The sequence below is a fragment of the Rhizobium sp. NLR16a genome (assembly GCF_017948245.1).
Lineage (GTDB): Bacteria > Pseudomonadota > Alphaproteobacteria > Rhizobiales > Rhizobiaceae > Rhizobium.
On sequence record NZ_CP072870.1, the window covers coordinates 169,551 to 227,221 of the forward strand.

Annotated in this window: 47 protein-coding genes and 3 pseudogenes (2 of these 50 cut by a window edge); 28 read left to right on the forward strand and 22 right to left on the reverse strand. The window is 61.6% G+C overall.

Going from position 1 to position 57,671, the window contains the following annotated elements:
* The 5 genes from ugpC (J7U39_RS29765) to J7U39_RS29785 all read right to left on the reverse strand — a co-directional run.
* Positions 1 to 888, reverse strand: the 5' portion of a protein-coding gene (ugpC, locus tag J7U39_RS29765; protein ID WP_210633254.1) for a sn-glycerol-3-phosphate ABC transporter ATP-binding protein UgpC. The gene continues 90 nt to the left of window position 1, outside the view; 888 of the gene's 978 nt are visible here — the first part of the coding sequence; its start codon is at positions 886 to 888; the stop codon falls past the left edge of the window.
* 4 nt (positions 889 to 892) lie between these two features.
* Positions 893 to 1,720 (reverse strand): carbohydrate ABC transporter permease, encoded by an 828-nt coding sequence (locus J7U39_RS29770; protein WP_210633255.1) that lies wholly within the window; start codon positions 1,718 to 1,720, stop codon positions 893 to 895.
* A complete protein-coding gene (locus tag J7U39_RS29775) occupies positions 1,717 to 2,595 on the reverse strand; it encodes a sugar ABC transporter permease (RefSeq protein ID WP_210633256.1) in 879 nt (292 codons plus the stop codon). Before J7U39_RS29775 ends, J7U39_RS29770 begins: the two co-directional genes overlap by 4 nt.
* Positions 2,596 to 2,660: 65 nt before the next feature.
* On the reverse strand, positions 2,661 to 3,944 hold the full coding sequence (locus J7U39_RS29780; RefSeq protein ID WP_210633257.1) for an extracellular solute-binding protein: 1,284 nt from the start codon (positions 3,942 to 3,944) through the stop codon (positions 2,661 to 2,663).
* 37 nt (positions 3,945 to 3,981) lie between these two features.
* The gene (locus J7U39_RS29785; protein WP_210633259.1) at positions 3,982 to 6,303 is read right to left on the reverse strand and encodes an alpha-L-rhamnosidase; all 2,322 of its coding nucleotides are present in this window, start codon (positions 6,301 to 6,303) and stop codon (positions 3,982 to 3,984) included.
* 142 nt (positions 6,304 to 6,445) lie between these two features.
* Between J7U39_RS29785 and J7U39_RS29790 the strand changes: the two genes are divergently transcribed.
* Positions 6,446 to 7,504, forward strand: a complete 1,059-nt coding sequence (locus J7U39_RS29790) for a LacI family DNA-binding transcriptional regulator (protein ID WP_210633260.1) — start codon at positions 6,446 to 6,448, stop codon at positions 7,502 to 7,504.
* Between the two features lie 52 nt (positions 7,505 to 7,556).
* Here J7U39_RS29790 and J7U39_RS29795 read toward each other — a convergent pair whose 3' ends face one another.
* Positions 7,557 to 8,468, reverse strand: a complete 912-nt coding sequence (locus J7U39_RS29795) for a dihydrodipicolinate synthase family protein (protein ID WP_210633261.1) — start codon at positions 8,466 to 8,468, stop codon at positions 7,557 to 7,559.
* Between the two features lie 137 nt (positions 8,469 to 8,605).
* Between J7U39_RS29795 and J7U39_RS29800 the strand changes: the two genes are divergently transcribed.
* Both J7U39_RS29800 and J7U39_RS29805 read left to right on the forward strand, forming a co-directional pair.
* Positions 8,606 to 9,310, forward strand: a complete 705-nt coding sequence (locus J7U39_RS29800; protein ID WP_210633262.1) for a GntR family transcriptional regulator — start codon at positions 8,606 to 8,608, stop codon at positions 9,308 to 9,310.
* Between the two features lie 46 nt (positions 9,311 to 9,356).
* Positions 9,357 to 10,499, forward strand: coding sequence for a Xaa-Pro peptidase family protein (locus J7U39_RS29805; protein ID WP_210633263.1), 1,143 nt, complete (start codon positions 9,357 to 9,359; stop codon positions 10,497 to 10,499).
* 34 nt (positions 10,500 to 10,533) lie between these two features.
* Here the strand turns inward: J7U39_RS29805 and J7U39_RS32100 are convergent.
* A pseudogene (locus tag J7U39_RS32100) lies at positions 10,534 to 10,750 on the reverse strand (alpha-L-fucosidase); the annotation flags it as partial.
* On the opposite strand from J7U39_RS32100, the pseudogene J7U39_RS29810 reads away from it, so the two are divergent.
* The 3 genes and pseudogenes from J7U39_RS29810 to J7U39_RS29820 all read left to right on the forward strand — a co-directional run.
* Positions 10,741 to 10,872 (forward strand): annotated as a pseudogene (locus J7U39_RS29810) (SDR family oxidoreductase); the annotation flags it as partial. The pseudogenes J7U39_RS32100 and J7U39_RS29810 overlap by 10 nt on opposite strands.
* Positions 10,863 to 12,605, forward strand: a complete 1,743-nt coding sequence (araD, locus tag J7U39_RS29815) for an L-arabinonate dehydratase (protein ID WP_210633264.1) — start codon at positions 10,863 to 10,865, stop codon at positions 12,603 to 12,605. The pseudogene J7U39_RS29810 and the gene araD, both read left to right, overlap by 10 nt.
* 10 nt (positions 12,606 to 12,615) lie before the next feature.
* Complete coding sequence (locus tag J7U39_RS29820) at positions 12,616 to 13,335, forward strand: ribonuclease activity regulator RraA (RefSeq protein WP_210633265.1); 720 nt, start codon at positions 12,616 to 12,618, stop codon at positions 13,333 to 13,335.
* A 252-nt stretch (positions 13,336 to 13,587) separates the two neighbouring features.
* On the opposite strand, the gene J7U39_RS29825 is transcribed toward J7U39_RS29820, so the two are convergent.
* The gene (locus J7U39_RS29825) at positions 13,588 to 16,740 is read right to left on the reverse strand and encodes an efflux RND transporter permease subunit (protein WP_210633267.1); all 3,153 of its coding nucleotides are present in this window, start codon (positions 16,738 to 16,740) and stop codon (positions 13,588 to 13,590) included.
* The gene (locus J7U39_RS29830; protein WP_210633269.1) at positions 16,740 to 17,813 is read right to left on the reverse strand and encodes an efflux RND transporter periplasmic adaptor subunit; all 1,074 of its coding nucleotides are present in this window, start codon (positions 17,811 to 17,813) and stop codon (positions 16,740 to 16,742) included. The genes J7U39_RS29825 and J7U39_RS29830 overlap by 1 nt, the downstream gene beginning before the upstream one ends.
* A 232-nt stretch (positions 17,814 to 18,045) precedes the next feature.
* On the opposite strand from J7U39_RS29830, the gene J7U39_RS29835 reads away from it, so the two are divergent.
* The 4 genes from J7U39_RS29835 to J7U39_RS29850 all read left to right on the forward strand — a co-directional run bounded on the left by J7U39_RS29835 (position 18,046) and on the right by J7U39_RS29850 (position 22,589).
* Complete coding sequence (locus tag J7U39_RS29835; RefSeq protein WP_210633270.1) at positions 18,046 to 18,732, forward strand: response regulator; 687 nt, start codon at positions 18,046 to 18,048, stop codon at positions 18,730 to 18,732.
* A 2-nt stretch (positions 18,733 to 18,734) separates the two neighbouring features.
* A complete protein-coding gene (locus tag J7U39_RS29840) occupies positions 18,735 to 20,024 on the forward strand; it encodes an ATP-binding protein (protein ID WP_210633271.1) in 1,290 nt (429 codons plus the stop codon).
* Positions 20,025 to 20,191: 167 nt separating this feature from the next.
* Positions 20,192 to 20,674: a CBS domain-containing protein gene (locus J7U39_RS29845; protein ID WP_210633272.1), complete on the forward strand. Its 483-nt coding sequence runs from the start codon at positions 20,192 to 20,194 to the stop codon at positions 20,672 to 20,674.
* A gap of 463 nt (positions 20,675 to 21,137) precedes the next feature.
* Positions 21,138 to 22,589, forward strand: a complete 1,452-nt coding sequence (locus J7U39_RS29850) for an efflux transporter outer membrane subunit (RefSeq protein WP_210633273.1) — start codon at positions 21,138 to 21,140, stop codon at positions 22,587 to 22,589.
* 18 nt (positions 22,590 to 22,607) lie between these two features.
* On the opposite strand, the gene J7U39_RS29855 is transcribed toward J7U39_RS29850, so the two are convergent.
* The 6 genes from J7U39_RS29855 to J7U39_RS29880 all read right to left on the reverse strand — a co-directional run bounded on the left by J7U39_RS29855 (position 22,608) and on the right by J7U39_RS29880 (position 29,844).
* Positions 22,608 to 23,444, reverse strand: a complete 837-nt coding sequence (locus J7U39_RS29855) for a CoA ester lyase (RefSeq protein WP_210633274.1) — start codon at positions 23,442 to 23,444, stop codon at positions 22,608 to 22,610.
* Positions 23,441 to 23,893: a MaoC family dehydratase gene (locus J7U39_RS29860; RefSeq protein ID WP_210633277.1), complete on the reverse strand. Its 453-nt coding sequence runs from the start codon at positions 23,891 to 23,893 to the stop codon at positions 23,441 to 23,443. Before J7U39_RS29860 ends, J7U39_RS29855 begins: the two co-directional genes overlap by 4 nt.
* Positions 23,893 to 25,758, reverse strand: a complete 1,866-nt coding sequence (locus tag J7U39_RS29865) for an acetyl/propionyl/methylcrotonyl-CoA carboxylase subunit alpha (RefSeq protein ID WP_210633278.1) — start codon at positions 25,756 to 25,758, stop codon at positions 23,893 to 23,895. Before J7U39_RS29865 ends, J7U39_RS29860 begins: the two co-directional genes overlap by 1 nt.
* 7 nt (positions 25,759 to 25,765) lie before the next feature.
* Positions 25,766 to 27,376 carry a carboxyl transferase domain-containing protein gene (locus J7U39_RS29870; protein ID WP_210633280.1) on the reverse strand — a complete coding sequence of 537 codons (1,611 nt, stop codon included), beginning with the start codon at positions 27,374 to 27,376 and terminating at the stop codon, positions 25,766 to 25,768.
* Positions 27,373 to 28,518 carry an isovaleryl-CoA dehydrogenase gene (locus tag J7U39_RS29875; RefSeq protein WP_210633282.1) on the reverse strand — a complete coding sequence of 382 codons (1,146 nt, stop codon included), beginning with the start codon at positions 28,516 to 28,518 and terminating at the stop codon, positions 27,373 to 27,375. Before J7U39_RS29875 ends, J7U39_RS29870 begins: the two co-directional genes overlap by 4 nt.
* A 273-nt stretch (positions 28,519 to 28,791) precedes the next feature.
* Positions 28,792 to 29,844 (reverse strand): AraC family transcriptional regulator, encoded by a 1,053-nt coding sequence (locus tag J7U39_RS29880; protein WP_210633284.1) that lies wholly within the window; start codon positions 29,842 to 29,844, stop codon positions 28,792 to 28,794.
* An 83-nt stretch (positions 29,845 to 29,927) separates the two neighbouring features.
* Here J7U39_RS29880 and J7U39_RS29885 point away from each other — a divergent pair, with 83 nt between their 5' ends.
* The 9 genes from J7U39_RS29885 (at position 29,928) to J7U39_RS29925 (ending at position 38,850) form a co-directional block, all read left to right on the forward strand.
* Positions 29,928 to 30,695 carry a 3-hydroxyacyl-CoA dehydrogenase gene (locus tag J7U39_RS29885; RefSeq protein ID WP_210633285.1) on the forward strand — a complete coding sequence of 256 codons (768 nt, stop codon included), beginning with the start codon at positions 29,928 to 29,930 and terminating at the stop codon, positions 30,693 to 30,695.
* Positions 30,696 to 30,717: 22 nt separating this feature from the next.
* A complete protein-coding gene (locus tag J7U39_RS29890; RefSeq protein WP_210633286.1) occupies positions 30,718 to 31,905 on the forward strand; it encodes an acetyl-CoA C-acyltransferase in 1,188 nt (395 codons plus the stop codon).
* A gap of 17 nt (positions 31,906 to 31,922) precedes the next feature.
* On the forward strand, positions 31,923 to 33,050 hold the full coding sequence (locus tag J7U39_RS29895; protein ID WP_210633288.1) for an acyl-CoA dehydrogenase family protein: 1,128 nt from the start codon (positions 31,923 to 31,925) through the stop codon (positions 33,048 to 33,050).
* A gap of 62 nt (positions 33,051 to 33,112) precedes the next feature.
* Entirely contained in the window at positions 33,113 to 34,345 is a 1,233-nt protein-coding gene (locus J7U39_RS29900; protein ID WP_210633289.1) for a 3-methyl-2-oxobutanoate dehydrogenase (2-methylpropanoyl-transferring) subunit alpha, read from the forward strand.
* Between the two features lies 1 nt (position 34,346).
* A complete protein-coding gene (locus J7U39_RS29905) occupies positions 34,347 to 35,360 on the forward strand; it encodes an alpha-ketoacid dehydrogenase subunit beta (protein ID WP_210633291.1) in 1,014 nt (337 codons plus the stop codon).
* A gap of 3 nt (positions 35,361 to 35,363) precedes the next feature.
* On the forward strand, positions 35,364 to 36,608 hold the full coding sequence (locus tag J7U39_RS29910) for a dihydrolipoamide acetyltransferase family protein (protein WP_210633293.1): 1,245 nt from the start codon (positions 35,364 to 35,366) through the stop codon (positions 36,606 to 36,608).
* A 4-nt stretch (positions 36,609 to 36,612) separates the two neighbouring features.
* Positions 36,613 to 38,010, forward strand: a complete 1,398-nt coding sequence (gene lpdA, locus J7U39_RS29915; protein ID WP_210633294.1) for a dihydrolipoyl dehydrogenase — start codon at positions 36,613 to 36,615, stop codon at positions 38,008 to 38,010.
* Positions 38,011 to 38,302: 292 nt separating this feature from the next.
* Positions 38,303 to 38,557, forward strand: a complete 255-nt coding sequence (locus J7U39_RS29920; protein ID WP_210633296.1) for a type II toxin-antitoxin system ParD family antitoxin — start codon at positions 38,303 to 38,305, stop codon at positions 38,555 to 38,557.
* Positions 38,557 to 38,850 (forward strand): type II toxin-antitoxin system RelE/ParE family toxin, encoded by a 294-nt coding sequence (locus J7U39_RS29925; RefSeq protein WP_210633303.1) that lies wholly within the window; start codon positions 38,557 to 38,559, stop codon positions 38,848 to 38,850. The genes J7U39_RS29920 and J7U39_RS29925 overlap by 1 nt, the downstream gene beginning before the upstream one ends.
* Positions 38,851 to 39,168: 318 nt before the next feature.
* Here J7U39_RS29925 and J7U39_RS29930 read toward each other — a convergent pair whose 3' ends face one another.
* On the reverse strand, positions 39,169 to 39,957 hold the full coding sequence (locus tag J7U39_RS29930) for a slipin family protein (protein ID WP_210633304.1): 789 nt from the start codon (positions 39,955 to 39,957) through the stop codon (positions 39,169 to 39,171).
* Positions 39,958 to 39,986: 29 nt separating this feature from the next.
* Positions 39,987 to 41,390: a nodulation protein NfeD gene (locus J7U39_RS29935; protein ID WP_210633306.1), complete on the reverse strand. Its 1,404-nt coding sequence runs from the start codon at positions 41,388 to 41,390 to the stop codon at positions 39,987 to 39,989.
* A gap of 496 nt (positions 41,391 to 41,886) precedes the next feature.
* Between J7U39_RS29935 and J7U39_RS32305 the strand changes: the two are divergent.
* Positions 41,887 to 43,989 (forward strand): annotated as a pseudogene (locus tag J7U39_RS32305) (EAL domain-containing protein).
* Between the two features lie 211 nt (positions 43,990 to 44,200).
* Here J7U39_RS32305 and J7U39_RS29945 read toward each other — a convergent pair.
* The gene (locus J7U39_RS29945) at positions 44,201 to 45,493 is read right to left on the reverse strand and encodes a mechanosensitive ion channel domain-containing protein (protein WP_210633307.1); all 1,293 of its coding nucleotides are present in this window, start codon (positions 45,491 to 45,493) and stop codon (positions 44,201 to 44,203) included.
* 474 nt (positions 45,494 to 45,967) lie between these two features.
* Here J7U39_RS29945 and ugpB point away from each other — a divergent pair, with 474 nt between their 5' ends.
* The 8 genes from ugpB (at position 45,968) to J7U39_RS29985 (ending at position 53,130) form a co-directional block, all read left to right on the forward strand.
* On the forward strand, positions 45,968 to 47,290 hold the full coding sequence (gene ugpB, locus J7U39_RS29950) for a sn-glycerol-3-phosphate ABC transporter substrate-binding protein UgpB (protein ID WP_210633309.1): 1,323 nt from the start codon (positions 45,968 to 45,970) through the stop codon (positions 47,288 to 47,290).
* 60 nt (positions 47,291 to 47,350) lie between these two features.
* Positions 47,351 to 48,235, forward strand: a complete 885-nt coding sequence (gene ugpA, locus J7U39_RS29955) for a sn-glycerol-3-phosphate ABC transporter permease UgpA (protein ID WP_210633311.1) — start codon at positions 47,351 to 47,353, stop codon at positions 48,233 to 48,235.
* Between the two features lie 12 nt (positions 48,236 to 48,247).
* Positions 48,248 to 49,096, forward strand: a complete 849-nt coding sequence (ugpE, locus tag J7U39_RS29960; protein WP_210633312.1) for a sn-glycerol-3-phosphate ABC transporter permease UgpE — start codon at positions 48,248 to 48,250, stop codon at positions 49,094 to 49,096.
* A 1-nt stretch (position 49,097) separates the two neighbouring features.
* A complete protein-coding gene (gene ugpC, locus J7U39_RS29965; protein WP_210633314.1) occupies positions 49,098 to 50,144 on the forward strand; it encodes a sn-glycerol-3-phosphate ABC transporter ATP-binding protein UgpC in 1,047 nt (348 codons plus the stop codon).
* 61 nt (positions 50,145 to 50,205) lie between these two features.
* Positions 50,206 to 50,955, forward strand: a complete 750-nt coding sequence (locus tag J7U39_RS29970) for a glycerophosphoryl diester phosphodiesterase (RefSeq protein ID WP_210633316.1) — start codon at positions 50,206 to 50,208, stop codon at positions 50,953 to 50,955.
* Between the two features lie 9 nt (positions 50,956 to 50,964).
* Positions 50,965 to 51,747 carry a DeoR/GlpR family DNA-binding transcription regulator gene (locus J7U39_RS29975; protein ID WP_210633318.1) on the forward strand — a complete coding sequence of 261 codons (783 nt, stop codon included), beginning with the start codon at positions 50,965 to 50,967 and terminating at the stop codon, positions 51,745 to 51,747.
* Positions 51,744 to 52,538: an HAD-IIB family hydrolase gene (locus tag J7U39_RS29980; RefSeq protein ID WP_210633320.1), complete on the forward strand. Its 795-nt coding sequence runs from the start codon at positions 51,744 to 51,746 to the stop codon at positions 52,536 to 52,538. Before J7U39_RS29975 ends, J7U39_RS29980 begins: the two co-directional genes overlap by 4 nt.
* Positions 52,539 to 52,596: 58 nt before the next feature.
* The gene (locus J7U39_RS29985; protein WP_210633321.1) at positions 52,597 to 53,130 is read left to right on the forward strand and encodes an NUDIX hydrolase; all 534 of its coding nucleotides are present in this window, start codon (positions 52,597 to 52,599) and stop codon (positions 53,128 to 53,130) included.
* Positions 53,131 to 53,221: 91 nt separating this feature from the next.
* On the opposite strand, the gene J7U39_RS29990 is transcribed toward J7U39_RS29985, so the two are convergent.
* The 4 genes in view from J7U39_RS29990 to J7U39_RS30005 are tightly spaced (at most 3 nt apart) and all read right to left on the reverse strand, a layout consistent with a single transcriptional unit that may run on beyond the window.
* Positions 53,222 to 54,136, reverse strand: a complete 915-nt coding sequence (locus J7U39_RS29990) for an ABC transporter permease (RefSeq protein WP_210633323.1) — start codon at positions 54,134 to 54,136, stop codon at positions 53,222 to 53,224.
* The gene (locus J7U39_RS29995) at positions 54,133 to 55,233 is read right to left on the reverse strand and encodes an ABC transporter permease (protein ID WP_210633324.1); all 1,101 of its coding nucleotides are present in this window, start codon (positions 55,231 to 55,233) and stop codon (positions 54,133 to 54,135) included. The genes J7U39_RS29990 and J7U39_RS29995 overlap by 4 nt, the downstream gene beginning before the upstream one ends.
* The gene (locus J7U39_RS30000; protein ID WP_210633325.1) at positions 55,230 to 56,750 is read right to left on the reverse strand and encodes an ABC transporter ATP-binding protein; all 1,521 of its coding nucleotides are present in this window, start codon (positions 56,748 to 56,750) and stop codon (positions 55,230 to 55,232) included. Before J7U39_RS30000 ends, J7U39_RS29995 begins: the two co-directional genes overlap by 4 nt.
* Positions 56,751 to 56,753: 3 nt before the next feature.
* Positions 56,754 to 57,671, reverse strand: the 3' portion of a protein-coding gene (locus tag J7U39_RS30005; protein WP_210633327.1) for a BMP family ABC transporter substrate-binding protein. It continues 183 nt past the right edge of the window; 918 of the gene's 1,101 nt are visible here — the last part of the coding sequence; its start codon lies beyond the right edge, outside the window; it ends in the stop codon at positions 56,754 to 56,756.

Consider the following 57,671-nt stretch of genomic DNA (forward strand, 5'->3'; position numbering starts at 1 on the left):
TTCACCGAGTTCGGGGACGTCGAGATAAAGGATCGCGTCGGCGCCGAGCCGTTCCACATGGCGGATTCTGCCTTGCCACTGGCCGGTGCCTTCCGAAAGCCTGACATGTTCCGGGCGGATGCCGTAGGTCGCGCAATTCATTCGCCGTGCCGTCTCGCCGCCATAGAGGTTCATTTTCGGGCTGCCGATGAAGCCGGCGACGAAGGGTGTCGCGGGATTGCGGTAGAGCTCCATTGGGCTGCCGATCTGCTCGACCGCGCCACCGTTGAGGACGACGATCTTGTCGGCCATCGTCATGGCCTCGACCTGGTCATGGGTGACATAGATCATCGTCGACTTCAGACGGGCGTGGAGTTCCGAGATCTCCAGGCGCATCTGTGCCCGCAGGGAAGCATCGAGATTGGAGAGCGGCTCGTCGAAGAGGAAAACCTTGGGATCGCGCACGATGGCCCGGCCGATGGCGACACGCTGCCTCTGGCCGCCGGAAAGCGCTTTCGGCTTTCTCTGCAAGAGATGGGTGAGCTGCAGCGTTTCGGCCGCCGCCGCAACCTTCTCGGCGATTTCAGCCTTAGGGCGGCGGGCGAGCGAAAGTCCGAAGCCGATATTCTCGGCAACCGTCATATGCGGGTAGAGCGCATAGCTCTGGAACACCATGGCGATGCCTCGCTCGGAAGGTTCCGCATAGGTCACGTCCTTGCCGCCGATGGTCAGCCTGCCCGAGGTCGTCTCTTCCAGGCCGGCGATGATGCGCAGCAGCGTCGACTTCCCGCATCCCGACGGGCCGACGAAAACGACGAACTCGCCGGAGGCAACCTCCAGATCGACGCCCTTGATGACCTCAAGGGCGCCAAAGCTCTTGCGAACCTGTTTGAGAGTGAGCTCAGCCATTCTGCTATCCCTTGACCCCGCCTGCCGTCATGCCTGCGACGATCTGGCGGTTGAAGAAGATGAAGACGATCAGCGGCGGGATCGTCACGAGGAGGATGTTCATGAAGAGCAGATTATACTGGCTCGAATACATGCTCTGGAAATTATAGAGCGTCAGCTGCACCGTCACGTTCTCCTTGCCCGGCAGGTAATAGAGCGGATTGGTGAAATCGTTGAAGATCGCGATCGACTGGACGACGATATTGGTCACGGTCACCGGCTTCAGCAGCGGCAGGACCACCCTGAAGAAGATCTGCCGAGGCTTGGCGCCGTCGATCAGCGCCGCCTCGTCGAGATCGCGCGGGATGGTCGAAATGAACGACCGATAGAGCAGGACCGAAAAGGAGAGATTATAGGCAACCTGGATCAGGATCATTCCCGTCATGGTCTTGAAGAGGCCGATGTCCTGCAGAAGGCCGATGGTGGGAACAACGGCCGGCGGCATCATCAGGCCCATGAACAGCGCAGCGAAAGCCACGCGGTTCCACGCCGTCTTGCGGCGCTGCATCACATATCCGACCATCGCCGACAGCAGGATCAGGATCGTGACGGAAACGACCGTGATCAGCGTCGAATTGAAATAGGCGAGCACGAGCTGATAGTCGCGCGCCTTGAAGACGGCGACGAGATTGTCCCAGAACAGCCAATGCTCAGGAAGTTCGAAATCGAGCCGGGAGGCCTCGGATTTGGATTTGACCGCCTGCAGGGCGACGAAAACGAAAGGCATAACGAAGATGACGGCCGCGACGGCAAGGGCTATCGCACCCGTCAGATAGGGGCGGACGCTTCTCATTCCTCGACCTCGCGCCGGTCGAACCTTAGGGTGAAGGGCAGGATGATCACGGCGATCAGCGCGAACAGGATGACGTTTCCAGCCGTCGACAGTCCATAGAAACCAGCCTGGTACTGCTTGTAGATAACCGAGGCGATCACATCGGAGGAGAAACCGGGTCCGCCGCGGGTCATGGCCCATATGAGATCGAAGGAACGAAGCCCGCCGATCAGCGACAAGGTCACCACGATGACGGTGGCGGGACGCACGAGCGGTAGGGTGATCCGAAAGAATTGCTGGAGCCGCGTGGCGCCGTCGATCCTCGCCGCCTCGTAATAATCGGGGCTGATCGCAGCAAGACCAGCGATGAAAATCAGGGTGGCGAGGCCGACGCCCTTCCAGACGTCGACGAGGGCCACCGAAAAAAGCGCGAGCGCCGGATTGGTCAGCCATCCCGGCCCAGGAATGCCGAGCGTCTCGAGCGTAACATTGATGATGCCCTTGGTCGGATGCATCATCACCGTGAAGGTGATGCCGATGCCGATGGTCGAGACCAACACGGGAAAGAAGACCAGCGTGCGCAGGAAGCCGCGGGCGAAGATATTGCTGGTGAGCAGCACGGCGAGCAGCAGGCCGCAGACCGTTTTCAGGCCAGATGTCGTCACGGCATAGAGCAGGGTGTTGACCAGCCCCTTGACCAAGAACGGCTCGGAAAAGAACTGCTGGAAATTTTCGAGCCCGATGAATTGGGCCGTCGAGAGATCCCAGCGCGTCAGGCTGTACCAGAGAGACGATATGGTCGGAAAAAGGAACAGCACGCCGTAGATGATGGCGGCGGGAATGAAAAACCACAGCGGGTAGGGCGATTTGCGCGAGTGCGGGGGTGTCTCGGTCATGACTACCTCTTCGATCGGGGAAACCTCGCCCCGTCAGGAGCGAGGTTAGCTGGCCCGAGTGACCGCTACCAGTTGGGCAGGCCGAGCTGCTTGGCCTGTTTGCGCACATCCTCGTCATAGAGCTTCGCTGCCTCGGCCGGCTGGCGAATGCCGGAACCGACTTCGACGGTGATCTGCTCGAGAGCCGGGCCCTTCACCGGCGATACGAATTCCAATGCGGGGGTCGTCTTTTCCTTGGCGTCGAAATAGGGGAGCATGTCCTTTACGGCAGGCGGTACGTTGGCAGGCAGATCGCAGCCGTTGATCAGCGGAGGCCCCTGCACGGTGTTGGTTTCCACCATGATCTTGCAGCCTTCGACACTTCCGGCGAAATCCACGAATTTCTTCGCTTCCTCTGTGTGCTGGCTGGTCAGGGGAATATAGAGGGCGGGCGGCATCCAGACGGTCAGACCATTCGTCGCCGCATCGTCGCTCGGCTGCGCGAAGAAACCGACATCTGCAAGATTTTCGGGATAATTCTGCTTGATGGCGCCGATGGCGAAGCTCAGCATCGGATAATGCGCCGCTTCGCCCGTCGCCACCATTCTGAGGCCATCGTCATAGCTTGCCGCGCCGAAATCCTCGTTCATCAGGCCGGCGTCGTGAACATCCTTCAGCCGTTCGAAGCCTTTTGTGGCGGCGGGCGTCTTCGCATATTTCGCCTTGTTGGCGGTATAGTCGCCGGCGAAGTTCGGCACGGCGGCATGCAGATTGTAATAGTCGGCCAGAACGAACAGCTGCGAGGTCCAGGTATCGCGATAGGTCTGGGCCACGGCGACCTTGCCCGAAGCCTTGACCTTGGCATTGTTGGCCATGAAATCCGCCCATGTCTTCGGAACGGTGAGGCCGAGGTCCTGATAGACCTTCCTGTTGTAGAGGATGCCACCCGCCATCGCCGTGCCGAAGGGAACGCCGTAGAGCTTGCCATCGGCACGGACGACCGATTTGAAGCCTTCAACCACCTTCGCCTGTGAGGCGAGACCGCTCAGATCGACAAGTGTCTGCGCCGGCTTCAGCGCCTGTAAGAGGGATCCGGAATTATAGAGGAACACATCGGACATCTCCCCCGTCGCCAGGCGCGTCTTGATGATGTTGTCACCCTCGCCGCCGCCTGCCCGCGGCTCGATTTCGATCGTCACGTCGGGCGCTTTGGCCTGGTAGGCGGCAACCAGTGCTTCGGCTGCCGCGACCGTGTCGGGGTTGTTGTCGATCAGGAAAGACAGCGTGGTTTCCGCATGCGACGGGCTGGCCGCAGCCAAGGCCAGAAGCGCGGATGCGCCGGCAAGAATGAGCTTTATCCGATGTGTCATGACGTTCCTCCTCTGAACGGTGTGACCTATATGCTCCTCAGTAATCGGGTAGGGAAAAGACCAGCTGGTGCGTACCCGGGGGGAGAACCGCCTCCTCAATGACAGGCTCGCCATTGAGTGACGCATTCCGGTGCCGCCGGCCGGGCCGGAAGCGGCCGACGCAACCCTCCGGAAGCGTCAGCACATAGGTGACCTCGCTGCCGGTGCAGTGCCAGCCGGCCTCGATGCGCCCTTGGCTGATATCGTGATAGGCCGAAACCGACGAAAGCGACCGGATCGGTGCCGGGTCGACGATCACTTCGGCAAAGCCGGGTGCGGCCGGGCTCGGCGAAATGCCGGCAACACATTCGAACAGCCATTGGCAGACCGCGCCATAGGCATAGTGGTTATAGCTGTTCATGTCGGGTTCGTAGATGGTGCCGTCGGGCGCCATGGAATCCCACCGCTCCCAGATCGTCGTCGCTCCCTTCGACACCTGGTAAAGCCAGCCCGGCACGTCGTCCTGCAGGAAGACCTTTTCAGCGAGATCGTCCATTCCGAGCTTCGTCAGGGCCGGCAAAAGGGCAGGCGTGCCGATGAAACCGGTGCCGATCTTGTAGTCGGCGTCGACGATCACCTTCCGGAAATGCTTCCGAGCGGTTTCCTCATGCACCGCCGGTATCAGATCGTAGAGGAAAGCGAGTGCGTAGGATGTCTGGTCATTATGGGCGAGCCGCCCTGCCGGCGTGATGAACTCATTAGCAAAGGCCATCCGGATATTGTCGGCGCGGCCTTTCATCTGTTCTTCAAGCATTTGCTCGCCGAGCACGCCTGCGATCTTCGCCAGAAGATCCGTCGAGATGAAGTGGTAGAGGGTGGCTGCACAATCGTCGGCAATTGTCGGGCGCGGCTTTCTGTTATCGCCGACCGGCTGCAGCCAGTCGCCGAAGGTGAAGCCGCGGGCGCCCCAATGCGAGGGCGGACGGACGATCGGGCCATCCGTGATGGACCAGACGAAATCGACCCAGCGCACCATCGAGCCCAGGCACTCCGAAAGAACCGACCGGTCGCCGTAATGGGTGTAGAGGACCCAGGGGATCACGACAATCGCGTCACCCCAGCCGGTCGAGCCGGCATAGCCCGGGAAATTGCCCGGGTGCAGACGTGTCGGGTCAGGCGAGAAATGCGAAACGGCGCCGTCTTCGCGCTGGTCGGCCATCACATCCCGCAGATATTTCCTGAGGAAGGACTGGCTGTCGCTCAGCCAGCAGGCCGTCGCGGCAAAGACTTGGGCATCACCCGTCCAGCCAAGCCGTTCGTCGCGCTGCGGGCAATCCGTGGGCACTTCGATGAAATTGGCGCGCTGCGACCAGATGGTATTCTCAACCAGTCGATTGACGAGAGGATTGCCCGAGGTAAAGCCGCCGGCCGGTTCCGGCACCGAGGAGATCGGGATCGACTGGATCGCAAGAATCTCCGCTTCGCCTTTGATCGTCACCCTGGCATAACGGAAGCCGTGGAAGGTGAAATGGGGCGCATAGGTCTCGTCGCCATCTCCGCTGAGCGTATAGAGGGTATGCGCGGCCGCCGCGCGATAGTTGCGATTGTCGAAATGGCGTTCCGGCCCAAGGACTTCCGAGTGCTCGACCCGCACTTCGGTGCCGCCGACGCCACGGACCGCATATCTGACGTAACCGCCGACATTCTGGCCGAAATCATAGATCGTTCTGCCTTCGTGATCGGTCCAGCTTTCGATAGGGGCGAGCGGCTGCAGCTCCCGCACCGCCGCAGTCTCATGCGCGACGAGCAGCCCCGTGTCGAACGGCAATCGCGCGGTCCCGTGGGTTTCGGCGACGTTTTCCAGGCGTGCGTCGTAAATCTCGCCGAAATAAATCCCCGACTTCTGGATCGGCAGAAGGCCGCTTTGCCATGTCGTGTCGGTAGAAAGAAGGGTGCCGCTGGGGCCGACCAGATCCGCAATGGCCCCGATCCTGTCGCCCCAGCAATTGGGAATAGCCTGGGCGCCCCACATGATCGGCGAGCGGTACCATCCGTCGGCGAGCCAGATTTCTATCCTGTTGAAGCCTGACTTCAGCAATCTCGAGATGTCGTATCGCTGATAGGCAATGCGGGCGTCGTAATTTGTCCAGCCGGGCGTCAGCACATCGTTCCCGACGCGGGCGCCGTTGATGAAGCAGCGATAGAGGCCGAGCGCCGAGATGAAGAGTTCTATCGGAAGGCCGGTGCCGTCATGATCAAAGGTCTTGGAGACGAAGCTTGCGGCCGTTCCCTGGCCGCGGTCCGATCGTGGTGCGATCATCTCTCCGGCCCAGGCGCGCGAAACGAGATTGCCGTCGATGGCTGCCGGCTGAAAGTTCATCAAGTCCTCCCGGAGAGTTGTAGAACGTTCTCCATATAACGTTCTACATTTTTTTCGGAAGCGCAATAGAAATTTCGTCGCCAGTCTGCCATGGTGGTTCTGCGAGCGATTGTGACGGCCCGCAGAGTAGTCCAGAGATTTCATGTCGATCGAAGAGCAAAAAAGACTGCAACGAAATGATCGCGTGACGATCCGGACAGTGGCAGCGCATGCGGGCGTGTCGGTCGCCGCAGTTTCCAAGGTGATGCGAAACGCTTATGGCGTTAGTGAAGCATTACGGGCAAAGGTGATCGAGGCTATCGAAGTTCTCGGATATCGCCCCTCACGGGCGGCGCGCGGGTTGCGCGGCCGGAGTTTCACCATCGGCGTGCTTTTGATCGACATCCGCAACCCCTTCCTTCCGGAGGTGATTGCCGGCGTCAACGGCGTGCTCGCGCCTTCGCACTACCAGGCGATGATCGGCGTCAGCGACGCGCGCGTGCAGCTGGAGACGTCGTTGATCGAGTCGATGATCGACTACAAGATGGACGGCCTGATCCTGGTTGCGCCGCGCCTGCCCTCGGACATCATCGCAAAGTTCGCGGCTCAGATACCGATCGTTGCGGTCGGTTATCACGATGCCGGCGCCACGGCCTTCGATACGGTCAATGCCGACGACCAGCGCGGGGCGGAAATCGCAGTCGAAGCGCTGCTTGCCTGCGGCTATCGCGACATCGAGATGCTGAGCCTCGGCGAGCGTGAAGGGCACCAGGTCTCCGTCGTGCGCCAGCGTGAGATCGGCTTTCGCCGGGCGATACAGCGCGCCGGACTGGGATCGTCTGCGCCGATCACCAAAATTCCGATCGCCCCGCCAAAGCGGGAGGAAACGATGCGAAAGTTCCTATCGAGAAAGAACAGGCCGCGCGCGGTGTTCTGCTGGAGCGACCTCGACGCCATCACCCTTCTGAGCCTGGCGATGGAAACGGGTGTGCGCGTGCCCGAGGATCTTGCCGTCGTCGGATATGACAATTCGTCGACCGCAGCGCTCGGCCTCGTCAATCTCGCAAGCATCGATCAGTCGGGCAGGGAACTCGGCCAGGTCGCCACCCGAACGTTGATTTCCAGAATAGAGGGCCGCACCGGCGCCGAGCACATTTTCCAGATACCGTCGCTGGTCAGCCGCAACAGCCTGACTCGCTCCGTTAACGCTCCAGGCACATAGCGCCAGAGATGGTAAGGCCGGCTGCGGCTGCGCGCTCGCCGGCCTCGTGATCTCAGGCTGCCTTGCCGAGTTTCGAGGGGCGCGTCGCAGCAGCCTTCTCGACCATGGCGGTGACTTCGGTGCGCCGTGCACCCGAAAGCGGCAGGCGCGGCATGCGGACGCGCTCGGAGCCGCGGCCCATGATCTGCTCGGCGAGCTTGATCGACTGCACGAGGTCATGCTCGGCATCGAGATGCAGCAGCGGCATGAACCAGCGGTAGATCCTGCGGGCCTCTTCCCAGTCGCCGCGTTCGGCCGCTGCAACGAGCTGCACGGACTCCTCAGGGAAGGCGCTGGTCAGGCCGGAGACCCAACCCTTGGCGCCGAGCATCAGGCCCTCAAGCGCGACGTCATCGAGGCCGGCAAAGATATCGAAACGATCGCCGAAGGCATTGATGAGATCGGTGAAGCGGCGTGGATCCGGGGCGCTTTCCTTGACCGCTTTGATGTTCGGCACGTCGGCAAGCACCTTCAGCACGTCGACGCCGATGTTGACGCGGTAGGCGGGCGGATTGTTGTAGAGCATGATCGGCAGCGAGGTCGCCTCGGCGACGGTGCGGAAATGCGCGATCAGCTCCTCCGGCTTCGGGACATAGACCATGGCCGGCAGCAGCATCAGCCCGTCGGCGCCGAGTTTTTCGGCGTCGCGGGCATAGGCGACGGCGCGGCGCGTGTCGAATTCGGAGACGCCCGTCACGACAGGAACGCGGCCGTTGACGACCTCGACGGCGGCTTTGAGGATCGTGCGCTTCTCATCGGGATCGAGCGAGTTGTTCTCACCGCATGTGCCCATGACGATCAGGCCGTTGACGCCGTCGTTGACGAGCGCGTCCTGAACACGCTGGGTTGCGGAAAGATCCACGGAAAGATCTTCGTTGAACTGCGTCGTTACGGCGGGAAATACGCCCTTCCATCCTGTTGTCATCTATCGAAACTCCATTAAAGTCGGTTCGTTATATACAAACTGTCGACAAGACTCAATCGCGGTAATTTGTAAATTCGTGGGGCGTTGCCGAAATCGGCCAAAACGCACTACAAGGCTCTCATCAAAGGGAGGGACGCATGCAGAACGACGCGGAAAATGTGCGGGTGCGCGGTTCCGGCACGCAGAGCATCTATGCCGCGCTGCGCGGGGAGATCCTGTCGATGGCGCTGGAGCCAGCCAGTCCGCTCGACGAGGTGCGGCTGTCGGAGCGTTTCGGCATGTCGAGGACACCCATCCGCGAGGCGCTGTTACGGCTTGCCGCCGATGGGCTGGTCACGACCCTGCCGAACCGGAACACGATCGTTGCGCCGATCGATTTCGCCAACCTGCCTACCTATTTCGAAGCGCTGACGCTGATGTACCGGGTGACGACGCGCGGGGCCGCCGGTCGGCGGAACGACGCGATCATGGAGACCATCCGCCGCCACCAGAAGGACTTCGCCGGCGCGGTTGCCGCGCGCGACGCCTATGCGATGATCGAGGCGAACCGCGAATTCCACGTGGCGATCGCCGAGCTTGCCGGCAACGCCTATTACACGGCCTTCTTCGCCAAACTGCTCGACGAAGGCCGGCGCATCCTTCGCTTGTATTATTCGACCTTCGACGACCGGCTGCCCCGCCAATACGTCGACGAGCATGAGGAAATCATCGCCGCCATCGACGCCGGAGACGCCGAACGCGCCGATCGGCTGGCGATTGCCCACGCCGGCCAGATCGTCCGGCAGATTCAGGATTATCTCGCCCGCAACCTCGATCGGCCGGTGGCGATCGGTCTGTCGTGAAGCGCTACGCTGGACCAGGCATAAACGGTAAGAACAGGAAAACGACATGTCATGGCAGCACCCCGTACCCCGGATCACTGAAGACGAGCGTCAGATCCGCCTTTCCAGGCTTCGCGAAGCGATTGAAGCCGAAGGGCTTGCCGGCCTGCTTCTCGGCCCGACCGAAAGCCTGCGTTATTTCACCGGGCTCGTCTGGCATCCGAGCGAAAGGTTCCTCGGCGCGCTGATCACACCCACGGCCGTTTCCTACATCGTTCCGGGTTTCGAGCGCAGCCGCGTCGAAACGCTGCCGCATCTGCCGGGGGAAATCCTGGTCTGGGAAGAGGAGGAAAGCAGTGCAGCGCTCATCGCCCGGCTTGTCGGCCAGGGCGGCACGCTCGCCCTCGACGATAGTTTGCCGCTGTTCTTCTATCACGCCTTGGCAGCGGCGATGGGCGCCGACAGGCTCGCCGACGGCGGGCGGCTGATCCATGGCCCGCGCCGCATCAAGTCGGCGGCCGAGATCGCGCTCATTCAACATGCGATGAACCTGACGCTCGACGTCCACAGACAGGTGCACGCGCTGTTGAAGCCGGGCATCACCTCATCCGAGGTGGTCGATTTCATCGATCGGCAGCATCGCCAGGCGGGTGCCGACGACGGCTCGACATTCGCAATCGTTTCCTTCGGTGCGGCGACTTCGCTTCCTCATGGCGCCGACGGCGATCAGATCCTGGGCGACGACGAGGTCGTTCTCGTCGACACGGGCTGCCGGATCGACGGCTACCATTCCGATATTACCAGGACCTATATGCTCGGCGGCGGTAACGGCGACTTCGAACGCGCCTGGTGGATCGAACGCGAGGCGCAGCAGGCCGTCTTCGATGCCGCCCGGATCGGCGCCGCCTGCTCGAGCCTCGACGATGCGGCCCGCAAGGTGCTCGCCAAACATTCGCTCGGCCCCGACTACCGCCTGCCGGGCTTGCCGCATCGCGCCGGACATGGCCTTGGGCTCGAGATCCATGAAGAGCCTTACATCGTTCGCGGCAACGACACGCCGCTTGCCGCCGGCATGTGTTTTTCCAACGAACCGATGATCGTCTTCCCCGATAAATTCGGGATCCGGCTGGAGGACCATATCTGCATGACCGCGGACGGTCCGCGCTGGTTCACCGATCCGGCGGCCGGACCGACCGAGCCGTTCTCCTGAGCGGGCGCCGTCCGCCCGCTCAGGCAACTGCACCTCAATTTTGAACGCCGGCAGCGCGTCCGGACTTGAGCTTGACCTCTATGACCGGGATCACGAGCTTAGGTCGGCGCACCGCAGGATGAAGGTCAGTTCATCCTCGGCGACCGGGAACTGGTATTTGCTCATAAGGTATCGGCGGCCGGGCGCAGCCAGGTGACATCGCTGGCGTCATGTAGGAATTGCGCATATTCGATCTTGCCGGCCAGCGCATCCAGGCCGCCGGGGCAGGCTTGAGGAATTGACGGGCGCCTGTATCTTTCTGGCCTCGGAGGCTTCGAGGTACATCAATGGTCACAGACTTTACGAAGACGGAGGCATGTGGGCATGTCCTTGAAAATCAGTAAGGCGCCGGGGGAATTGCGGTCGGCGCGCTGGTTCGCATCCGAAGACCTGCGCGGCTTCGGCCATCGCTCGCGCCTGATGCAGATGGGTTATGACGCCGGTGACTGGGGCGGCAAGCCGCTGATCGGCATCCTGTCCACCTGGTCGGACCTCAATCCCTGCCACGCCCATTTCAAGCATCGCGTCGAAGACGTGAAGCGCGGCGTGCTACAGGCGGGCGGCTTTCCGGTGGAGATGCCAGCGCTGGCGCTGTCGGAAAACTTCATGAAGCCCACGACCATGCTCTACCGCAACCTTCTGGCGATGGAGACCGAAGAGCAGATCCGCGCCCACCCCGTCGATGGCGTGGTGTTGATGGGAGGATGCGACAAGACCACGCCTGGCCTCATCATGGGCGCGCTCAGCGCCGGCGTACCGATGATCTACCTGCCGGCGGGGCCGATGCTGCGGGGCAACTATGCGGGCCAGCAGCTCGGTTCCGGCTCGGATGCCTGGAAATACTGGGACGAGCGGCGCGCCGGAACGATATCGGACAAGCAATGGGCCGGCATTGAAGCCGGCATTGCGCGCTCCTACGGCCATTGCATGACGATGGGCACCGCTTCGACGATGACGGCAATTGCCGATGCGATGGGGCTGACGCTGACGGGGGTCTCTTCGATTCCCGCGGCTGATGCCAACCATATTCGCATGTCGGCTCATTCAGGCCGGCGGATCGTCGAGATGGTCTGGGAAGATCTGACGCCGGACCGGATCGTCACTCCGGCGGCCATTCGCAATGCGGCGACGGTCGCCATGGCGACCGGTTGTTCGACCAATGCCGTCATCCATCTCCTGGCCATGGCGCGCAGGGGCGGGGTCGCGCTGACGCTCGACGATCTCGACGCGCTTGGCCGCGTCACTCCGGTAGTCGCCAATGTCCGTCCGTCCGGAAAGACCTATCTGATGGAGGATTTCTACTATGCCGGCGGTCTTCTGGCGCTGATGTCGCAGATCCGCGAGCGGCTCGATCTCGACGCATTGACGGTTTCGGGGGAAACGCTGGGCGCGGCTCTGGCCGATGCAAAGATCTACAATGACGATGTGATCCGCCCGCTTTCCAATCCGATCTATCCGGAGGGCTCGCTTGCCGTACTCAAGGGCAATCTGGCGCCCGACGGCGCGGTGATCAAACCCGTCGCCTGCGACCCGCGCTTCCATGTCCACCAAGGCCCGGCCCTGGTCTTCGACAGTTACCCCGACATGAAGGCGGCGGTGGAGGACGAGACGCTCGATGTGACGCCGGATCATGTGATGGTGTTGCGCAATGCCGGACCGCTCGGCGGCCCCGGCATGCCGGAATGGGGCATGCTGCCGATGCCCAAGGCGCTGCTGAAGCAAGGATATCGCGACATGCTGCGGCTGTCGGATGCGCGCATGAGCGGCACCAGCTATGGCGCCTGCGTGCTGCACGTGGCGCCCGAAGCCCATGTCGGCGGCCCGCTCGCTTTGTTGCGGAACGGCGACATCATCAGGATCGACATCCCCAACCGCCGGCTGGATATGCTGGTCGACGAGGCGGAGCTGGTCCGGCGCCGCGCCGCCTGGATGCAGCCGGCGGATCGTTTCGGCCGCGGCTACGGCTGGATGTACGCCTCCCATGTCAGCCAGGCCGACAAGGGTTGCGATTTCGATTATCTGCTGCCCGAATTCGGAGCGGCAGCCGGAGAACCGGACATTTTCTAGGAGGACATGCATGATCACACTTTCAGACAGCACGCGCGAAAAACTCATGCGGGTGAGCGTCGCCACCATCAGCACTGCGCTCTTCAAGCGCGGCCTGCGCAACCAGACGATCCAGGATGTGCAGCCGGTCGCCGGCAAAGGCCGCAATATGGTCGGCCCGGCCTATACGCTGCGCTACATTCCGGCGCGCGAGGACCTGAACAAGCTCGAGGTTTTCCGCAATCCCGAACACCCGCAGCGCGCCTGCGTGGAAAGCTGCCCCCCCGGCGCCGTCCTGGTGATGGACAGCCGCAAGAATCCACGCGCCGCCTCCGCCGGCTCGATCCTCGTCACGCGGCTGATGGTGCGCGGCGTGGCGGGTGTCGTCACCGATGGCGGTTTCCGCGACAGCCCCGAAATAGCGAGATCGGCGATCCCGGCCTATCACAACCGCCCCTCGGCGCCGACGAACCTGACGCTGCACCAGGCGCTCGACATCAACGTGCCGATCGGTTGCGGTGACGTGGCGGTCTGGCCCGGCGATATCATGGTCGGCGACGACGAAGCGGTGATCGTCATTCCGGCGGAACTGGCCGACGAGATTGCCGAGGAGGCCGTGGAAATGACCGCTTATGAGGACTTCGTGACCGAGCGCGTGCTGGCCGGCCAGTCGATCATCGGTCTCTATCCGGCGACGCAGCCGCACAATCTCGAAGAATTCGCCGCCTGGCGCGCCAAGCACGGCCGCTGACATTTTCCAACTGGAAGCATGCGGTGTTCAGGGATTATATGCATTTGAAGGTGCGCCTCATTATGCTCTCCTGCAGCGCCCTGGCTTATCGGATGGACAGGACGCGCAGGCGGCTGACGCCGCCTGCGGGGGAACACGTCCCGCGGTCTTGTTCCGGGGGGGAACGCGACCGAAGACGTTGCCATCAAGATTCACCGAGCCTCGCCCGCAGCGGGCGTGGGACGATCCGGCTGATCGCTCGCCGGAAGGCGATCATCGCTGACCTTGCCCTCGCCTCGATTGCCCGGGCTTGAAGGTGATTGCCGCGTGATCGTTGGAAGCCTGCGGTTCGCTGTCGGGAGCTTTCGGTTCGGCTCGACGGAAAAGACGCTTGAGCGCCTCGTCCAGATCGTCGACGAAGGTGAAGATGACGGGGATGACGATGAGGCTGAGGAAGGTCGACATCATCACGCCGCCGATCACCACGATCGCCATCGGCTGCCGGAAGCTTGAATCGCCGCCGGTCAGGCTGAGCGCGACCGGAAGCATGCCGCATGCCATGGCGATGGTGGTCATGACGATCGGCCGGGCGCGCTTGTGGCAGGCATCGACGAGGGCATCGAAGCGGGGCATGCCCTGGCGGCGCGACATGATCGCGTATTCGATCAACAGGATGGAGTTCTTCGTCACCACGCCCATCAGCATGAGCAGCCCGATGACGGCGGCCATCGAAAAGCTGGTTCCGGTCAGGACCAGCGGCACGAGCGCGCCGCCGAGCGAGAGCGGGAGTGCCATCAGCAGGGTGAGCGGCTGCAGGAAGTCGTGGAACAGCAGGACGAGGACCGCATAAATGCAGAACACGCCGATCGCCATGGCCAGGGCAAAGCTCTGGAACAGCTCCGAACTGCGCTGAAGTTCACCCTGTTCGACGAGTGTCACGCCCGACGGCAGATGCTGGAGCGCCGGCAGCGCTTGCGCCTCGCGGTTGACGTCGCCGAGGATGCGGCCATTGAGCTCGACCGACACGGTGACATTGCGCATCCGGTCGATGCGGTCGATCTCGGAGGGGCTGCCGCTGATCCGGATATCGGCAATCGATCCGAGATCGACATTGCCGTTCGTGCCCGCCACCCGCATGTTCTTGATATCGTCCAGGCTGGTGCGCGACTCCGGGCTGAAGCGGACGACGATCGGAACCTGGCGCTGCGGCAGGTTGAGCTTCGGCAGGTTGGCGGAATATTCCCCATTCGTCGCCACGCGCGCGGCCTCGGCGATGGCGCTCGACGTCACCCCGAGCGCTGCGGCGCGCGCAAAGTCGGGCGTGATCTGGATCTCGGGCGCCTGCCTTGCCGCGGTCGATGTCACCGCTCCGATGCCGTTCAGCGTGCGGAGCTGTTCTTCGAGTGCGGTGCTTGCGCTGTCGAGGGCGTTGGCATCGTCACTGGCAAGGGTGATCTCGAGCTTCGTGCCGTTGGCGCCGGCGCCGACGGCGACGCGCACGCCTGATAGAACCGAGAGAGCCTGCCGCATGGTGTTTTCGATTGCCGACTGCTTTCGGTCACGCTCGCCGATCGGCGTCAGCACGGCGACGATTGTGGCGGAATTGACGCTGCTCGTGGTGCTGGCGTCCGGGCCGCCGCCGCCCGAAGATGTGGAGCCGACCGAGGAGAAGACACGGGTGACGTCCGTGAGCTTGCCGACGATATCGGCGGCTTTTCTGGTCGCCGCATCGGTCTGCTCGATGGTGGCGCCCGGCTGCATGGTGAGCGTGATCTGGGTCCGCGCGTCGTCGGAAGCAGGCAGGAAGCCGGATTTCAGCAGTGGTATCGTGGAGAGCGAAAGTGCGACGACGACGGCGGTCACGGCCACCGTGGTCTTGCGGCGCTTCATAGCGGCCTTCACGATGGCCAGATAGGTGCGCATGATGCGGCAGTCCTTTTCCTCCGTCGGCGGGACAGCCTTCATCAAATAGGCAGCCATCATCGGCGTCAGCAGGCGTGCGACGACGAGCGAGGCGAGGACGGCGACGGCGGCGGTGACCCCGAACTGGCGGAACAGAAGCCCCGGAATGCCGCTCATGAACGCCGTCGGCAGGAAGACCGCGACCAGCGTGAAGGTGGTTGCAATGACGGCAAGCCCGATCTCGTTGGCGGCTTCGAGAGCGGCGTCGATCGGCCGTTTGCCCATCTGCAGATGGCGGGCGATGTTCTCGATCTCGACGATGGCGTCGTCGACGAGGATGCCGACCACCAGCGACAGCGCCAGCAGCGTGATGATATTCAGGCTGAAGCCGCAGAGGTACATGACCAGGAAGGTCGGGATCACTGACAGGGGCAGTGCCACGGCCGACAGGATCGTGGCGCGCCAGTCGCGAAGGAAGAGCCAGACGACGATGATCGCCAGGATCGCCCCTTCGAACAGCATGTGCATCGAACCGTCATAATTGTCGATGATCGGCCCGATCGTGCTGTAGGCTTCGTCGATCTGGACATTGGAATTTTTGGCGGCGAACTGCTTGATCGCCTTGTCGACATCGCCGGCGACGCCGCTGTCGGAAAAGCCGTTCGAGCGCTTGATCTCGACCGCGATCACCGGTTTGCCGTCGAGATAGGCCATCGAGGACCGCTCGGCGAAACTGTCCGTTACCGATGCGACTTCGTCGAGGCGAACCTGCTGGCCGTTGGCCAAGGGAATTCTCAGTCCTTTCAGTGCCTCGACCGATGGCAGAGCGCCGAGCGTGCGCAGGGTTTGACGGGTGCCGCCGATTTCGCCGAGGCCGCCCGAAGTATCCGCCTGCACCGCCTTCAGCTGCGACGATACGGTCGCCGCAGTGACCCCGAGCGACGCCATCGTCGCGGGATCGAGATCGACGTGAATCTCGCGGTCGATCCCGCCGATGCGGTTGACTTGTCCGACGCCGGACACCGAAAGCAGCGCCTTGGTCAGATCATTGTCGACAAACCAGGAGAGCTCGGTTTCGTTGAGAGCAGTCGAGCGGATGGCATAAGTGACCAGCGCGGAGCTTTGGACCGTGACCTTGGTGACGCTTGGTGTCTCCATCTGCGAAGGAAGATCACCCTTGACGCTGTCGACGGCGTTGCGGACTTCGTTGAGCGCCGCTTCGCTGTTTTTCTCCAGCTTGAAGGAAACCTTGATCGAGACGGTGCCGTCGGTGATGGTCGTGGTGATGTGGTCGAGATAGCTGAGCGAAGCCAAACTGTCTTCGATGGTGCGGGCGACCTCGGTTTCGAGCTGTGTCGGCGCTGCGCCGTCGAGCGTCGCTGTGACGCTGATCGTCGGAAGGTCCATATCGGGGAAGTTCTGGACCGCCAGGGTCTTGAAGGCCAAAAGCCCACCGACCGTCAGCATCACGAACAGCAAGATTGCCGGGACGGGGTTGCGGATCGACCATGCCGAGAAGTTCATCAGTTTTTCTCCGCGATCTTCACGAGGTCATTGTCCGAGAGGAATGCGCCGCCCGAGGTCACCACCTTCGACGTCCGATCTATGCCGGAGACGATTTCCACCTCGCCATTGTTGCGGCGGCCGGTTTCCACCCGGACCCTTTGCACCCGTTGATCCTCGCTCGCAGTGAAGACGTAACTGATCCCGTCCCGGAACACGATTGCGGTCTCGGGCACGGTCAGCGCCGGGGAGGTCTGCAGCTCGATTTTGCCCGTGACGTAAAGGCCCGTGCGTGGACGGGTGTCGGCCGGCAGCGTGACATAGACGATTGCCCGGCTGGTATCAGTGCTGACCGACGGCCCGACAAGCCTCACCTTGCCCTCGATGGCGTGGCCTTCAGGCCCGTTGACCTGGACGCTCAGGCCTTGTGAAATGCGTGGGAGGTAGCGAGCGGAAACCTCGGCCTGCCATTCGATCCGCTGCTGGCGAACCATGCGGAACAGTTCGGTGCCGGCGGAGACGACGGCGCCGAGATCGGCGGAACGCGACGTGATGAGGCCGTCGTCGACGGCCGCTATGGTCGTCTGCGCAACCTTGATCTTTTCGCTGTCGAGCGCGGCCTCTTCGGATGCAAGACTTGCCGTCGCCGTCTGCTCGTCGGCGAGATATTCGACGATCTTCTCGTCGGAGAGCGCCCCTGAAGGCTGGAGCTGCCGCGCCCGATCGGCATTGGCTTCGGCCATTGAAAGGCTTGCCTTGGCGGTCGCGACGGCGGCCTCCTGCTTGCGAAGATCGGCAAGCACGCTCTCCTGCGAAAGCCGCACGAGCGTCTGGCCCTTGGTGACGACCGAACCGATATCGACCAGAACATCGGTTATGCGCAGCCCGCTCGTCTCGGAGGCGATGACCGCCTCCTGCCACGGTTTCAGCCATCCGCTCGCGGGAACGGTCTCAGGCCAGTCCCGCTGAGCCGGCGCCGTCAAAGAGACAGTGAGGGCGGTTGCCGCGGCCTGTTCCGCCATGGCGTTGCGGAGGGGAGCAAACAGCGCCATCGCAACGAAGGCGGAGGCGAATAGTCTGGAGGTTTTTCTCAACGATGCATTCCTTGTCGTCAAGGCATCGGCGCCTTTTCCCGATCGGCGCCAATTCGACCAAGAATTACCGTTCATGCATGGCAACCGGGTCTCGGCGCGGGTCGATGTCATGACCGCTATGTAACGGGGCGAACGTTAAGTGCGGTCAAGTTAGTGTTAAGTTGGGTAAAACTTGGTCGCCTGAGCGTGTTTGTGCTGTATGGCTTGCCCGGCTTGATAATGGATGACGCGAATGAACAAGGTTCTCCTGATCGACGATGATGCGGAGCTGACGACACTTCTGCAGGAATATCTGGTCGAAGAAGGATATGACGTCGTAACGGACACGGATGGCCGCGCCGCCATTGCCGCGGCGGCCGGCAATACGGTCGACATCATCGTGCTCGACATCATGATGCCCCGGATGAACGGCATCGAAGTGCTGCAGCGGATCAGGAAGCTGAGCCAGGTTCCGGTGCTGATGCTGACGGCCAGAGGCGACGACGTGGACAGGATATCCGGTCTCAATCTCGGCGCCGACGACTATGTGCCGAAGCCATGTTCGCCGGGCGAACTGGCCGCGAGGCTGCGCGCCATCCTGCGCCGGGCAGGTCAGCCGGCGGCCGGCATGTCCACAGACACGGTCAGGGCAGGGCGGCTGGTGATCCATCCGGGCAGCCGGATCGCCGAATGGCGGGGGGAAAGCCTTGACCTCACCGGCACGGAGTTCAGCCTGCTCGAGGTTCTCGCCCGCAGCGCCGGCCAGCTCGTGTCGAAACAGGATATTTCCAAGCGGGCCTTCGGCAAGCCGCTCACCCCGTTCGATCGCCGCATCGACGTCCACATCAGCAGCGTTCGCCAGAAGCTCGGGCTGCGGGAGGACGGGCAATCCTGGATCCAGTCCGTTCGCGGCCAGGGCTATCAACTTCTCGTGGACTGACCATGCCCCGGCTTTTCTGGAAGTTCTTCAGGATTATCTGGCTGACTCTGGCGGCAAGCCTTGCTGCCGTTATCCTTATCGTCAAACTCCTTCAGGCGGTTCCCTTCGCAAGCGAGCTGGAACATGAGCGGCGGACGCTTGTGCTCAACCTGACTGCAAATATTCTGGCTGAGGACGGCGAAGCCGCCGCCGCGCGTTTCGTGACCACAAGCGAGAAGACGCTACCGCTTGGCCTGACCTTGTCCAAGCCCGACGACGCCGACGCCTGCGCCGAGAAGGACACGGGCACCGCCCGATCCATGCTGAAGGATGGAGTCTGCTATCGGCTTTCCGTGTCGGCCCCGGCCGGTTCCACTTTCGACAGCCTTGGACCATTCCTGCCGTGGCTCACCATCCTGGTCGCCAGCACGATCGCGGCCGGCGCGCTGGCGCGATACCTCATTCGTCCCGTCGTCCACCTTCGCGATGGCCTGAGCGCGCTTGCCCACGGCCGTTTCGACGTCCGTATCGGCGACAAGATGGCGGGACGCAGGGACGAGGTCACAGCACTTGCGCATGATTTCGATTCCACTGCCGCCCGCCTTCAGGAGCTACAGGATGCGCAGCAGAGGCTGTTCCATGACGTCTCCCATGAGCTGCGCTCGCCTCTGTCCCGGCTGCAGGCCGCCGTCGGTGTGTTGCGGCAAAGCCCCGCCAAACTCGGCGCCATGCTGGATCGAATGGACCGCGAGGTCGAACGGCTCGATATGCTGGTGGGCGAGGTTCTGACGCTCGCCAGGCTGACGGCAGGATCCAGCCTGCCGCTGAAGACGCAGACCATCGATGTCATCGAACTCCTCAACGAGATCCTCAGCGATGCGGCATTCGAAGCCCAGGCGCGGGAGATCTCGATCACGACGAGCGTCGATGGCACCTTCCGGGCCGAAGTCGAAGGCGAGCTTATCTATCGGGCGCTCGAAAACGTCGTTCGAAATGCCGTCAAATATACGGCCGACCATTCGCACATCTCGGTCTCCTCAGAGGCGACAGCCGACCGGCTAAAAATCTGCGTCACGGATCAGGGGCCGGGCGTCCAACGGGACGAACTCGAACGCATTTTCCAGCCGTTCTCTCGCGGGAGAGAGGCGGTGCCGAGAGGCGGATACGGTCTCGGTCTTGCAATCACCCGGCAGGCCGTCGAACGGCATGGCGGGCGCGTGCATGCGTCATTGCCGGAGGGGGGGGGGCTGGCGATCACCCTGGAGCTTCCCAGGAAGCCGATACCCTATGGTTTGGCGGACGAACAGGCCTGAGCACCAATCGACGAAGCTTGGTATCGTGGTTGCTCATCCCGAAGTAAAAGCGACGGGCGCGATGGTCGCGAAGGGCGGGAACCGCGCCATCGCACATTGCGGTAAGTCAAGGCGGCCGCCAAGCCGATCCGGTATCGTGCATGCTCCTTTAGCTGGAGCCTTTACACATGACGATCCCTGCCAAGTCGGTGATGACAACGGATTTAATTACGGTATCGCCTGAGACCACGGTGGCCGAGGCCGCCCGGTGCATGCTTATCCATCATATCACCGCCGTACCGGTGGTGGACGCCGATAACCGGCTGCTTGGATTGGTCAGCGAAGGCGATGTGATGCGCCACTTTGGCTCGCAGTTTCAAAGCAAGCGAGCGCAATGGCTGCGCATGCTGGCCGAAGGCGAGAAGCTCGCCCCGGAGTTTCTCGCCGAAATCCGCCTCAACCAGCAGCATGTCCGCGAGATTATGAACGAGACCATCATCGCCGCGGATGAGGAAGCCTCGCTTGCGGAGTTGGCCGATCTGATGCTGAAACATCGGATCAAGCGCGTCCCTATCCTGCGTGACGGCGTGTTGGTTGGCATCGTCAGCCGCGCTGACGTGGTTCGGGCCGTCGTCGAAAAACTGGACGATTTGCTTGAGCCGACGGACTAGCACCGGAAGCTGGTCGGTCGGGCTCCATCATCCGCCAGCGCAGCGGCCGGCCGGACCAACAGCAGCGGCAGGACAAAAAGCAGCGAGTGGCAGGGGCGGCACGCCTTGATCCCGTCATGTTGAGCAGCATTTGCATTGTCGATTTGAGGCAAGAGTTCGCTGGCGCGAAGGCGGGCATAGCCCCCAAGCCTCTCGACGATCTGACCGACGAGAAGATCGCGAATAAGCTGGGTGCCCCTCGCTATCTTCCCACCCGCTCGCGGCATCAATGAGAGAATTGCGGTGCCTTCCTTCCATCCGGACTCGATGCATCTCTCCCTCATCGAGGACGAGGCCGCGCAGCTCTGCTGAACCGAGATGTGCGGCGGGACGCTGCTTTTACCTAACTTTACCGTTTCTTAACCGCCATTAACGCTAGCGCCGCTAAGCCTGAACCCACGATCCCGGTTCAGAAGGCTCCCCCGTGAGTACGTCGCTTAGCACTAGATTATCATCCCTCCGCTACACCGCAGCCGCATTCACACTGCTGCTGGCAGGCTGCGTCAGCGGCCCGGATCACGTTGCCCCCGAGATGCCGCTTCCCGCCAAGTTCGAAGACGGGGGTAATAAGAGCAACGGCGATGTCGTGACGGCAAGGTGGTGGACGGCCTATCGCGACAAGAAGCTCAACGGGCTGGTCACGCAGGGTCTCAGCGAGAACCTAGATGTGTTGCAGGCACTCGAGAGCATCAATTCGGCTTCCGCCAACGTCACGGTAGCCGGCGCCGGCGCCCTGCCGAGCCTGACGGTCGACGGATCGCATACTCTCTCCGGGGAGAAGGGGCGGCTGCGGACGACGGTCGGCACCACGAACACGACGGGAGGCGATGCCAGCCTTTCCTGGCTGCTCGACGTCTTCGGCCAGTACCGTCGCTCGAAAGAGAGCGCCCTCGCCTCGCTTGGAGCCGCTTACGCGACGGCCGACAATGCCAGGCTCACCTTTCTGAAAGACCTGGTCGAGACTTATATCGACGCCCGCTATTACCAGGAGCGCATCGCCCTTTCTCAGGCGAATTTGAAATCCCGCCAGCAGACTTACGAACTCACTGAGCTGCAGTTGAAAGCTGGTGCGGCCTCCCGCCTCGACGTCGTCCAGGCCGAGGGTCTTGTACAGTCGACGAAGTCCGACATTCCCGGCCTCGAACAGAGTTTTACCGAATCGGCCCATCACATTGCCACACTGCTCGGGATGCCGGCGGCTTCGCTGACGGAAGAGCTGCGCAGGAATACTGGCCAGCCGGTGTTCCGCGGCGACATTGGTGCCGGCATCCCGGCCGATCTCATCCGCAACCGTCCCGATATAAGAAAGGCCGAACGCGAGCTGGCGGCAGCTGTCGCCGATATCGGTGCTGCCGAAGCCCAGCTTTACCCGTCGATCTCGCTTTCCGGTTCGATTTCGCCGAGCTGGGTCAAATCATCGGGCGCCACCGGCGCAAGCCTGACGAGCTGGTCTTTCGGACCGACGCTCAACCTGCCGATCTTCGATGGCGGCAAATTGCGGGCCAATGTCGATATCGAGAAATCCGATGCCAAAACGCAATATCTGGCGTGGAAAGCGGCGGTGCTGAACGGCGTCGAAGAGGTCGAAAACGCGCTTGCGGCCGTTCGCCACGACACGCAGACGCTGGGACCGTTGCGCAGGCAGGTACAGACGGCGCAGGAATCGCTGGCGCTTTCGACCACGAGCTACAAGGATGGCGCCTCTTCGCTGCTCGACGTTCTGGACGCGCAGCGGTCCGTCTCGGATGCTCAGGAAAGCCTTGCTGCCACCATGCAGCAGGTCGCGAAGGATTATGTGGATCTCTATGTCGCCATCGGCGCCGGTTACCTCGAGCCGGAGCAGGCCGCCTCCAGGCAAACCGCAAAACCGGGCTGATCCGCTGGATGGGTGGGCTTATCGTCCGGCGCTTTCCAGAATGCGCAGCGCAAGCTTGAGGTGCGGCAGGTCAAGCATGCGTCCGTCAAGCTGGATGACGCCGGCGTCAGGCCTGGCGGCGAAGGCGGCGGCGACCTTCTCTGCCCAGGCGAGCTCGGCGGCGTCAGGTGTGAAGGCGTGGTTGATCGTTTCGACCTGGCTCGGATGGATGGCCATCATGCCGGAAAAGCCGTCGCGCCGGCCGCGGCTGGCATAGGCCCTGAGACCGTTGAGATCGCGCAAATCGGGATAGACGGTTTCGATTGCCGGAACGGCGGCGGCATGGGCTGCGAATAGGGTGAGCGAGCGGGCAAGCTCGTAGGGCGGCGTATAACGGCCATCCGTCCTCCGCGCTGTCGCAGCCCCTATCGCGGCCGGCAGATCCTCGGCGCCCCAGGTCAGGCCGCAAAGCTTCGCCGAGACGTCGCGGTAGCTGCCAATCTCGAAGATCGCGGACGGCGTTTCCGTCGCGATCGGCAAAACGGGAACGGCCGGGGTCAACGAGGCTGCGAGTTTGCCCACGGAAACGGCCCCCTCGGCCTTCGGCAACATGATGGCGAAGGGATGAAGACCGTTCAGAGCGGCAAGGTCGGCTTCGAATTCAGGGGAGGTGAGGGGATTGACGCGGATCAAGAGAACGGTCTCGCCGGCATAGCGGTGGGCGAATTCGTGCACGGTCTCGCGTGCTTTTGGCTTGTTCGCGGGCGCAACCGAATCTTCCAGATCGAGAATGACGGCATCGGCGCCGGAAGCGAGCGCTTTCTCGAAACGCTCCGGCCGATCGCCGGGTACGAAGAGCAGCGAGCGCAGCCTCATGACGGTTTCACCTTCAGCATCGCCGTGCGCAGGCACTGGCAGACGATCTCGTCACGTTGGTTCAACGTGACATGCCGGAAAGTGACGATGCCGGCATCGGGGCGGGAGTTCGAGCGGCGCAGTTCCGTCACCTCGGTTTCCACCCGCAGCGTATCGCCGATGAAGACCGGCCTCGGCATCGTCACCGTGTCATAGCCGAGATTGGCGACGAGCGTGCCGAGTGTGGTGTCGCCGACCGAAAGGCCGATGGTGAGCGCAAAGGTGAAGGTGCCGTTGACAACGATGCGGCCGAACTCGGTGCCGGCGGCATAATCGGCATCGAGATGCAGCGGCTGCGGATTGTGGGACAGCGTCGTGAACAGCAGGTTATCGGTCTCGGTGACGGTGCGGCGGATCTCGTGGGCGATGCGGTCGCCGACTGTCCACTCGTCGAAATAACGGCCGGCCATCACGCCTGCTCCTTGATGACGCTGACGACCAGCTGGTTTTCCGAGACCCTGGCGCCGGTGGAAACCTGCAATTTCCCAACGATGCCGTCGAAGGGCGCGCGTAACGTATGTTCCATCTTCATCGCTTCGACCGTCAGCAGACGATCCCCCTTGGCAACAGTGTCGCCTTCGGCGACATCGACCGAGATGACGAGGCCCGGCATGGGCGAAAGGATCGCGCCGTCGCCCGCACCCTGATTTGCCTCGACTTCGCCCGCATGGGGCAGGCCGATCGGCCAGGCATTGCCGGCGTCGAAAAGCACGGTCTTCGCGTCGATCTCGACGGCATTCGCCTCAAGGTCGGGGCGCACGCGCCCCCAGTGGAGGTGACCGTCGATGCGCACCCGAACGCGGCCGTCACTTGGCCCGGCGATGCGAAAACCGGTCAGCACCGACCAGGGATCCTCATTTGCGGCCTTCGAAAGTGCCGTTGCCGCTTTGTCGATTGTCGTCTCATCTGGCTCCGTCGCCACAAGGCCCTCGCCATGCCGGTCGAGGAAGCCGGTATCGATCCGGGCGGCGCGAAAATCCGGGTTGGTGGCGACGCGGGCGAGAAGGCCGGCATTGGATCTGACCGGCCAGATCTCGATACCGGCACAAGCGGCGGCCAGCTTCGACAGCGCGGCTTCGCGGTTCGGCCCATGCGCAATGATCTTGGCGATCATTGGATCGTAGAAGGCGGTGATCTCATCGCCCTGTTCGACACCGCTCTCGACGCGGACGGTTCGGGGGAGTTTGAGATGTTCGAGCCGGCCGGTCGAGGGCAGGTAGCCGGCGGCGGGATTTTCGGCATAGAGCCGGGCCTCGAGGGCCCAGCCCTTCATGGCGATCTCATCCTGGCTTTTCGGCAGCGGCTCGCCGTTAGCCACCTTCAGTTGCCAGAGCACCAGATCCTCACCTGTTATGGCTTCAGTGACGGGATGTTCCACCTGCAGGCGTGTATTCATCTCCATGAACCAAATTCGATCCGGACGCAGGCCTTGCGAGGCATCGGCGATGAATTCGATCGTGCCGGCGCCGACATAGTTCACCGCTCTTGCGGCCTTCACCGCCGCATCGCAGATCGCAGCCCGCGTGGTTGCATCGAGCCCGGGAGCGGGGGCCTCCTCGATGACCTTCTGATGACGGCGCTGCAGCGAGCAGTCGCGTTCGAAGAGGTGGACGCAGTTGCCATGCTCGTCAGCGAAGATCTGCACCTCGATATGACGCGGATTGGCGATATAGCGTTCGATGAGAACGCGATCATCGCCGAACGAAGCGGCGGCTTCGCGGCGGCAGGAGGCGAGAAGCTCGGTGAAATCCTGCGGGCGGTCGACGCGGCGCATGCCCTTGCCGCCGCCGCCGGCCACCGCCTTGATGAGTACGGGATAACCGATGGCCTCGGCCTCGGCCGCCAGTCTTGCTTCGCTCTGGTCTGGTCCGAGATAACCTGGAGTGACCGGCACGCCGGCTGCCTGCATTAATTCTTTGGCCGCGTCTTTCAGCCCCATCGCCCGGATAGCGGCCGCCGGCGCTCCGACCCAGATGATACCGGCCTTCTCGACTGCTTCGGCAAATTCGGCATTTTCCGACAGGAAACCATAGCCCGGATGAATCGCGGCCGCCCCGGTCTTGCGGGCGGCTTCGAGGATGTGTACCTCAGACAGGTAGCTTTCGCGGGCCGGCGACGGCCCGATGGCGATCGCCTCGTCGGCTTCTCCGACGAAGGGCAGGCCGGCATCGGCCTCGGAATAGACGGCGATGGTGCGGATGCCGGCAGTCTTTGCCGTGCGGATGATGCGGCGAGCGATTTCGCCTCTGTTGGCGATGAGAAGGTTTTCCATCATAGCCGCCTCACATCCGAAACAGTCCGAAGCGCGGCCCTTTTGGGATCGGCGCGTTCAGGCAGGCGGAAAAGGCAAGGCCGAGCACGTCCCGCGTCTGGCCGGGATCGATGATGCCGTCGTCCCAGAGGCGGGCAGTGGCATAATAGGGATTGCCCTCCGCCTCGTAGCCGGCGCGGATCGGCGCCTTGAAAGCCTCCTCTTCTTCGACAGACCAATTCTCTCCGCGCGCCTCCAGTGCGTCGCGGCGGATGGTGGCGAGCACGGAAGCCGCCTGTTCGCCGCCCATGACGCTGATGCGGCTGTTCGGCCAGGTGAAGAGAAAACGGGGGCGATAGGCGCGGCCGCACATGCCGTAATTGCCGGCGCCGAAACTGCCGCCGATGATGACGGTGACCTTAGGCACGGTCGCCGTCGCAACCGCCGTCACCAGCTTTGCCCCGTCCTTGGCGATGCCGCCGGCCTCATAGCGGCCGCCGACCATGAAACCGGAAATATTCTGCAGGAACAGCAGCGGCACGCGGCGCTGGCAGGCGAGCTGGATGAAATGCGCACCCTTCAGCGCGCTTTCGGAAAAGAGCACGCCGTTATTGGCGATGACGGCGACCGGCATGCCCCAGATGCGGGCGAAGCCGCATACGAGCGTGGAGCCGTAGAGCGGCTTGAACTCGTGCAGTTCCGAGCCGTCGACGATCCGTCCGATCACCTCGCGCACATCATAGGGCGAGCGCACGTCATCGGGAATGAGGCCAAGAAGATCCTGGAAATCGAGTTTCGGCGGCCGCGGAGGCTGGATGTCGATATCGACCGATTTGACGCTGTTGAGGCTGGCGACGATGTCTCGCACCAGAAGCAGCGCATGTTCGTCATTCTCGGCAACATGATCGACGACGCCGGAGCGGCGGCCATGGGTTTCGGCGCCGCCGAGTTCTTCGGCCGAGATGATTTCGCCGGTCGCGGCTTTGACCAGCGGGGGACCCGCGAGGAAGATCGTGCCCTGATTGCGCACGATGACGGTTTCATCAGACATGGCGGGGACATAGGCGCCGCCGGCCGTGCAGCTTCCCATCACGCAGGCGATCTGCGGAATGCCTTCGGCCGACATCTGCGCCTGATTGTAGAAGATGGCGCCGAAATGGTCGCGGTCGGGAAAGACCTCGGCCTGATGCGGAAGATTGGCGCCGCCGCTATCGACCAGATAGAGGCAGGGCAGCCGGTTCTGCAGGGCGATCTCCTGCGCCCTGAGATGTTTCTTCACCGTCATCGGGAAATAGGCGCCACCCTTCACCGTCGCGTCATTGGCGACGATCATCGCCTCGCGGCCGCAAACGCGGCCGACGCCCGATATGATGCCGGCGCCCGGCGCCTCGTCGCCATACATGCCGTTGGCTGCCAGCGTGCCGATCTCCAGGAAAGGGCTGCCGGCATCGAGCAGGAGCTGGATGCGGTCGCGCGGCAGGAGCTTGCCCTTGCCGGTATGGCGCGCGCGCGCCGTCTGCGATCCGCCCTCGCGCGCTCTCGCCGAACGCGCGTAGAGTTCGTCGACGAGGGCTTTATTCTTGGCGGTATTGGCTTTGAAGCTTTCGCTGTCGCGATCGATCGCAGTCGAAATCACCGTCATGATGCGATGAGCTCCCGCCCGATCAGATAGCGGCGGATCTCGTTGGTGCCGGCGCCAATATCGTAGAGCTTGGCGTCGCGCAGGAAACGCTCGACCGGCCATTCCTTGGTATAGCCGGCGCCGCCGAGCGCCTGGATCGCTTCCAGTGAGACTTTCACGGCATTTTCGCTGGCAAAAAGGATCGCGGCGGCCGCATCGGTGCGCGTTGCCCGGCCGGCATCGCAGGCGCGGGCCACGGAATAGACATAGGCGCGCGCCGAATTCAGCGCGACATACATGTCGGCGATCTTGCCCTGCATCAGCTGGAAATCGCCGATCGCCTTGCCGAACTGCTTGCGCTCGCGCACATAGGGCAGCACGACATCGAGGCAGGCCTGCATGATCCCGAGCGGGCCGGCGGCGAGCACGGCGCGTTCGTAATCGAGGCCGGACATCAGGATTTTCACGCCTTCTCCCTCCCGGCCCATCAGCGCATCGGCTGGCACCTCGCAATCCTGAAAGACCAGTTCGGCCGTGTCGCTGCCGCGCATGCCCAGTTTCGAGAGCTTCTTGGAGACGCTGAAGCCGGTCAGGCCCTTTTCGATGATGAAGGCGGAAATGCCCTTCGGGCCGGCGGCCGGATCGGTCTTGGCATAGACGACGAGTACGTCGGCATGCGGGGCATTGGTGATCCAGAACTTCGTGCCGTTGAGAATATAGCGGTCGCCTCTTTTCTCGGCTCGCAACCCCATGGAGACGACATCGGAACCGGAGCCGGCCTCGGACATGGCAAGCGAGCCGACATGGTCGCCCGAGATCAGCTTCGGCAGATGGCGGCGTTTCTGCTCCGTTGAGGCCCAGCGGCGGATCTGGTTGACGCAGAGATTGGAATGAGCACCGTAGCTCAAGCCCACGGAAGCCGAGGCGCGCGAGACCTCCTCCATCGCGACGACGTGCTCGAGATAGCCGAAACCGGCGCCGCCGAACTCTTCCTCGACGGTGATCCCATGCAGGCCGAGTGCGCCCATCTGCGGCCAGAGCTGGCGTGGAAATGTGTTGCTTTCGTCAATCTCCGCGGCGAGCGGAGCAATATGATCGGCGGCAAATCGCGCCGTCGTTTCGCGGATCGCGTCCGCGGTTTCGCCGAGCGAGAAATCAAACATGGCACTCCTCCCGCTGAAATATGTAGCGCGGGTTGCGGCAGGTTCAAAGAGGCACCCCGTGCCTCCCTCATGCCTGTGCTTGTCACCGGCATCCAACCATCGCGCGTCCGCGCGGAGAATGGCTCGTTGCTCGCTCGAAGAAAGTCTCTTGCGCCCAAGGACTTGGGCGCGCTGGATGCCTGTGACAAGCACAGGCATGAGGGAGGGTGTGGAACCGCCAGCGCCAAATAGCGACTGGGTCTAGATGCAGGTCTCGGCTTATTACCCACTGCGCTATTCCCCCGCTTCCTCCCGTCGAAAAGTCTCAGGGCTCTTGCCCATCCATTTGCGAAATGCGCGAAAAAAGGCGCTGGGTTCGGAATAGCCGAGCTGTACGGCGATCTCGCCGATCGTTTTCGAGGTATTCAGCAGCAGTTCGACGGCGAGATCCCGGCGGATGTCGTCCTTGATGGCGGCATAGCTTTGTCCTTCGTCGTGCAGGCGGTGGCGCAGCGTCGAGGGCGGCATGCGCATGTCGGCGGCGAGTTCGGCGAAGCTGCGCCACGTCGCCGGCGTTGCCTGGCTCAATCGCCGACGGACGGCGGCGGCGATGCCCGCGTCGTAGCGGTAGCGCACCAGAATATTGGCGGGCGCGCCGCGCAGGAACTGTTTCAACGCCTGTTCGCTACGGGAAATCGGCAGGTCGAGCAGGGTGCTGTCGAAGCCGAGACGGCTGATCGGTTGCGAGAAGCGCACCGGAGCGCCGAAGAACAACCGGTAGTCGGCGCCCTGTTTCGGTTCGGCGCAGCGGAAGTCGACAAGCCGGATGGGGATGCGGCGGCCGACCAGCCAGCATATGATGCCGTGCAGGATGATCCAGTAGGTGCGATAGGCGAAGGCCGATCGCGGGCCGCCCACATCCCTGAGCTCAATCTCGGCCAAGCCGTCGCGGATGACGAGCCGGCCTCTAGGGTCGTCGAGCACGACATCGAGAAAACGTAGCGCCCGACGCAGCGCCTGACCGAGCGTCGGCGCATGCAGCACACAATGGCAGAGCAGCGTGAAGCTGCCGCTGCGCATCGGTCGGCCGCCCATGCCGAAGAATTCGTCGTCGAGTTCGGCGGCGATCATCAGCCAGAGGGCGCCATAAGTTTCGGCAGACACCGGCTGATCGACGATCGGCGGCAGGCCGACCCGCGCAAGGATCGGCGCCGTCGGCTTGCCGAGCCGCCGCAGGCTGTCCAGCGCCTCTTCGACGAAGCCCGGTGCAATCATGCGTCGCTCGATCTCGGCCATCTCAACCCCGCTATGGCAAAACTGGCCGAAATAATGGAGCAGTTCTGTCATCGCTTGCAATAGGTGGAACGAATAGAATCGTGACCGTCGGTGGCGCTCGGAGGAGGACGCAGCCGACAGGGAGGAACAGATTCATGCTGATCCGTGGGGCAAGTTTCATCGTCACCGGCGGCGGCTCCGGGCTCGGAGCGGCGACGGCGCGCATGCTCGTCGAGGCCGGCGGGCGCGTGACGATCGCCGATCTCAACGTTGACCTGGGCGAGGCGATCACGCGGGAATTTGGCATCGATGCCCGCTACGTCAAGGCGGATGTGACCGATGGCGAGGCTGGAGCAGCTGTGGTTGCCGCGGCGGCCGAAGCCTTTGGCGGTTTGCGCGGGCTGGTGAACTGCGCGGGCGTGGCGCCGGCCGAAAAGGTGATCGGCCGCGACGGGCCACACCGGCTGGAGAGTTTCGCGCGCACCGTCGGCATCAATCTCATCGGCACGTTCAACATGATCCGGCTTGCCGCCGCTGCGATTCAGACCGGGGAGCCGGATGCCGAAGGCGAGCGCGGCGTGATCGTCAATACGGCCTCGGTTGCCGCCTTTGACGGTCAGATCGGCCAGGCGGCCTATGCCGCCTCCAAGGGCGGGGTGGCGGCGATGACCTTGCCGATCGCCCGCGAGCTCGCCCGTCACGGCATCCGCGTCGTGTCGATCGCGCCCGGCATTTTCGAGACGCCGATGATGGCCGGTATGCCGGCCGAGGTTCAGGCGGCACTCGGCCAGAGCGTGCCCTTTCCGCCGCGGCTCGGCCGGCCGGCGGAATTTGCTGCGCTGGTGCGCCATATCTTTGAAAACACCATGCTGAACGGCGAGGTCATCCGCCTCGACGGCGCATTGCGGATGGGCGCGCGCTGAGCGTTTGCCCCAGGGAGGAAACATGGCACTGCAGGACCCTATCGTCATCGTCGGCGCGGCGCGCACGCCGATCGGCAGTTTCCAGGGAGAGCTGAAGGAGGCGACAGCGCCGGAACTCGGAGCCACGGCGATCCGCGCGGCAATGGAGCGTAGCCATGTCTCGGCCGAGGCGGTTGAAGAAGTCGTTTTCGGCTGCGTGCTGCCTGCAGGCCAAGGCCAGGCGCCGGCGCGCCAGGCGGCGATCGGCGCCGGCCTGCCTTTCGCGACGGGGGCAAGCTCCGTCAACAAGATGTGCGGCTCGGGCATGAAGGCGGTCATGACGGCTCATGACCTCATCACCGCCGGCAGTGCTTCTGTGGCAGTCGCCGGCGGCATGGAAAGCATGACGAACGCGCCCTATCTCCTTGACAAGGCCCGCGGCGGCTACAGGCTCGGCCATGGGCGTGTCGTGGACCACATGTTCCTCGACGGGCTGGAGGATGCGTATGACAAGGGGCGCTTGATGGGCAGCTTCGCGGAGGACTGCGCCCAAGCCTATCAGTTCACGCGCGAAGCGCAGGATAATTACGCCATCGCCTCCCTGACGCGGGCGCAGAAGGCGATCGCGGAAGGCTGGTTTGAAAGCGAGATCGTGCCGGTGACGGTCAAGTCGGGCAAATCAGAGCAGCGGGCGAGCCGCGACGAGCAGCCGGGTCGGGCGAAGCTCGACAAAATCCCGATGCTGAAGCCCGCCTTCCGAGAGGATGGCACGGTGACGGCCGCCAATTCAAGTTCGATTTCCGACGGCGCGGCAGCGCTCGTGCTCATGCGCCGCTCCGAGGCAGAGCATCGCGGCCTGACGCCGCTCGCCACCATCCTCGGTCATGCCACCCATTCGCAGGCGCCCAATCTTTTCGCCACCGCGCCGATCGGCGCGTTGCAGAAGCTCTCAGATCGGACCGGCCTGGCGCTTTCGGACGTCGACCTCTTCGAAATCAACGAGGCTTTTGCCGTCGTCGCCATGGCGGCGATGCGCGATCTCGACCTGCCGCATGAAAAGGTCAATGTGCATGGCGGCGCCTGCGCGCTCGGCCATCCGATCGGCGCATCAGGCGCACGCATCCTGGTGACGCTGCTTTCAGCATTGGAGCGCTACGATCTGAAGCGCGGCATGGCGGCGCTTTGCATCGGCGGCGGCGAGGCGACGGCCGTCGCCATCGAGCGGCATTAGCGGGAAGGAGGAGCGACATGATCCTTTCCGACCTTCAGCAGCAGATCACAGATCTCGCCCGCGACTTTGCCCGCGACCGGTTGGCGCCGGGAGCCGCCAAACGCGACCGGGAACATCTTTTCCCGCGCGAGGAACTGAAGGAGATGGGCGAACTAGGGCTGTTCGGCATGCTGGTGCCGGAGGCCTATGGCGGCTCGGACACGGGTGTTGTCGCCTATGCCGCGGCACTCGAGGAGATTGCCGCCGGCGATGGACCCTGTTCGACGATTATGAGCGTGCACAGCTCCGTCGGCTGCGTGCCGATCCTGAAATTCGGCACCGAGGAGCAGCGGCAGCGTTTCCTGCCGAAGCTTGCGACCGGCGAATGGATTGGCGGCTTCGCCCTCACCGAGCCGCAGGCCGGATCCGATGCCTCGAACCTGAAGACAAGGGCCCGGCGTGACGGCGACCACTATGTGATCGACGGTGCCAAGCAGTTCATCACCTCGGGAAAGAACGGCAATGTCATCATCGTCTTTGCCGTCACCGATCCCGATGCCGGCAAGAAGGGCATCACCGCCTTTATCGTGCCGACGGACACACCCGGCTATGAGGTGATCCGCGTCGAGGAAAAGCTCGGACTGCATTCCACCGACACCTGTCAGATCGCCTTCAACACGATGCGCATTCCCGTGGATCTGAGGCTGGGTGGGGAAGGCGAAGGCTATCGCATCGCGCTCGCCAATCTCGAGGGGGGGCGGATCGGCATTGCCGCGCAGGCGGTCGGCATGGCACGGGCGGCCTTCGAGGCGGCGCGTGATTACGCCAAGGAGCGCACGGCTTTCGGCAAGCCGATTTTCGAACATCAGGCCGTCGCCTTTCGCCTTGCCGACATGGCGATGCAGATCGAGGCGGCGCGCCAGCTCGTCTTTCACGCCGCGTCTCTTCGGGAGGCGGAGTTGCCCTGCCTGTCGGAAGCCTCGATGGCGAAGCTCTTCGCCTCTGAGATGGCCGAGCGCGTCTGCTCCGATGCGATCCAGATCCACGGCGGCTACGGCTACATGGCCGATTATCCGGTCGAGCGCATCTACCGCGATGTGCGCATCTGCCAGATCTACGAGGGAACGAGCGACGTGCAGCGCATGGTGATCGCCCGCAATCTTTAGGAATGACATCCGGCCCGCTTCCGGGAGGGAGGCGGGGTCGGCAAAGGGAGGAACGCAAAAACATGGTGGATTCCGCTCATTTGAGCCTGCACGTCCCCGAACCCGCCGTCCGCCCGGGCGGCCAGCCCGACTTTTCCAACGTCAAGATCGCCAAGGCCGGTTCCGTGCCGCGGCCGGAGGTCGATGTCGCGTCCGAGGATATCCGCGATCTCGCCTATTCGATCATCCGTGTCTTGAACCGTGACGGCGAGGCGGTCGGTCCCTGGGCCGGATCGCTCACCGATGAGGAACTGCTGACCGGGCTTCGTAACATGATGAAGCTGCGCGCCTTCGATGCCCGCATGCTGATGGCGCAGCGCCAGGGCAAGACCTCCTTCTACATGCAGCATCTCGGCGAAGAGGCCGTCAGCTGCGCCTTCCGCAAGGCGCTTGCTAAGGGCGACATGAATTTCCCGACCTATCGCCAGGCGGGCCTCTTGATCGCCGACGACTATCCGATGGTCGAGATGATGAACCAGATCTACTCTAACGAGAGTGATCCGCTGCACGGCCGGCAGCTGCCGATCATGTATTCTTCCAAGGAGCATGGCTTCTTCACCATTTCGGGCAATCTCGCCACCCAATATGTGCAGGCCGTCGGCTGGGCGATGGCTTCGGCGATCAAGAACGACAGCCGCATTGCCGCGGCCTGGATCGGCGACGGATCGACGGCGGAATCGGACTTCCATTCGGCGCTCGTCTTCGCCTCGACCTACAAGGCCCCTGTGATCCTCAACATCGTCAACAATCAGTGGGCGATCTCCACTTTTCAGGGAATTGCTCGCGGCGGCTCCGGCACCTTTGCCGCCCGAGGCCTCGGCTTCGGCATTCCGGCGCTCAGGGTCGACGGCAATGATTATCTCGCCGTCCATGCCGTCGCCCGCTGGGCAGCTGAACGCGCCCGGCGCAATCTCGGGCCGACGCTGATCGAACATGTCACCTACCGCGTCGGCGCGCATTCGACCTCCGACGATCCGAGCGCCTATCGGCCGAAGACGGAATCGGAGGCCTGGCCGCTCGGCGATCCCGTGCTGCGGCTGAAGAAACATCTGATCGGCAAGGGCGTATGGTCGGAGGCACGGCATGTGCAGGCGGAAGCCGAAATCGCCGATGAGGTGATCGAGGCGCAGCGCCAGGCCGAGGCGCATGGCACGCTGCATGCCGGCGGCAGACCTTCGGTGCGCGACATTTTCGAGGGCGTCTATGCCGAGATGCCGGCGCATATCCGCCGCCAGCGGCAGAAGGCAGGATACTGACATGGCCAGGATGACGATGATCGAGGCCGTGCGCAGCGCCATGGACGTGTCGATGGCGAAGGATGACAATGTCGTGGTCTTCGGCGAGGATGTCGGCTATTTCGGCGGCGTCTTCCGCTGCACCCAGGGCCTGCAGGCAAAATACGGCAGGACGCGCTGCTTCGATACGCCGATCAGCGAATCCGGCATCGTCGGCACGGCAATCGGCATGGCGGCCTACGGGCTCAAACCCTGCGTCGAGATCCAGTTCGCCGATTACATGTATCCCGCCTATGACCAGCTGACGCAGGAGGCGGCGCGTATCCGCTACCGTTCCAACGGCGATTTCACCTGCCCGATCGTCGTGCGCATGCCGACTGGCGGCGGCATCTTCGGCGGCCAGACGCACAGTCAGAGCCCGGAAGCGCTCTTCACCCATGTCTGCGGGTTGAAGGTGATCGTGCCGTCCAATCCCTATGACGCCAAAGGCCTGCTGATCGCGGCGATCGAGGATCCGGATCCGGTGATGTTCCTCGAACCGAAGCGGCTCTATAACGGCCCCTTCGACGGCCACCACGAGCGGCCGGTCACACCCTGGTCGAAACACGCTCTCGGCGAGGTGCCCGATGGCCATTATACGATCCCGATCGGCAAGGCCGAGGTGCGGCGCACGGGATCGGCGGTAACAGTCGTTGCCTATGGCACGATGGTGCATGTGGCGCTGGCCGCGGCCGAGGATGCCGGCATCGACGCCGAAGTGATCGATTTGAGAAGCCTGCTGCCGCTCGATCTCGATACGATCGTCAAATCAGTTTCGAAGACGGGCCGCTGCGTCGTGGTTCATGAGGCGACCTTGACGTCGGGCTTCGGCGCCGAGGTCGTGGCGCTGGTGCAGGAACATTGCTTCTATCATCTCGAAGCGCCTGTCGTGCGCGTCGCGGGCTGGGATACGCCCTATCCGCATGCGCAGGAATGGGACTATTTCCCCGGTCCCGGCCGGGTCGGGCGGGCGCTTGCCGAAGTCATGGAGGCCTGAGCCATGGGCGAATTCATCATCAAGATGCCCGATGTCGGGGAAGGGGTCGCCGAGGCCGAACTTGTGGAATGGCATGTGAAGCCGGGAGATCCCGTCCGCGAGGACATGGTGATCGCCGCCGTGATGACCGACAAGGCCACAGTGGAAATTCCCTCTCCCGTCGATGGCACGGTCATCTGGCTCGCCGGCGATATCGGAGACCGCATCGCGGTCAAGGCGCCGCTGGTGCGGATCGAAACGGCGGAAGGCGCCGGCGAGGCCCAGCCGATGCGGATTTCGCAGGCGCCGACCGCCGAAGTCGTCGTAGCGGAAATCACGAGGCCTGCCCCGGCAGCGCCGGTCTCCGCAATCCCGTCTACTGCCGCCCCGCCCGTCGAAAAACCGCTTGCTGCCCCTTCCGTTCGGCTCTTTGCCAGGGAAAGCGGCGTCGATCTCAGGCAGGTGCAGGGGAGCGGGCCGGCCGGACGTATCCTGCGCGAAGATGTCGAGCAATTCCTGATGCAAGGCGCCGCTCCGGCCCTCCTAAAGGGTGGATCCGTCAAGAAGACAGCGACGGAGGAGATCAAGCTCACCGGACTGCGGCGGCGCATCGCCGAAAAAATGGTGCTTTCCACCTCGCGCATTCCCCACATCACCTATGTGGAGGAAGTGGACATGACGGCGCTGGAGGAGCTGCGCGCCACCATGAACGGCGACCGCAGGGAGGGCCATCCGAAGCTGACGGTCCTGCCCTTTCTGATGCGGGCGCTGGTCAAGGCCATTGCCGGGCAGCCGGAGGTCAACGCCACCTTCGACGACGATGCCGGCATCATCACGCGCCATAGCGCCGTCCATATCGGCATCGCCACGCAGACGCCGGCCGGCCTGACCGTGCCTGTCGTGCGGCATGCGGAAGCGCGCGGCCTCTGGGATTGCGCCGCCGAAATGAGCCGGCTGGCGGATGCGGCGCGTTCGGGCACGGCGACGCGCGACGAGCTTTCCGGCTCCACCATCACCATCAGCTCGCTCGGTGCGCTCGGCGGCATCGTTTCGACGCCTGTCATCAACCATCCCGAGGTGGCGATCATCGGCGTCAACAAGATCGCCACACGCCCGGTCTGGGACGGCACGCAATTCGTGCCGCGCAAGATCATGAACCTCTCTTCGAGTTTCGATCATCGCATCATCGACGGCTGGGATGCGGCGACCTTTGTCCAGCGTATCCGCACGCTCCTTGAAACGCCGGCGCTCATTTTCATCGAAGGCTGAGCACATGAAAGAAATGGTCTGCAAGCTCCTCGTCATCGGCGCCGGCCCGGGCGGCTATGTCTGCGCCATCCGCGCCGGACAGCTCGGCATCGATACCGTCATCGTCGAAGCCGGCAAGCCGGGCGGCACCTGTCTGACGGTCGGCTGCATTCCTTCCAAGGCGTTGATCCATGCGGCCGAGGAATTCGACGCCACGCAAAAAATGCTGGCAGGCAAGAACCCGATGGGCATCCGCGTCGAAGGCGCCTCGATCGATCTCGCAAGGACGATCGCCTGGAAAGACGGCATTGTCGGCCGGCTGACGGGAGGTGTTTCAGGTCTGTTGCAGAAGGCGCGGGTGAAAATCGTCCATGGCCGCGCGCACTTCCGTGACGGCAAGACGGTGGAGGTGGAGACCGAAACCGGTCAGCAGGTCATCCGCGCCGAGACCGTGGTGATCGCCACCGGTTCCGATCCGGTGGAGCTTGCCAACCTGCCCTTCGGCGGCCGCGTCATTTCCTCGACCGAGGCGCTGTCGCTGACGGAACTGCCGAAAACGATCGTCGTGGTCGGCGGCGGTTATATCGGGCTGGAACTCGGGATGGCCTTTTCGAAGATGGGCTCGGAGGTGAGCGTCGTCGAGGCGACTCCCCAGGTGCTGCCGCTCTATGATGCGGAATTGGTGCGTCCCGTGATGCGCAAGCTGACCGAGAGCGGCATCCGGGTGCTGACGGGTGCGAAGGCGATGGGTCTTGCCGATAATGGCGAGTCATTGATCGTTGAAACGTCGGATGGCCGGCATGAGACACTGCCGGCAGATCGCATCCTTGTCACTGTCGGCCGCCGCCCGCGAACGGCAGGGTCCGGTCTCGAGGAGTTGGATCTCGACCGCGCCGGTCCATATCTGAGGATCGACGATCAATGCCGCACCTCGATGCGCGGCATCTATGCGATCGGCGACGTGACCGGCGAACCGATGCTGGCGCATCGGGCGATGGCGCAAGGGGAGATGGTGGCAGAAATCGTTGCGGGCAAGAAGCGGGGCTGGGACAAAAGATGCATTCCCGCCATCTGCTTTACCGATCCTGAGATCGTCAGCGCCGGCCTGACGCCGGCGGAGGCGCGCGCGCAAGGATATGAGATCCGCACCGCCCAGTTTCCGTTCAGCGCCAACGGGCGGGCGATGACGATGGTCTCTGAGGAAGGTTTCGTGCGCGTCGTCGCCCGTGCCGACACCAATCTGGTTCTCGGCTTGCAGGCGGTGGGAGCCGGAGTCTCCGAGCTTTCGGCAGCTTTTGCGCTAGCGATCGAGATGGGAGCACGCCTGGAAGACATCGCCGGCACCATTCACGTCCATCCGACCCGCAGCGAAGCGCTCATGGAAGCGGCGCTGAAAGCGTTGGGAAACGCTTTGCACATCTGAGCCGACTGGACCCGGATCACGCATTGACGTCTGCCGGTTCGGATCCCATCAACTGAGACCGGAATAAGGCCGTGCCGATGCCGAAAAGCTTTGCCCACAAGGGCAAGAGCTCGACCTGTCGTACGAGGATCAGCGTCACACGGACGTTGATCGACAGGCCGACTACCCCTGAAGCGCTGACTTCGTCATCGCGTAGGCGGCAATCCCCGGATATGACACAGATCGCCGTTCGTGGAGCCGATTGACAAACTTTGCCAAGTCCAGCTAACCTACTCGCACCATGGAGGCTCGAATGGCTACGATGAACGTATCTCTTCCGGACCCGATGAAAGATTGGGTTGAGGCACAAGCAAAGAGCGGGCGATATTCCAATGCGAGTGACTATGTGCGCGACCTGATCCGGAGGGACCAAATTCGCAGTGACAAGGTTGCCGTCATGCAGCGTTTCGTTGATGACGGTTTTAAAAGCGGTATTGGCAGCCGCTCGAAGGACGAACTCTTTGCCGCGGCAGTGGCACGTGCAGAAACAACGCGCGGCGGTAGATAATGCGCTTTGACCTTTCAGTCGAAGCGGAAGAGGACATCATTGCGATCGCCGAACAAGGAGTGCGCATGTTCGGAGCCGCACAGGCTAGGCAGTATCATGACGAGTTGTTTACCGTGCTTGATCTGATTGCGGCCAATCCGCGAATGGCGCGTGAGCGAGAGGAGATTTCGCCGCCAGTTAGAGTTCATCCGTTCAAAGCCCATCTCATTGTCTACCGGATCGAGGAGCACGGAGCTATATTCGTGATCCGAATACGCCATGGACACGAAGACTGGGCCAGCGATCCTGCTTAGGCCTGGCTGAGCGAATGAACAAGCACAGTTGCATGGCGGCAATAGGCCCCGGGAATATCGTCAGCAAAGCCTGTTAAGAGAACGCCGACCGACCGCTGGAGGAACCGCGTCGTCTCCTCGGATAGCAGGGGACGAGGTGTTCGCCGCGATCAGCCCCTCCGAGAGGCAAACACGTAATCGCCTCCCATGCGCTAGAGCAGATCCTGTGATCGATGAATCGATTGTGAGGTGACGAGGCGAGTCGAAGCTGATTCAACATTCATATCATTTCTCTGGGGCGTGGCCTCATTTTGGCCCGAGGGCGACACAGAAGCCGGATCAAACATCAACGCCAGTGCCGTTCGATCTCTTCGGCTTAATGGCAATTAGATTGCCCAATTCCATCGGGAAGGGGAATAAAATCGTCGAAGTCTTCTCGCTGGCGATGACGTTCAAAGTGCTCAAGTAACGAAGTTGCATCGCCTCCGGCTGTTTGGCCAGAATTTCCGCCGCTTCCAGTAGCTTCGCTGCAGCTTGCTGTTCGCCCTCGGCATTGATGACCTTTGCGCGGCGTTCGCGTTCGGCTTCCGCTTGGCGAGCGATCGCCCGTATCATCGACTCGTTGATATCCACATGTTTGATCTCGACAGTGGCTACTTTAATTCCCCAAGCGTCCGTCTGAGAGTCGAGGATTTCCTGAATATCGGAGTTGAGCCTGTCGCGTTCTGCCAGCATTTCATCGAGGTCGTGCTTGCCGAGCACGGAGCGCAAAGTCGTCTGAGCAAGCTGGCTTGTTGCCATCATGAAATCCTCGACCTGTATTGTCGATTTCTCGGGGTCAATGACCCTGAAGTAGATCACCGCGCTGACACGAACCGAGACATTGTCATGTGAGATGACGTCCTGGCTAGGGACATCGAGTACGCGCGTGCGCAAGTCGACCCGGATCATCTGCTGGACATAGGGAATGAGCAGAATCAAGCCGGGTCCCTTGACTCCGGTAAAGCGGCCAAGTGTGAACACGACGCCGCGTTCATATTCCCTCAGGATCTTAACCGCGGATGCGAGGATGGCGACGGCAATGACTATGGCCACCAAGTAGAAGGCAAGATCTGCAAACATATCCATGACTTCTCCTCCTGCGTCCTTGAATGCCGCTAGGTGTTCTTAGGACGGCTGGCGACCTCGAGCGCCAGCCCGTTGCGGCCCGTCACCCTGACAGGGTCACCAGCAACAAGGGGTTCGGCGGAAACGGCCTTCCAGCGTTCGCCATGCGCGATGACGTACCCCGTGAGCCCCGTCCAACTCTCAACTTTGCCGGAAATGCCAATCATCTCCTCTGCACCGGTGGCTACCCGGCGCAATCGCGAGGTGAATGCCACGCGAGCAACGACAAGGCTAAAGGCAAGAGTCGCAAATGCAATTGCGCCCAGTAGGGGGCGCGATACTTGCAGCCCGGGTATATCGGCATCAAACAGGATGGTTGCTCCCAGGATCACGGCTACCCCGCCGCCGATGCCCAGAGCGCCGAAGCTTGGCGAATGCGCCTCAGCCACAGTCAATCCCACGCCGAGTAAAATAAGCCCAACGGCAGCAAAACTTACCGGCAGCAATGCCAGGGCATAGAGACCAAGGAGGAGACAGATGCCGCCGATCGTTCCAGGAAGCATTGTCCCAGGTGCGAGAAATTCGAAGATCAGGCCATAGATACCAACCATCATCAGGATGATTGCGATGTTCGGATCGGTAATGACGGAAAGCAGGCGCGTGCGCCAGTCAGGCTCGAATTCCTGCACGGCCAAACCGGCGGTATCGAGCCGGACCTCCGTTTGACCGACCCGCACCATGCGGCCCTGCGCCTTTGCAAGGAGATCGTTGACATCAGTTGCCGTGAAATCGATGGCATGTTCGCGCACTGCCGCTGTGGATGAAAGGCTTGCAGCTTCGCGGACAGCACGCTCTGCCCAGTCGGCGTTGCGATTGCGCAATTCCGCAAGCCCACGAATGTAAGCGACTGCGTCGTTAACGGCTTTTGCTTCGTGGGCATTGCCTGAAGCTTCCGGCTGCTTGCCACTAGGTTCGCTCGGCTTCTTTTCCGGTTCCTCATCACCGCCGAAAGGCTTTACGCTGAGCGCGATTGGTGTCGCCGCACCCAAATTGGTCCCAGGGGCCATTACCGCAATGTGGCTTGCGTAGAGAATATAGGTGCCGGCGCTGGCAGCCCGTGCCCCGCTTGGCGCGACGAAACTCGCGACAGGCACCGGCGAGGCAAGGATCGCGCGGATGATTTCCCGCATGGAGGTGTCAAGGCCGCCTGGTGTATCCATTTGCAGGACGATCAAGACCGCTGCACGTTCGCCAGCACGCTGAATGCCTCGTACCACGTAGTCAGCTATAGCAGGCCCAATGGCGCCATTCACCTTGAGGACGACAGACGCCCGGTCAGACGCCGACGGTACGCCGAATCCCCAAGCTGAAAGCAGCAAAAACAACAAAGTGAAGATTGGCGGTTGCCATCGCCAACACCTCAATCCCCGCGTGCCAATCGGCGAAACGTACATAATATTTAATGTATGTCGGAAATTACAAAGAAAAAGACGGAGGCGTTAAAGGCTCAGCCGTCTTACGCGCTCGTAAAGGCGAAGTTGGCTAAGCGCGTTACACGGATGCGAACCGCGTGGCCTATGTTTTTTGAAGGTCGCTGGGCCATCGACCGATCGGAGATGGCATGTCACTCAGATATTCAGTATCTTGCGGCCAGGCGAGAATATCCCGTTCGGCAGGATGTCTTACGATCAAACTATATGTGGGCCGCTTCAATATTTGGCAACCAGATTGTGCCATTCTACAGATCGTCAGCGGTTAGTTCTTCCGCTTCCATGACCCATGAAGGGTTTCACTCCGCGTCATCAAGTGCTGCGAGGAGCCCAAGGTCGCATGTCCCTTTCAGAAGATGAGAGATTGAATCTCCTTCACCAGGCCAGTATTCTCGATACGCCGCCGACGGAAGAGTTCGATGCAATCGTGCGGCTGGCTTGCAGCGTGTTCGACATGCCGATGGCGTTGGTTTCGTTCGTCGACGGGGATCGGCAGTGGTTCAAGGCCGAGCACGGTCTCTTTTTGAAAGAGACGCCTCGCGAGCATTCCTTCTGCAGCCACATCGTACAAACGAAGTCACCGCTCGTCGTTAAAAACGCCGACAAGGATTCTCGCTTTTCCGGAAACGTCTTCGTCAGAGAGCGTTCGGTCCGGTTCTATGCGGGAGTGCCGCTTTCGGAAGGGGAGACCTGCTACGGCAGTTTCTGCGTCCTCGACACCAAGAACCGCCGCTTCGGCGATCGGGATCTCGGACAGCTTCGCAGTTTGGCAAGCGTCGTCGTCGGCCTCATCAGGGAACATCGTCAGCAAAGCCTGCTGAGAGAGCAGCAACGTGAACTTGAATTGAAGCAGGCCCGCTTCGAGCAGACTGAACGCTCCGCCAAGGTCGGCGGCTTCGAGATGGATCTCGAGACCGGCACGATCATTTGGTCCGACCAGATTTACCGCACCGTTGGATTGCCGGTCGGCAAACGAATGACCTCGGAGGAGGTGATCGGCTGCTATGCTCCCGAAGAGCGCGAGAGCGTCAGACGCAGGATACGCGATGTCCTCGATGGTTCTGCGGCCGGCATCGACAGGGAATATCGCATCATGACGCCAGAGGGGGAGGAGCGCTGGGTTCGCGTGGTCAGCGATATCGAGCGCTTGAGCGACAAGCCCAGTCGTCTGTTTGGCATCGTTCAGGATGTTTCCGAAAAAGTGCGGTACGAGCAACGTCTGCTCCAGGCGGCAAACGCCGATCCGCTGACCGGACTTGGCAACCGGGCAGCCTACAACGCTCATATGGAGCGGCTCACAGCGGCCGACGCTCCTTCCATCGGTTTGCTGCTGATCGACGTCGATCGCCTCAAGCAAGTGAACGATATCCTTGGCCATGCGACAGGTGACCTGCTGCTGAAAGGCGTGGCCTCACGTCTGGATGAACGCTTGGGAAAGCGAGGAAGGGTCTTTCGCCTGGGCGGCGATTAGTTCTCCGTTATTCTGGACGCGCCCGCAAGCGTACGCCGCATGGGTTCGCTCGCCCGCCACCTGATCGAATATATCGGTCGCCCTCTGGAGGTTGGGGGGTCGACGATAAATCCGACGATAACTGTGGGTGGAGCGATTTCGGAGGGCAGGATGGATGCCGCAACGCTTTCGCAAAACGCGGATTTCGCCCTCTATCATGCCAAAGAAACGCGGCGCGGCAGCTATGTCCACTACGAGCCCAGCCTGCGTTCGAGGATAGCGCGACGCATTCAGATCATCCGGGAGGTGGAGTCGGCTCTTACCGAATATCGGATGGTGCCGCACTATCAGCCGATCGTCGGTTGTGCCGACGGTCGGGTATGGGCGTTTGAAGCGCTGGTGCGAATGCAGCATTCGGATGGTTCAATCGTGTCGGCGGCGCAATTTCACGAGGCGTTCACAGATCCAAGCGTTGCCCACCACATTACGACCCGCATGCTCGAGCAGGTCGCGACCGACATTCGAAGCTGAATCGACCGCGGGCTGGAATTCGGGCGGGTGGGTCTCAATATAAGCGCCTCCGATTTCATGAGGGGCGACTTGGAAACCCGGATCGTTGCCGCCTTTGCGTCGAGAGGCATTCCGCTGGATAAGCTCGTGCTGGAGGTGACGGAAACGGTCTTCCTGCAGGGCTTGGAAGATACCGTTGCAACAACCCTGCAACGTTTGCGCAAGAAGGGCCTGACAGTGGCGCTTGATGACTTCGGGACAGGTTATGCATCGCTGACGCATCTGCGAAGTCTGCCGGTCGACATCATCAAGATCGACAAGAGCTTTATCGACACCATGCTCGTGGATGAATCGAGCCTCGCAATCGTCGAACTGGTGCTCAATCTGGCGCGGAAGCTCGATATGAAGGTCACGGCGGAAGGCGTAGAGAGCCATCGGCAGGCGATGTGTTTGCTGGAAATGGGCTGCACCACGCTGCAGGGCTATTTGTTCGGCAAACCCATGGGTCGCGAACATGTTGGCGAATACCTGTGTGCACGCAAACCCGACGTGACGGAGAACGCCGACCGACCGCAGGAGGAACCGCGTCGTCTCCTCGGATAGCGGGGGGCGAGATGTTCGTCGCTATCAGCCGCTCCGACAAGGCTCCGGCGGCCGCCGTGGAAAGATCCGCATCGGCTGGTGGGGCGGTGAGCAGTCCGGGCGCTGCCGTCCTGTTCTTCAAGGCCGGCTCCTGTTCGGCACAGATCGATGTCGCCTTCCAGCAGCGTGTTCGAAAACGGCATCCGCTCGGCGGATCGACGGGCTTGGCAAATCAGTCCTGTTGTTTGATCTCTATAGGGCTTTTCATGATGATTTCATGATGCGGAAATGGGATAGAGATGCCAGCTTTCTTGAAGGCGTCCCACAGCGCCATCAGGACTTGCCCACGAACATTCGTCAGCCCGTTCGCTGGATCCGAGATCCAGAAGCGAAGCCGAAAGTCGAGCGACGAAGCGCCAAAGGCGGTCAGCCAGCAGACGGGTGGCTTGTATTCGTTAGCGACCCGGGGCACGGTCGATGCTGTCGCAATGGCGATCTTAACGACTTGATGAGGATCACTATTATAGGACGTCCCGAAGTCAACGTCGATCCGCACATAATCACTGGAGAACGACCAGTTGACGACCTGCTGCGATATGAAGTCCTCATTTGGAATGAGGTACTCCTTGCCATCGCGGGTGATGACGGAAACAAACCGCGATCGCAGGTCGCGGATCGACCCGAACGTGTCGCCAAGGGTGATCGTGTCACCCGGCTTTATCGACTTGTCGATCAAGATGATTATGCCGGATATGAAGTTCGATACGACTTTTTGAAGGCCGAAGCCTATTCCGACGCCGACTGCGCCTGAGAAAATGGTCAGGGCCGTCAGGTCGACCCCGGTCGCCGACAAAGCGATGGCTCCAGCGATTATGATCAGGCTGATCTTGATGCATTTGCTGATCAACACCTTGATGGAAGGCGACAAGTCGGCCGACCGCTGAACCCAGTGGGAAAGCATATTGCCAATGAGGACGGCCAGCCAGATCAGGGCGATCGCCAGCACGAGGGCTTTGAGCACAAGCAGAAGCGAGAGTCTCACCGCGCCTAAATTAATCGCGAGACCGTCAAGAGCAGATAGAACTGGGCCGTCAAGACCGACTGCATAAAGAGCGATGTAGCTCCAACTGCCGATCGCGACGGCGCGTGACAGGGTTGGGTTGCGGATGATTTTGGTCAGAACGGAGATGACGAACCATGCCGCTGCCAGCGTCAGAGCCGTTGACACAAGCCAGCGTTGTGAGGGCCACGCGCTCTTGCTCAGCACAACGTTGGCGAGCCATAACCAACCTACAAGGAAAAGCCACATCATCCGGCGCATAGGAGCAATGATGACCCGAAGGAGGTCTGGATTACCCTTGATCAGGCGCGCCTTTGCCTCCATCGCAGGCTCTGTGCGTGACGCAAGTAAGGACGCAAAACCCAAGCCCGCCACGATGATCGCAAGCTGAAAGAACGTCCATTCGTTCAGAATGAATGTCGTTAGCCACTGCTCGGCGATCTCGGTCATCTGCCTGATATTCATGATGATGATCCGATGAATGTCAGCTAGAGAAAGCTAGCGCACGAGTTTAGTTCATTTGGAAGAAACAAGCATCAGCATTCCATTTCGTCGTGCGAAAACAGGTCGATGAAACGATACTCGCGGGGTATCGAGCAGCTTGCGCGCCTGCGCAGCCATGTGCGGCCTGCTTTCGCTGAGCTTCACGTCGAAGATGGAACGGTGCTGCGGCAAAGTCTGGGTTCCCGCAAAAAATGATATTTCGGCGCCAACTGACACAAGACGTTCATTTGAACACTGTATCGAGCATCCGAGTGGCTGACGGCGAAATCCGTGCCCAGCCAATCATGCTTTGGAAGCAGGAGGCCCGTGCGGCCTTCGGTTTACGAGCGCTTCAAATGTTCATGTGAACATTCCGTTGTTGCAAAGTGAAACTCGGCTGCTACCATCCGCGCGTCTGGAGCGGGAGGCTGCGGACCGAGAGAAGTGGGAGAGATTATGAACAAGATCGCTTTTTTCCTGTCCGCAGGATTGACCAGCCTGTCCTTGTCCGTTCCGGCGATGGCCGCCACGAAAATCCAGTGGTGGCACGCGATGGGCGGCGAGAACGGCGCGAAGCTGGAGCAAATCGCCAAGGGCTTCAACGCATCTCAGTCCGATTATGAAATCGTGCCGGTTTACAAGGGCACCTACGACGAGACGCTGACGGGCGCTATCGCTGCGTTCCGCGCCAAGCAACAGCCGGCCATCGTGCAGGTCTATGAAGTCGGCACCGGCACCATGATGGCAGCACAGGGCGCGGTCTATCCGGTGTATCAGTTGATGAAGGACCAAGGCGAACCCTGGGACCAGAACAAGTTCATCGCGCCGGTTGTCGGCTACTACTCCGACACCAGCGGCAACGTGTTGTCGCTGCCCTTCAATTCGTCGACGCCGATCATGTATTACAATAAGGATGTCTTCAAGAAAGCCGGGCTTGATCCGGAGACGCCGCCAAAGACATGGGCCGAGGTGGAGGCCTTTTCGCGCACGATCATCAAGTCGGGCGCCGCCAAATGCGGCTTCACCAGCGCCTGGATCTCCTGGATTCAGACGGAAAATCTCAACGCCCTGCACGACAAGCCTTATTCCACCAAGGCCAACGGGTTCGGCGGCCTGGATGCGGAGTTCACCTTCAACAATGATCTGACGATCCGCCATTGGGGGAACCTGAAGAAGTGGCAGGACGAAGGGCTCTTCAAGTTCGGCGGGCCGGTCGGCGGAGATAACGCGCCTCCGATGTTCTATTCGCAGGAATGCGCGATGTACATGAACTCGTCCGCCGGCCGGGCGGGCGTCATCAACAATGCCAAAGCCTTCAAGGTCGGTTTTGCGCCGCTTCCCTATTATGACGACGTCATCAAGCAGCCGCTCAACTCGATCATCGGCGGCGCCACACTCTGGACGCTGAGGGGGCGTCCGGAAGAAGAATATAAGGGTGTGGCAAAATTCTATACCTATCTGCAGAAGCCGGAAGTTCAGGCCGACTGGCATCAGTTCTCGGGGTATCTGCCGATCACCGAGGCTGCCTACAAGCTGAGCCAGGAGCAGGGATATTACGAAAAGAACCCCGGTGCAGATGTTGGCATCAAGCAGCTGACGCGGGTGACGCCGACCGAAAATTCCAAGGGCATCCGCTTCGGCAATTACGTCCAGGTCCGCGGCATCATCGATGACGAATTCGCGGCATTGCTCGGCGGCAAGAAGACCGCCAAGGAAGCGGTTGATTCCGTCGTCGCACGCGGCAACGAACAGCTTCGCGATTTCGAATCTGCCAATTAAGGGCTCGGGGCAGGGGCCGGCCAAACCGGCCCCTGTCTCTCCGTCATTCTGTGAGGGCCCATGCAAACGAAACGAACCGTCTTTCCCAATAAGGTTTTGCCTTATCTGCTTATTGCTCCCCAGCTTCTGATAACCGTCGTCTTCTTTCTCTGGCCGGCCGCAACCGCCTTCTGGCAATCGTTCCTTCGCCAGGATGCGTTCGGTTTCAAAACGAACTTCGTCTGGTTCCAGAATTATCGCCGGCTGTTTGCCGACCCGCTCTATATGGACGCCTTTGGTCACACCCTGGTTTTCGCCGTCTCGGTGACGGTTCTGTCGACGACGATTGCGCTCACTCTGGCCGCCGCGGCCATGCGTGTGCTGCGGACGTCCCGCATCTATTCGACCTTGCTGATCTGGCCTTACGCCGTTGCGCCTGCGATCGCCGGCATACTCTGGTGGTTCATGTTCAATCCCTCGATCGGCATCGTCGCCTATATGCTTCACAGCATGGGGATCAGCTGGAACCATCTGATCAATCCGGACAACGCGATGGTCCTGATCGTGATCGCCGCCACCTGGAAGCAAATTTCCTACAATTTTCTGTTTTTCCTGGCCGCGCTGCAAAGCGTGCCGCGCTCGCTCCAGGAAGCCGGCGCCATCGATGGCGCCGGGCCGGTGAAGCGCTTCTGGACGATCGTCTTTCCGCTGATCTCGCCGACAACCTTCTATCTGGTCGTCATCAACATCGTTTACGCCATGTTCGACACTTTCGGCATCGTTCATGCGACGACGCAGGGCGGACCGGCGCGCGCCACGGAAATCCTCGTCTACAAGGTTTATTTCGACGGTTTCATCGGCCTCAACCTGGGCTCCTCGGCAGCGCAGTCGGTCATACTGATGATCATCGTTGTTGCTCTGACCGCGGTCCAGTTCCGCTTCGTCGAACGCCGTGTGCAATATTGAGGAGCGTCAAAGGTGGTTGAAAATCGTCCTTTCCTGAATTTTCTGGCTCACCTCGTCCTTATCCTCGGCGTCACGATCGTGATCTTCCCGGTCTATATCGCCTTCATCGCCTCGAGCCATGGCCCCAACGACTTTTTGTCCGGTGTCGTGCCGCTGAAGCCGGGACCGCACCTCATTGAGAATTATTCGACCATGCTGTCTTCGGGTATGACGAGTTCCGGCGCACCGCCGATCGGACCGATGCTGTTCAACTCGTTGATCATGGCCGTCGGTGTCGCGGTCGGTAAGATTGCCATTTCCATCCTTTCCGCCTTCGCCATCGTCTATTTCCGATTTCCCTTTCGCACGCTCGCCTTCTGGATGATCTTCATCACCCTGATGCTGCCGGTCGAGGTGCGCATCGTGCCGACCTACAAGGTGGTCGCCGACCTGGGAATGCTGAACAATTATGGCGGACTCATCATTCCGTTGATTGCATCGGCGACGGCCACCTTCCTGTTTCGTCAGTTTTTCCTCACCGTGCCCGACGAGCTGATGGAGGCTGCGCGTGTCGACGGGGCGGGGCCGATGAAATTCTTCCGCGATATCCTGCTGCCCTTGTCGGTGACCAACATCGCAGCCTTGTTCATAATCCTGTTCGTGCTCGGCTGGAATCAGTACCTGTGGCCGCTCATCGTCACGACCGACCAGAGCCTCTACACCGTCGTCATGGGCATTCAGCGCATGGCCGCGGTCGCGGATGCCGAGCCGCGCTGGAATCTTGTCATGGCAGCGGTCATCCTGGCCGCCTTGCCGCCCGTCCTCGTCATTGTCGCCATGCAACGCCTTTTCGTCAAAGGCCTGGTCGAAACGGAGAAATGAAATGGCCCCGATCAATATCGTCGACGTCAAGAAAAACTATGGTTCGATTCCTGCTGTCAAAGGCATCAACCTGACGGTCGAAGACGGTGAATTCATCGTGCTCGTCGGCCCTTCCGGCTGCGGCAAGTCAACCTTGCTGCGCATGATCGCCGGATTGGAATCGATCACCGGCGGCCAAGTCGAAATCGGCGGCCGTAACGTCAACAAGGCGGAGCCGGCCGAGCGCGATATCGCCATGGTCTTCCAGAATTATGCGCTTTATCCACATATGACGGTGCGCGGAAATCTTGAATATGGCCTGAAGAACCGCGGCACGCCGCGGGCGGAAATCGATCGCCGCGTCAAGGAAGCGGCCGACATTCTCGAAATTGGGCCAATGCTGGATCGCAAGCCGCGCGAATTGTCGGGAGGACAGCGCCAGCGCGTCGCGATGGGACGGGCCATCGTGCGCGAACCGGCGGCGTTTCTTTTCGACGAGCCTCTGTCCAATCTTGATGCCAAGCTGCGCGTGCAGATGCGCGTCGAAATACGCCGGCTGCAACGCCGCCTGAGGACCACCAGCATCTACGTCACCCATGATCAGCTCGAAGCGATGACGCTTGCCGACCGGCTTGTCGTCATGAATGGCGGACTGGTCGAACAAGTGGGAACGCCCGTTGAAGTCTACGACCGTCCGGCAAGTTTGTTCGTTGCCGGCTTCATCGGCTCTCCGCCGATGAACCTCGTGCCGATCGAGGTGCTGGGTACGGCCGATGCCAGGAACGTCCTAGCCTTGCCTGACGGGACGGACATCGTCGGTCTCAGGCCGGATGCTCTTCTCATCGCAAAGCCCAGCGAGCCTTCCGTTCGTCTGAACGCCATCGTCGAATTGCTCGAGCCGATCGGCGGCGAAAGCCACTTGCATGTAAGACTGGGGGAAGGCCAGCAGACGGTCGTTCTGACGGTTCAGGGCCGGCCGGACTTCGCCGAGACTGCAAAGATCGAGATCTTCGCGCGGATTGATCAGATGCATCCATTCAACAGCAAAACTGGACGACGTACGGACTGAAACGGCCGGATAGAGCTGTCCGACATCTGCAGCGTCGAAAAGTGAGGAAAAAGAGAAAGACATGCCAAAGTCAGAGCCGCGATCCGGACCCGGCCGCAGTGAGGTTCAAGCACATCGAGGCGCATCCGCTGTCGCGCCCGAAAACACGATTGCCGCGTTTCGGGCGGCTGCGGACCGGGGCGCCGAATGGGTCGAACTGGACGTCGCGCTCCTTGGCGATGGGACCGCAGTCGTCATCCACGACGTGTCCGTCGACCGTTGCTCCTCATCGACCGGCAGGCTCGGCGATCTCACTGCATCCGACCTGCGGGAGATCGACGCCGGCGCGTGGTTCGCCCCCCGTTTCAAGAGCGAACCCTTGCCGACCCTTGCCGAGGTCCTGTCCGCATTGGGAGAGCTGGGATTGAACGCCAACGTCGAGATCAAGCAGCATCCGCATCACAAATCTCTCGACCAGCTGGTAAAGACCGTTGACGAGCATCTGAAGGCGCGCGCGCCGCAGACCAAGATCATGATATCGAGCTTCGACGCGGCGGCGCTCAGGCGCATGCACGAAATCGATCCCAGTTACGAGCTCGCTATGTTGTGGAGTAGACTGCCGGATGACTGGAGTGATGTTCTCCAATCAATTCCCGCAAGAACGATCCATCTTGGTTACAAGTCTCTCAGCATCGGTTTCCTTGAGGAGGCGGCGCACCAGGGGATCAAGGTGCGGGCATGGACCTGCAATGACCCCAAGCTCCTCGCATCTTTTTGGCCTGTCGGCTTGACCGGTGTGATAACAGACGACCCGAGTGTCTATCTCTCATAGGAAAAAGCGATGGGGCAGCGGGTCATATCGAGCCGACAACGCGAAATACTGGCGCTGATCGAAACGGAGGGCGTCCAATATATCGATGATCTGGCGCGCCGGTACGATCTGACGACCCAGACGATCCGCCGTGATATCAATGCGCTGTGTGATCTCGGGCATGCCCGCCGCTTTCACGGCGGTGTCGATGTGCCGGTCGAAGGCAGCAATATTTCGCTGAACGCCCGCGCCCAACTGAACCGTCGGGCCAAGCGGCTGATCGCCAAGCGGGTCGCCGCCGACATCGGCCCGGATGCGACGGTATTCCTGGGAATCGGCAGCACGGTCCAATTCGTCGCGGAGGCGTTGCGCGATCACCAGGGGCTGACTGTTATCACCAACAACATTCATGTCGCTCTGACCCTTTGCGAATCGCCGAGTGTCGAGGTCCATCTCACCGGCGGCCTGCTGCGCCATGACGACCGCGACGTCGTGGGCAGCGATGTGATCAAATTCGTGGAAAAATTCTATGCGACTTATGCCGTCGTCGGTGCCGGTGCACTCAGTCCGGTGAACGGCATGATGGACTTCAGCTATAGCGAGGCGCAGATCACCAATGCGCTTCTGGAGAATTCGCAAACGCGTCTTTTGGCTGCAGACGTCAGCAAATGGACCCGCCATGCGGCGGTGCGCGTTGCACCTTTCAATAAGATAACCCGCTTTTACACGGATCGGCTGCCGGCCGATCCGTCCGTCGCCAGTGTGCTGGCCGATAGCAGCATGGAGGTGGTGACCTGCGAGGACATGACGTGACGTTCGTAGATCTGGCACCCTCCGCGCATGAATTGCAGCATGTGCGTTATCTCTTCACCGATATCGACGACACGCTGACGACAGAAGGTAAACTTCTGCCGCGCACCTATGATGCCCTTTGGGAACTCAGCCGGGCCGGCATCGCCGTCGTGCCGGTCACGGGTGGTTCAGCCGGCTGGTGCGAACACATCGTCCGTGCCTGGCCTGTTGCCGCGGTCATCGGCGAAAGCGGTGCTTATGCCGTCACCCGCCGCAACGGTGAGGTTGTTTTCGATTACTGGGAGAACGGCGCATTGCAGGGCGAGCGTCAACGCCAGCATCTTGGTGCCATCGAAAAACTGATCGCGGAAAAAGGCGGCACATTCAAGATCGCACACGACCAGGTGTTCCGCCTGGCTGACGTGGCAATCGACATTCAGCGTCATGATACCCAGGACGTCGAAGATTTTGCATGCGATATCAGGGCAATCGGCGGCACCGTCGCCATCAGTTCCATCCACATCAACACCTGGATTGGCGATTATGACAAACGCGCCATGAGCGAGCGCCTCCTGACCAGCAAATTCGGGGTGGATCCCATAGAATTGCCATCGGTCACGGCGTTCGTCGGCGATTCTCGAAACGATGCGCCGATGTTCGGCTTCATCCGCAACTCTTTCGGTGTCGGCAATATTCTTCCTGTTCTTCCGCACCTTCAGCATGTGCCGCGTTGGATCTCCTCCCAGCCGGCAGGACTTGGTTTTGCCGACATTGCCGGGACAATCCTGAATGCCAGGACCACCGGCGAATAACCGGCGGGGAGCCCACAAGGCCATGCGCGGCCGCACGATGCGCTGAAGACGGAGCGTCATGAAGCCTACAAAAAAACGCAGCAAGTCCCGACCAGACAAGTCTCAGCCATTGCTGCGGCAGCTCGCTGCGGTTCCTGCGAAGCTGTTTGCCGGCGCCTTCCGCCAACAGTACGGCGCCATCTGCTTCCGCTATTGCGATGGCGGGCCGAAGATCGAAATTCTCGTGATCACATCGCGCGAGCGCGCGCGCTGGGTCATACCGAAGGGCTGGCCGATGAAAGGAAAGAAGCCTTTCGAAGCGGCGGCGATCGAAGCCTGGGAGGAAGCAGGCATGCGCGGGGCGGTGAAAAGGAAACCTGTCGGCCGCTATACCTATCTCAAGGAATTCGACGACGGCGATGTGGCGCCATGTATCGTCGATCTGTTTCAGATCGAAGTCACCGAGATCGGAAACGACTTCAAGGAGCAAGGCCAGCGTATTCTCGAATGGGTCAGCCCTGACGAGGCGGCGCGACGAGTTCGAGAGGTCGAACTCAAGTCGCTGCTCGTCGAATTTGAACCTCGGGGTCAGAAGAAGTCTGACCACGGCTGATACGATTGCGGGGCTCCTCGTTCTGATTACCGTTCGTGGCGGGCTCGGAAGGCAAGTTGACTCTCAATTGCCATCGCTTCGACGGGCGTTATCATGATCGCTCGAACGGCTCGCCGAGCGAGGCGACGCCATTGAGTTTGAGCAGGCGGCGATCCGCCGAAATAATACCGAGCACGATGATCGTCACCAGATAGGGCAGGCAGGCGAGCAGCTGCGACGAGACGTTGAGACCGGTTGCCTGGGCGGCAAGCCCCATCAGCGATACTGCGCCGAACAGGCATGCCCCGAGAAAGATGCGGCCGGTCAGCCAGGTTCCGAAGACGACGAGCGCAATCGCAATCCAGCCGCGACCGGCAATCATCCCATCGGCCCAGAGCGGCGTGTAGATCGTCGCTGCATAGGCGCCCGCAAAGCCGGCCATCATGCCGCCGACTGCGACCGCGGCGAATCGGATGGCGATAACCGGATAGCCGATGGCATGCGCCGCTTTCGGGTTTTCACCGACGGCGCGGATGATCAGGCCGAGCTTGCCATAGGCAAACATCGCCCAGATGGCGACAGTCACGAGCAGTGAAAGCCAGACGACGATATCCTGGCTAAACAGGCCGCCGATGACGGGGATATCGGAGAGGCCGGGAAGGGCGATTTTCGGCACAGCTTTAACCGTCAGGCTCTCATAGGTTTTGCCGAACAACGCTGACAGGCCCTGGCCGAGAATCCCGATCGCCAGCCCGGTCGCCACCTGGTTCGCGTTGAAGCCGAGGACAATCGCCGCAAAGATCAGGGACAGAAGCAGGCCGCCGAGGCCGGCGGCGAGAAAAGCCAGAAAATGCCCGCCGCCGTGATAGACAATGATGAAGGCGATGATGGCGCCGAATGCCATCAGCCCCTCGACGCCAAGATTGAGCACGCCGGCACGCTCGACGACAAGTTCTCCGAGAGCGGCCAGGAGAAAGGGTGTCGCAGCCGCCAGCATTCCGGCCAGAACGAACTCGACGGCGTTCATGTGGGGCTCCTGGTGGATGGGGACCGCCAGGCAAGACGGTAGCGCACGAAGGCGATGGCCACCAGGTAGGCAAGGAGCAGGCTGCCCTGGAAAACCCGGACCGCCGCAACCGGCAGATTGGCGGAGACCATCGCATTGTCGCCCCCGATATAGAGCGCGGCCATGACGATCGCTGAGACAACGATGCCGACCGGGTGCAGGCCGCCGAGATAGGCGACGATAATTGCCGCATAGCCGTATCCGGTCGAGATCGAGCGTTGCAGCTGGCCAAGCGGACCGGCGACTTCGGCTGCACCGGCAAGACCGGCTGCGGCTCCACCGATCAGCAGCGAAAGCCAGATTGCGCCGCTCTCCCGGAATCCGGCATAGCTCGCAGCGCGCGGCGCCAGTCCGCCGACCTGCAGTTTATAGCCGATGAAGCTCTTCTGCATGAAGACCCAAGCGGCAATCGACAGGAGAACGGCGAGGATGAGCGCGACATTGACGCGCGTTCCCTCAATCAGGATCGGCACCATCGCGTCATATTGGAACATGACGGACTGCGGGAAATTGAAGCCGTTCGGGTCCTTCCAGGGGCCGAGCAGCAGATAATTGAGGAGCTGCACGGCGACAAAACTCAACATCAGGGAAACGAGAATTTCGTTGGCATTGAGCCGGACGCGCCAGAAGGCGGTGAGCGACGCCCAGAATGCGCCGCCCATCGCGCCGAACAGCAGCATTAGCGGCCAGATCCACTGGCCGGTTGCGCCGGGCCACCAGATCGGAATGGCGGAGGCGAAGATCGCGCCGAGGACGAATTGTCCTTCGGCACCGATATTGAAGACCTTGGCACGAAAGCCGACCGCAAGCCCCTGCGCGATGAGGAGCAGCGGTCCGGTCTTCAGCAGCACTTCGGAAAACGACGCCCATGAAAAGAAGGGCTCGATCAGCATCGCGTAGACGACCGCAGCCGGATCGCGCCCCATGATGACGTAAAGTCCGAGATTGAGAATGACGGTGACGATGAGGGCTATGGGCGGCGCCAGGAGGGTGGCGGCAAGCGATGCCCGCTCCCGGCGGACGAGAATGGGCGGAGCGGCGAGGAAGGGTCTGCTCATGCGGTGGCTTTCTCGCGCTGCGGCTGAGCTCCGATCATGTATCGGCCGATCTCCTCCGGGTTGGTGTCACGCGTGAGCAACGGCGGGCTCAACGTGCCGTGATGCAGGACCTGTATAAAGTCGCTCAGTTCGAACAGTTCCTCGAGCTCTTCGGAAATGACCAGGACGGCCATGCCCTTGTTGCGAAGACTCATGAGGCGCTTGCGGATCGCCGCCGCCGCGCCGATATCGACGCCCCAGGTCGGCTGGGCGAGGAAAAGAAGCTTCGGCGCCAGCATGATTTCGCGTCCGACGATGAATTTCTGCAGATTGCCGCCGGAGAGCGAACCGGCCTCTGCCCCTGGACCGCGCGTGCGCACGTCGAAGTCCCGGATACAATCACTTGTGAAGGCCTTCGCCCTCACCTTGTCAAGCAGGCCATGTTTTACAAGGTTCAGCGGGTGGGCGGTCAGCAGGCTATTATAGGTGAGCGACATCTCAGGGACCGCGCCGCGGCCGAGCCGGTCCTCCGGGACGAAGGCGAGACCGAGCCGTCGGCGGGCGGCGGAGTCGAGCGTGCCGACATCCTGGCCCATCATGAAAATCTGGTCGCGTTGATCCCGCGGCAATTGGGTTTCACCCGAAATCAGCGCTGCGAGTTCGCTTTGACCATTTCCCGAAATGCCTGCAATGCCGAGGATTTCGCCGGCGCGCACGACCAGGCTCACATTCGAAAGCGGCACGGCGAAAGGATCCGCCCGGTAATCGAGCCCGACAAGTTCCAGCCGCTTTTCACCTTCTCCCAAAGGCAGCGCAGGCATGGGTTCCGGCATGTCGCGGCCGATCATCAAGCGGGCAAGCTCGTGGGCATCGTGTTCGCGGGGATCGACGTGGCCGGTCACCCGACCGCCGCGCAAGATCGTGGCGCGATCGCAGAGCGACTGGATTTCTTCCAGCTTGTGAGAGATGAACAGGATGGACACGCCGCCGTCCCGCAGCCGGCGCAATGTTTCGAAGAGCTTTTCCACCGCCTGCGGCGGCAGCACCGAGGTGGGCTCATCAAGGATGAGCAGTTTCGGATCGGTCATCAGGCAACGGATGATTTCCACCCGCTGCCTCTCGCCGACGGAAAGCGAATGGATATGAGCGTGTGGATCGACCTCGAGGCTGAACTCATGCCCGAGCTTGCGAACGCGCTCTGCAAGCTCGCTCTTCTTGCCGGACACGATCAGGCGGATATTCTCCACGACCGTCAGGCTCTCGAACAGCGAGAAATGCTGGAACACCATGCCGATACCGGCTCGCCTTGCCTCTGCGGGAGAGGCAAGGCTAAGGGCTTTCCCGTTCCATGCGACGGTGCCGCTGTCCGGCTGCTCGACGCCGTAGATCAGCTTCATCAGCGTCGACTTGCCAGCCCCGTTTTCTCCGAGGATGGCATGGATGGATCGTGGAGCGACGTCGAGATCGATCTGCTGATTGGCATCGACCGGGCCGTAGCTCTTGGTAATGCCGCGCAGCGACAGGAGCGGGCTCGGCATGGCTTACTTCGGCAGCGGCGTCGTGACACCCTTGACGTGCCAGTCCATCGCGACGATCTGGGCGTCCGTCGCCGTGGTCCCCGAAGCGACACCTTCGCTCCCATCAGCCTTGGTGATCGGACCGGTAAACGGCGAGAAGCTGCCATCGGCAATCTTGGCCTCGATTTCCTTGATCCTGGTCATAATATCGGCCGGGATTGCCGGGTTCCAATCGACGACCTGGACAACCTTGTCGGCAACGCCGAGGAAGGCGTTGGCGCCCTTGAAGGTGCCGGCAAGATGGGCGTCGACCGACGCCTTAAAGAAGGGCGACCAGTCGGTGGCGATGCAACCCAGATAGGTCTTCTCGGCATATTTCTTCATCGACGAGTTGAGGTTGAAGGCATAGACGCCGGCTTCCTCGCAGGCCGAGATCACCGAAGGGGTATCCTGCGCATTCGAGAAGATCACGTCGCAGCCCTGAGAGATCAGCGCCTTGGCGGCTTCCTGCTCCTTGGCCGGATCGAACCAGGAATTGACCCAGACGACAGACACTTCGATATCCGGCTTGACGGCCTGAGCGCCGAGCGTGAAGGCGTTGACGGAGGTGATCAGCTCAGGAATGGCAAAGGCTGACACCGAGCCGAGTTTGCCGCTCTTGGAAAGGGCCGCCGCCGCCATGCCGAACAGGTAGGTTCCCTGAAAATATTTGGCGGCGAAGGGCGAGAAGTTCGGTGCGACCTGGAAGCCTGAAGCATGTAGGACGGTCACCTTCGGATTGCGGCGGGCAATCTGCAGCGCGCCATTCTGATAGCCGAAGGAGCCGGCGATCAGGAAATGGTTTCCGTCGGCAACGGTCTTGTTCATGATGCGGTCGGCGTCCGGGCCCTCGGCGATGTTTTCGATGACCGTGACCTTCACCTTGTCGCCATAGGCGGCCTT

Coding starts and splice junctions, on each gene's coding strand:
- J7U39_RS29770 (WP_210633255.1), bottom strand. CDS start 1,720: ATGAGAAGCGTCCGCCCCTATCTGACGGGTGCGATAGCCCTTGCCGTC.
- J7U39_RS29775 (WP_210633256.1), bottom strand. CDS start 2,595: ATGACCGAGACACCCCCGCACTCGCGCAAATCGCCCTACCCGCTGTGG.
- J7U39_RS29780 (WP_210633257.1), bottom strand. CDS start 3,944: ATGACACATCGGATAAAGCTCATTCTTGCCGGCGCATCCGCGCTTCTG.
- J7U39_RS29785 (WP_210633259.1), bottom strand. CDS start 6,303: ATGAACTTTCAGCCGGCAGCCATCGACGGCAATCTCGTTTCGCGCGCC.
- J7U39_RS29790 (WP_210633260.1), top strand. CDS start 6,446: ATGTCGATCGAAGAGCAAAAAAGACTGCAACGAAATGATCGCGTGACG.
- J7U39_RS29795 (WP_210633261.1), bottom strand. CDS start 8,468: ATGACAACAGGATGGAAGGGCGTATTTCCCGCCGTAACGACGCAGTTC.
- J7U39_RS29800 (WP_210633262.1), top strand. CDS start 8,606: ATGCAGAACGACGCGGAAAATGTGCGGGTGCGCGGTTCCGGCACGCAG.
- J7U39_RS29805 (WP_210633263.1), top strand. CDS start 9,357: ATGTCATGGCAGCACCCCGTACCCCGGATCACTGAAGACGAGCGTCAG.
- araD (WP_210633264.1), top strand. CDS start 10,863: ATGTCCTTGAAAATCAGTAAGGCGCCGGGGGAATTGCGGTCGGCGCGC.
- J7U39_RS29820 (WP_210633265.1), top strand. CDS start 12,616: ATGATCACACTTTCAGACAGCACGCGCGAAAAACTCATGCGGGTGAGC.
- J7U39_RS29825 (WP_210633267.1), bottom strand. CDS start 16,740: ATGAACTTCTCGGCATGGTCGATCCGCAACCCCGTCCCGGCAATCTTG.
- J7U39_RS29835 (WP_210633270.1), top strand. CDS start 18,046: ATGAACAAGGTTCTCCTGATCGACGATGATGCGGAGCTGACGACACTT.
- J7U39_RS29840 (WP_210633271.1), top strand. CDS start 18,735: ATGCCCCGGCTTTTCTGGAAGTTCTTCAGGATTATCTGGCTGACTCTG.
- J7U39_RS29845 (WP_210633272.1), top strand. CDS start 20,192: ATGACGATCCCTGCCAAGTCGGTGATGACAACGGATTTAATTACGGTA.
- J7U39_RS29855 (WP_210633274.1), bottom strand. CDS start 23,444: ATGAGGCTGCGCTCGCTGCTCTTCGTACCCGGCGATCGGCCGGAGCGT.
- J7U39_RS29860 (WP_210633277.1), bottom strand. CDS start 23,893: ATGGCCGGCCGTTATTTCGACGAGTGGACAGTCGGCGACCGCATCGCC.
- J7U39_RS29865 (WP_210633278.1), bottom strand. CDS start 25,758: ATGATGGAAAACCTTCTCATCGCCAACAGAGGCGAAATCGCTCGCCGC.
- J7U39_RS29870 (WP_210633280.1), bottom strand. CDS start 27,376: ATGACGGTGATTTCGACTGCGATCGATCGCGACAGCGAAAGCTTCAAA.
- J7U39_RS29875 (WP_210633282.1), bottom strand. CDS start 28,518: ATGTTTGATTTCTCGCTCGGCGAAACCGCGGACGCGATCCGCGAAACG.
- J7U39_RS29880 (WP_210633284.1), bottom strand. CDS start 29,844: ATGACAGAACTGCTCCATTATTTCGGCCAGTTTTGCCATAGCGGGGTT.
- J7U39_RS29885 (WP_210633285.1), top strand. CDS start 29,928: ATGCTGATCCGTGGGGCAAGTTTCATCGTCACCGGCGGCGGCTCCGGG.
- J7U39_RS29890 (WP_210633286.1), top strand. CDS start 30,718: ATGGCACTGCAGGACCCTATCGTCATCGTCGGCGCGGCGCGCACGCCG.
- J7U39_RS29895 (WP_210633288.1), top strand. CDS start 31,923: ATGATCCTTTCCGACCTTCAGCAGCAGATCACAGATCTCGCCCGCGAC.
- J7U39_RS29900 (WP_210633289.1), top strand. CDS start 33,113: ATGGTGGATTCCGCTCATTTGAGCCTGCACGTCCCCGAACCCGCCGTC.
- J7U39_RS29905 (WP_210633291.1), top strand. CDS start 34,347: ATGGCCAGGATGACGATGATCGAGGCCGTGCGCAGCGCCATGGACGTG.
- J7U39_RS29910 (WP_210633293.1), top strand. CDS start 35,364: ATGGGCGAATTCATCATCAAGATGCCCGATGTCGGGGAAGGGGTCGCC.
- lpdA (WP_210633294.1), top strand. CDS start 36,613: ATGAAAGAAATGGTCTGCAAGCTCCTCGTCATCGGCGCCGGCCCGGGC.
- J7U39_RS29920 (WP_210633296.1), top strand. CDS start 38,303: ATGGCTACGATGAACGTATCTCTTCCGGACCCGATGAAAGATTGGGTT.
- J7U39_RS29925 (WP_210633303.1), top strand. CDS start 38,557: ATGCGCTTTGACCTTTCAGTCGAAGCGGAAGAGGACATCATTGCGATC.
- J7U39_RS29930 (WP_210633304.1), bottom strand. CDS start 39,957: ATGGATATGTTTGCAGATCTTGCCTTCTACTTGGTGGCCATAGTCATT.
- J7U39_RS29935 (WP_210633306.1), bottom strand. CDS start 41,390: ATGTACGTTTCGCCGATTGGCACGCGGGGATTGAGGTGTTGGCGATGG.
- J7U39_RS29945 (WP_210633307.1), bottom strand. CDS start 45,493: ATGAATATCAGGCAGATGACCGAGATCGCCGAGCAGTGGCTAACGACA.
- ugpB (WP_210633309.1), top strand. CDS start 45,968: ATGAACAAGATCGCTTTTTTCCTGTCCGCAGGATTGACCAGCCTGTCC.
- ugpA (WP_210633311.1), top strand. CDS start 47,351: ATGCAAACGAAACGAACCGTCTTTCCCAATAAGGTTTTGCCTTATCTG.
- ugpC (WP_210633314.1), top strand. CDS start 49,098: ATGGCCCCGATCAATATCGTCGACGTCAAGAAAAACTATGGTTCGATT.
- J7U39_RS29970 (WP_210633316.1), top strand. CDS start 50,206: ATGCCAAAGTCAGAGCCGCGATCCGGACCCGGCCGCAGTGAGGTTCAA.
- J7U39_RS29975 (WP_210633318.1), top strand. CDS start 50,965: ATGGGGCAGCGGGTCATATCGAGCCGACAACGCGAAATACTGGCGCTG.
- J7U39_RS29985 (WP_210633321.1), top strand. CDS start 52,597: ATGAAGCCTACAAAAAAACGCAGCAAGTCCCGACCAGACAAGTCTCAG.
- J7U39_RS29990 (WP_210633323.1), bottom strand. CDS start 54,136: ATGAACGCCGTCGAGTTCGTTCTGGCCGGAATGCTGGCGGCTGCGACA.
- J7U39_RS29995 (WP_210633324.1), bottom strand. CDS start 55,233: ATGAGCAGACCCTTCCTCGCCGCTCCGCCCATTCTCGTCCGCCGGGAG.
- J7U39_RS30000 (WP_210633325.1), bottom strand. CDS start 56,750: ATGCCGAGCCCGCTCCTGTCGCTGCGCGGCATTACCAAGAGCTACGGC.